Source organism: Streptomyces sp. NPDC058646, assembly GCF_042716875.1.
Classification (GTDB): domain Bacteria; phylum Actinomycetota; class Actinomycetes; order Streptomycetales; family Streptomycetaceae; genus Streptomyces.
Map to the genome: position 1 here is coordinate 54,641 of NZ_JBHXRK010000016.1, position 53,083 is coordinate 107,723.

The window sequence follows — 53,083 nt, forward strand, 5'->3', positions numbered from 1 at the left end:
CCCAGCTCTCGCTGAGGCAGCTGGCCGAGGCGGCAGGGGTGTCGAATCCGTACCTGAGCCAGATCGAGCGCGGGCTGCGCAAGCCGAGCGCGGACATCCTGCAGCAGCTGGCCAAGGCGCTGCGGATCTCCGCGGAGACGCTGTACGTGCAGGCCGGGATCCTGGATGAGCGGGACCGGGACGAGGTGGAGACGCGAGCCGTCATCCTCGCCGATCCGTCCATCAACGAGCGGCAGAAGCAGGTGCTGCTCCAGATCTACGAGTCGTTCCGCAAGGAGAACGCGCTCGACGCGCCGGCCGACGAGATGCCGTCGAAGACGAACCGAACTTGATCCGGGAGGACCACCGCATGGCCATCGCCGATGACCTGAAGAAGACCCTCACCGACCCGACGCCGCTCTACTTCGCCGCGGGCACCGCCGACCTCGCCGTCCAGCAGGCGAAGAAGGTGCCGGGGCTCATCGAGCAGCTGCGTGCCGAGGCTCCCGCGCGCATCGAGGCCGTGAAGAACACCGACCCGAAGGTCGTGCAGGAGAAGGCCAAGGAGGCGCAGGAGGCGGTCACCGCCAAGGTCGCCGAGGTGTTCGGCGCGATCGACCCGAAGAAGCTCGGGGAGGCCGCGCAGGACCTGGCGCTGCGCGGGGTCGGCGTGGCCGCCGAGTACGCCGTCCGCGCGAAGGAGACCTACGACAAGGTCGCCGAGCACGGCGAGCAGGCCGTCCGCACCTGGCGGGGCGAGGTCTCCGAGGAGATCGTCGACATCGCCGTGGCCGTCGAGCCGGAGTCCGGGGCGGTGCCGGTCGCGGCCGAGGCCGCCGCCGAGGAGAAGCCCGCCGCCCGGAAGACCACCGCGCGCAAGAGCCCGGCCAAGAAGGCCGCCGCCACGGCGGGCGACGAGAGCTGAACCGCATGACGTACGGCGGGCCGGGCACCTGGAAGGTGTCCGGCCCGTTGTAGTTCGTGAACGCGTGCGTGCCGGTAGCGTGGAGTCGGACGCAGCTCACGGCATCAGGCGCACGAAGCACGAGAAGGCGGTCAAGCGATGTTGATGGACGGGTTCGATCTGGGGGTGCTCCCGTTGCTCGGGTTCGCCATGCTGCTTCTCGCGGTCGTGGCCTTCGTCCTCGCCGTCGTGGCCCGCGAGGACGCGTACCGGGCGGCCGGCAAGCAGACCAAGACCTTCTGGCTGGTCATCCTCGGCATCACCGTCCTCGTCGACTACTTCCTGGGGATGCTGTTCCTGCAGGTCGCCGGTCTGGTCGCGACCATCGTGTTCTTCGTCGACGTGCGCCCCGCCCTCAAGCAGGTCTCGGGCGGCGGCAAGCGGCGGGGCGGCAGCAGCAGTGACGGGCCGTACGGGCCCTACAACGGCGGACGGTAGGCCCCGGGCCCGCCTCCAGGCCGTTGCGCAGGCCGCTGGGTCAGCCCTCGGCCCGGGAGAGCAGGACGACAGCCACGTCGTCCGTGAGCTCGCCGCCGTTCAGCCGCCGGGCCTCGGTCACCGAGGCCTCCAGCAGGGCCTCGCCGCTCAGGCCGCGGTCCAGGTGACGGTTGATCATCTCCACCATGCCGTCCTGGCCGAGGCGCTCCTTGCCCTCGCCGATGCGGCCTTCGATGAGCCCGTCGGTGTACAGCATGAGGCTCCAGGTGCCGCCGAGCTCGACCTGGCGGCGGGGCCAGCGGGCCCGGGGCAGCAGTCCGAGGGCGGGGCCGCTGTCCTCGTACGGGAGCAGGCGTGCGGGGCGGCCCGGCCGGGATATCAGCGGGGCCGGATGCCCGGCCAGGCACAGGCCCGCGCGGCGGCCGTCGGGGGCGATGTCCACCGTGCACAGCGTCGCGAAGATCTCTTCGCAGGGCCGCTCCACCTCCAGGACCTGCTGGAGGGTGGCCAGCAGGTCGTCACCGCACAGGCCGGCCAGCGTCAGGGCGCGCCAGGCGATGCGGAGCTCGACCCCCAGGGCCGCTTCGTCGGGGCCGTGGCCGCAGACGTCGCCGATCATGGCGTGGACGGTGCCGTCGGGGGTGCGGACGGTGTCGTAGAAGTCACCGCCCAGCAGGGCCCGGCTGCGGCCGGGGCGGTAGCGCGCGGCGAAGCGGAGGTCGGAGCCGTCGAGCAGGGGGGTGGGCAGCAGGCCGCGTTCCAGGCGGGCGTTCTCCTGGGCGCGCAGTTTCGATTCTGCAAGCTTGTACTGGGCGATGTCGGCCCGCTTTCTCTCCACCGCGTAGCGGATGGTGCGGCTCAGCAGCCGGCCGTCCAGCTCGTCCCGGAAGAGGAAGTCCTGGGCGCCGACCCGGACGGCCTCGGCGGCGCGCTCGGCGTCGGCCTCGCCGGCGAGGACGAGGACGGCGTGCCGGGGGGCGATGCGCAGGACCTGGCGGAGGGCGGCCAGCTGGTCGGCGGCGGCGTCCGCGGTACGGGGGCCCGCGTCCGGGAGCGACAGGTCGAGCAGGATGCAGTGCACGTCGGGCGTGAGCAGCCGTGCGGCCTCGGTGAGGTTGCGGGCGGTGCGGAGCCGGATGCGGTGGCCGTCGGCGTCGAGGATCTCGGGGACGGTGAGGCCGCCCGCCGGGTCGTCCTCGATGACCAGCAGGGTCAGCGGGGTGGCGTGGGCGGTCGCCGGCGGGGCCGTCGGGAGGGGTGCCGGGAGAGTCGCCGCGGGTGTGGCGGCGGGGTGCTCGGCGCCGGGGTGCAGAAGGGCCGCCTGAGCGCTCTCCGTGGCGGAGGTGCCCCTCTGCCGCGGTACGGGTACGGGCATCGTCTCCGGTTCCTTCCCTCCCCCCGAGGGTGCGCTCGTCCGGCCGACCCTAGCGGTCCCGGCCCGGCGAGCGGAATGCCGCTCGGGGCGAGGGCCTCCGTCATATGCCGACATCGCGGGGGAAAATCGGCCTCACTGGATGACCAACGTCACGGCAGGGCGCGGTTCGTCCCGCCCAGCGAGACGTCCCCGCCGCCCGGATGGTTGCCTCCGCACCCGATCCCGCCTCCTCCGAAGCCCCGGCCCGCCCGCCCCGGTGCACCCGGTCCCCCGGGCCGGGCCTGCCCGCCCCCGGCAGGGGCCCGGCAGGGGTGGCTACGCGTCCGGGCGGACGACCGCCTTGATCGGCATGGAGCCCGCGCCCGCCATCGTCACGTTGCGGCCCGGGCGCGGGGCGTGGACCATCGCGCCGTCGCCCACGTACATCCCGACATGGCTCGCGTCGTCGAAGTAGATGATCAGGTCACCGGGGCGCATGTCCTTCAGCGCGACCTTCGGCAGCAGCCGCAGCTGCTCCTGCGAGGTGCGCGGAATGCCCTTGCCCGCGGCCCGCCAGGCCTGGGAGGTCAGACCGGAGCAGTCGAAGGAGCCGGGGCCCTCGGCGCCCCAGACGTACGGCTTGCCGATCTGCGCGGTCGCGTACTGGACGGCGGTCTTCCCGGCATCCGTCGCCACGCCCTTGACGTCCTTCATCGCGCCCGTCGACAGCCACGCCGTCTGCGCCCGGTACTGGGCGTCCTGCTCCAGCTGGATCAGCCGGGCCTTCTCCTCGGCCTCCAGCTTGTTCTCCAGGTCCTCCGCGGCCTTGATCTTGGCCTCGACCTGCTTCTTCGCGTCCTCCTGCTTGATCCGGTCGGCTTCCAGCTTCTCCCACTCGGCGCTCGCGTCCCGCGCGTACTGCTCCAAGTCGGTCTGGGTGCGGTCCAGTTCGGAGAGCATGTCCGAGGCAGCCTTCTGTCCCTGCCGCAGCCGGTCCGCGCCGTCGAGGTACTTGTTCGGACTCTCGCTCAGCGCGAGCCTCGCGCCAGGCGGCAGTCCGCCCGAGCGGTACTGGGCGCGGGCCGCGGCGCCCGCCCGGCTCTTCAGGGTGGCGATCCGCTCCTTGCCGGCGACGACCAGCCTGGCAATCTCGACGATCTTGTCCGACTGCGCCTTGGCCTCGCTCGCGGCGAGGTTGTAGGCGTCGGTGGCCGTACCCGCCTGACGGTACAGATCGTCTATCTCCTTGCGGACCTGCTCCAGGGACTTGGCCCCCGGAGCGGGCTCGGGCTGCGCCGGCGCCGCGTACGACGTGCCCGCCGCGAGGCCCGGAGCCGTCAGTACTGCCAGTGCGCACACCAACGCGAAGGCGCTCGCGCGCCGCCGCCGCCCTACCGTCCGCATGGTTCCCCCAGGCACCAGGAGCCAGACCTGTCATGAGATCTGACTATTCATCAGTAACTTGTCACTGCCCTCGGGATGGTGCCACGAGTCCGTGAATTCCGACACCCTTGTGGACGACGTGCCGATCTTGTCCGCCCCAACGGAGTCGCTCCCGAAGCGTCCGTGCACACCCCCCGGTACGACCCCCGCCGCGCCACCCCCTGCAGACCCGACGGAGCCGCTCCCACTCCGGTTCCCCGGCGCACCTCTTTCACCCCGCCGGGCGCAACGCCTCCCAGCGCACCGTCAGTTCCCCCTGCCGCCACCGCGCCGGCCCGTCCGCCAGCGGCCAGTCGCCGGAGAGCGCCCGCGCCGTCCTGATCCAGCGCTGCCGCGCCCCGTACGAGGCGTACGGGGCCGCCGCGGCCCACGCCCGGTCGAAGTCGCGCAGGAACGCGTGCACCGGCTCCCCCGGCACGTTCCGGTGGATCAGCGCCTTCGGCAGCCGCTCCGCCAGGTCCGAGGGGCGCTCCAGGGAGCCCAGCCGGGTCGCGAACGTCACCGTGCGCGCCCCCTCCGGCCCCAGCGCGACCCAGACGTGCCGCCGCCCGATCTCGTCGCAGGTCCCCTCCACCAGCAGCCCGTCCGGAGCCAGCCGCGCGCACAGCCGCCCCCACACCTCGGCGACCTGCTCCTCGTCGTACTGGCGCAGCACGTTCGCCGCGCGGATCAGCGCCGGGCGCGCGCCCCCGTCCAGGGGCACCTCGAAGCCGCCGTGCCGGAAGCTCAGCCCCTCCCGCTCGTACGGCTTCGCCCCCGCGACCCGCGCCGGTTCGATCTCGATGCCGACCACCCGCACCCGCGGGGCCGCCTGCCGCAGCCGCGACAGCAGCTCCACCGCGGTCCAGGGCGCGGCCCCGTACCCGAGGTCGACCGCCACCGGCGCCTCCGCGCGGCGCAGCGCGGCGCCGTGGGAGGCCGCGATCCAGCGGTCCATCCGGCGCAGACGGTTCGGGTTCGTCGTACCGCGGGTCACCGTGCCCACGGGGCGGCCGGGACGGCTCGGGGGCGGTGGGGTACTGCGCGAGGACATGGCCCGAGCCTAAGCGGAGCGCGCGTGCTGGAGTAAAACCCGGCAACCCGATGAAAAATCCGCGCTCCACCGGAATGCGAGGGACGGCCATCCGGGTTGCACTGCTTGAAAGGCGCCGACCGCGCTCTTCGCGTCATGCCGCCCGAGCGAGAGGACTGCTCCCTTGAGTCAGTACGTGTCCCGCCTCGGCGGCAGCATCAGCGGACGGATAGCCTCCGCACGCGGCACCCGGTACGACGCGCCGCGGCTGCGCCTCCCGGCCGTCGGCCACCACCGCAAGCCCCGCCGTGTCGCCATGCTCAGCGTGCACACCTCGCCGCTGCACCAGCCCGGCACCGGCGACGCCGGCGGCATGAACGTGTACATCGTCGAGCTGGCCAAGCGCCTCGCCGCGATCAACATCGAGGTCGAGATCTTCACCCGGGCCACCGAGGGCGGCCTCGCGCCCGTGGTCGACCTGGCGCCGGGCGTCCTCGTGCGGCACGTGGACGCGGGCCCGTACGAGGGCCTCGCCAAGGAGGAGCTGCCCGCCCAGCTGTGTGCCTTCACCCACGGCGTGATGCAGGCCTGGGCGGGTCACCGCCCCGGCTACTACGACCTCGTCCACTCCCACTACTGGCTCTCCGGGCACGTCGGCTGGCTGGCCGCGGAGCGCTGGGGCGTCCCGCTGGTGCACGCCATGCACACCATGGCCAAGGTCAAGAACGCGGCGCTGGCCGAGGGGGACACCCCCGAGCCCGCCGCCCGCGTCATCGGCGAGACCCAGATCGTGGCCGCCGCGGACCGGCTCATAGCCAACACCGCCGAGGAAGCCGACGAACTCGTCCGCCACTACGAGGCCGACCCCCGCAAGGTGGCCGTCGTCCACCCCGGCGTGAACCTGCAGCGCTTCACGGCCGGCGACGGCCGGGCGGCCGCCCGTGCCCGCCTCGGGCTGCCGCAGGACGCGGTGATCCCGCTCTTCGCGGGCCGGATCCAGCCCCTCAAGGCCCCCGACGTGCTGCTGCGCGCGGTGGCCGAGCTGGTCGACCGCGACCCCTCGCTGCGCGCGCGGCTCTTCGTGCCCGTCGTCGGCGGTCCCAGCGGCAGCGGGCTGGCCAAGCCGGAGGGGCTGCAGAAGCTCGCCGCGAAGCTGGGCATCGCCGACCTCGTGCACTTCCACCCGCCGGTCGGGCAGGACCGGCTCGCCGACTGGTTCCGGGCCGCCTCGGTCCTGGTCATGCCCTCGTACAACGAGTCCTTCGGGCTCGTCGCGATCGAGGCCCAGGCCACCGGTACGCCGGTGCTCGCCGCCGAGGTCGGCGGACTGCCGGTCGCCGTCGACAACGGGGTCACGGGGATCCTCGTACCCGGCCACGACCCCGTGGACTACGCGCGGGAGCTGCGCCGCTTCGTGGACGAGCCCGGGCTCGCGGACCGGATGGGCGCGGCGGCGGCGCGGCACGCGCAGTTCTTCGGCTGGGACACGGTCGCGAACGGCACGGCGGACGTCTACACCGCGGCCATGCATGATCACCGCCGTCGCGTACGCTCCCACCATGGCTGACACCGCCGAGATCATCGAAGCGACGCTGACCGGCGCCGAGCTGAGCTGGGAGAGCCCCGAACCGGGCTCGTACGTCGTCCAGCTCCCCGGCACCCGCAAGCTGTCCACCACCTGCTCGCTCCGGGTCGGACGGCACTCGTTGTCGGTCAACGCCTTCGTGATCCGCCACCCCGACGAGAACGAGGCGGGCGTCCACCGCTGGCTCCTGGAGCGCAACCTCAAGCTGTACGGGCTGAGCTACGCCGTCGACCGCCTCGGGGACATCTACCTGACGGCCCGCCTCCCGCTGTCGGTGGTGGAGCCGGAGGAGCTGGACCGCCTGCTGGGCACGGTCCTGGAGGCGGCGGACGGCGCCTTCAACACGCTCCTGGAGCTGGGCTTCGCGGGTGCCATCCGCCGCGAGTACGAATGGCGCGTCTCCCGCGGCGAACCCACCTACAACCTGGACGCCTTCAAGCACCTCACCCGCCCGGCCTAGGCCGGGGCGACCGGGAGCGGCGCGGGCGACCCGGCCGCGGCCGCGGCGCAGGCCGTCCCGGTGCCGCCCGTCGCGGTGCCGGCCGTCGCGGTGCCGCCCGTCCCGGTGCCGGCCGTCGCGGTGCCGGCCGTCGCGGTGCCGGCCATCGGTCCGGTCTCCTCCTGGGGCAGCCGCCGCATCAGCAGCCAGTAGCCCGCCGCCGCCAGCGTGCCCAGCGCGCCCGTGGCGGCCCAGAGCCAGCCCGCCCCGTACCGGTCGATCATGACGCCCGCCATCAGCGGGGCGACCAGCGCGGCCACGGCCCAGGACAGGGTGTACATCCCCTGGTAGCGCCCCCGGCCGTGCAGCGGGGAGAGCCGCGCGACGAGGCTCATCTGGGTCGGGGAGTTCACGATCTCGGCCAGCGTCCACACGGCGACCGTCAGCGCGTACGCCCACAGCGGCCCGGCGAAGGCCGTCATCGCGAACCCGTACCCCGCCAGCAGCGCCGAGGCCACCAGCAGCCGCTGCGGGTCGCGGTGTTCGATGAACCGCGTGACCGGGATCTGGAGCAGCACGATCAGCACGCCGTTCACGGCGGAGACCAGCCCGTAGTCCGCGGGCGAGAACCCGGCCGCGCCCATCGCGACGGGCAGGCCCACCGAGCCCTGCGTGAAGATCAGCGAGATCAGGAACGACAGCCCGACCACCCCCATGAACCGCCGGTCCCGCAGCACGGTCCCCAGCCCGGTCTCCGGTTCGGCGGCCGCGGCCGCCTTGCCGGCGGCCCCGCCCGGCGCGGACGCCGCCGCGGCCGGCCGGGACTCCGGCAGCTTGGCGTACACGAGCACCGCACAGGCCAGCGTCAGTGCCGCCTCGCCCAGGAACCCGGCCAGGTAGCTGTGCTCGGCGATCAGGCCCGCCGCGGTCGCGGATACCGCGAAGCCGAGGTTGATGGCCCAGTAGTTGAGCGCGAAGGCCCGTACCCGGTCCTCGGGGCGGACGATGTCCGCCATCATGGCTGCGACCGCGGGCCGGGACGCGTTCGAGGTCATGCCGACCAGCAGCGCCACCGCAGCGATGGCCGCCGGGTGCTCCATGAAACCGAGCAGCGCCACCGAGAACGCCGTCGAGGCGTTCGCCACCAGCAGCGTGGGCCGCCGCCCCAGCCGGTCGGTCATCACCCCCGCGACGAGCGAGGACGCCACGCCGCCGAGCCCGTGGAGGGCGACCACCAGTCCTGCGAAGGAGGCCGAATAGCCCCGGTCGAGGGTCAGGTACAGCGTCATGAACGTGGCGACGAAGGCCCCGAGCCGATTGACGAGGGTGCTCACCCACAGCCACCAGAACGCACGCGGCAGACCCGACACGGTCTCCCGGACGGCCCGTCCGACGCCGGCAACGGACATAAGGGATCCCCCCGGGTGATGTAAGCGTCTCTGTGGCATTCCGCAGGTTACGAGCGGCCGCCCGCCGAAGCCACTGGATTGATGCCCCCGGTCAATCGGCGCCCCCTCCGGCACCCCGCCGTACCGCGCGCGAGCGGCTCGGCCCGTCCATTAGGCTCGTACGCATGGCCGACGCACCGTACAAGCTGATCCTCCTCCGCCACGGCGAGAGCGAGTGGAACGCGAAGAACCTGTTCACCGGCTGGGTGGACGTCAATCTCAACGAGAAGGGCGAGAAGGAGGCGGTCCGCGGCGGTGAGCTGCTCAAGGACGCCGGCCTGCTCCCCGACGTCGTGCACACCTCGCTCCAGAAGCGCGCGATCCGCACCGCGCAGATGGCGCTGGAGGCAGCCGACCGCCACTGGATCCCGGTCCACCGCTCCTGGCGCCTGAACGAGCGCCACTACGGCGCCCTCCAGGGCAAGGACAAGGCCCAGACCCTCGCCGAGTTCGGCGAGGAGCAGTTCATGCTGTGGCGCCGCTCGTACGACACCCCGCCGCCGGCCCTCGAGGACGGTACGGAGTTCTCCCAGTCCGAGGACCCGCGCTACGCGACCATCCCGCCGGAGCTCCGCCCCCGGACGGAGTGCCTCAAGGACGTCGTCGTGCGCATGCTGCCGTACTGGTACGACGGCATCGTCCCGGACCTGCTGGCCGGCCGCACGGTCCTGGTCGCCGCCCACGGCAACTCGCTGCGCGCCCTGGTCAAGCACCTGGACGGCATCTCCGACGCCGCCATCGCGGGCCTGAACATCCCGACCGGCATCCCGCTGGCCTACGAACTGGACGCCGAGTTCAAGCCGCTGAAGCCGGGCGGCACCTACCTCGACCCGGACGCGGCCGCGGCCGCCATCGAGGCCGTGAAGAACCAGGGCAAGAAGTAGCCCCCAGCCCGTCGAGCCGGCCCCCCGCCCGCGGCTTCAGCCGTAGGTGGGGGGCTCGCGCGTGTCCGGGGGCCGGAGTTCACGCCGCTGCTCCGGCGGGAGGCGGGCGAAGGGCCCCGTCCGCGACGCGGACGGGGCCCCGGTGGCGCGGGCGGGCTCAGCCGCCGCACTGGCACGGGGCGCCGGACTGGCAGCCGCAGCCGCAGCCGGAGCCGCAGCCGCACGCCGCGAGCAGGGGGAGGCGCAGGGGTTCCGTACGGGACGGCTCCTGGTCCTGCTCCGGGGTGATCGGGACGGGGGAATCGGGCATGGATCCTCCTCGTGGGGCACGCACCTACGGCGTGGTTGCCTTCGCCCCATTCATGCCCAGCCTCCCCGGCGCGTCAACGGCGCATCGGGGCTCGGAAGCGGACGGGGTCAGACCCCGTCGACCTGCGTCGGCTGCTGGAGCTCGTCGGCGTGCTCGCCCGTCACCAGGTACACCACGCGCTTGGCGACCGACACCGCGTGGTCCGCGAAGCGCTCGTAGTAGCGGCCCAGCAGGGTCACGTCCACCGCGGTCTCGATGCCGTGCTTCCAGCGGTCGTCCATCAGGTGCTGGAACAGCGTGCGGTGCAGCTGGTCCATCTCGTCGTCGTCCTGCTCCAGCTGGAGCGCCAGGTCGACGTCCTTGGTGATGATGACCTCGGCGGCCTTCGCCATCAGCCGCTGCGCCAGCTGCCCCATCTCCAGCATGGTGGCGTGCAGGTCCCGCGGTACGGCCGTGTCCGGGAAGCGCAGCCGGGCGAGCTTCGCCACGTGCTGGGCCAGGTCGCCGCTGCGTTCGAGGTCGGCGCTCATCCGCAGGGAGGTCACGACGATGCGCAGGTCGGTGGCGACCGGCTGCTGCCGGGCCAGCAGCGCGATGGCGCGCGCCTCCAGGTCGTGCTGGAGGTCGTCGACCTTCTGGTCGGCGGCGATGACACTCTCGGCGAGCTTCAGGTCGGCGTCGAGCATGGACGTCGTGGCCCGCCCGATCGCGGAACCGACCAGCCGGGCCATCTCGACCAGACCCTCTCCGATCGAGTCCAGTTCCTCGTGGTACGCGTCACGCATGTCTGGTGTCCCTCTCTTGACCTACTGCACTGCTGCCCGGGGGCCGGCCGGGGTGGCTTCCAGCCCCACGGTGACACGGTGAACCGCAAACGCGTCCGACTCCGGCACCACAAGTGAATCAACCCCGTCTCCAGGGTGAACTCTGGGCGACGACTGTTCGAGGTGCCACCCGAACGGCTGTGGAAGTGTCGTTCTGCCTGCTTAACCTGGATGCATGGACGTGAACGCGGCGGTCGCCGCAGCTGCAGCGATCGCCGGTCTGTGCACCGGTGTGATCGCGATGCTGGCGTTCCGCTGGAGCGAGCGCGACCAGGCCCGCCCCACCCGGAGCTCCATGCGCCCCGACATCAATGCGGTGCTCCCGCCCGGCGTGGACACCGTCCTCTCCGTACTGCGTTCGTCCGCCGTCGTACTGGACGAGGGCGACGCGGTGGTCAAGGCCAGCTCGGCGGCGTACGCCCTCGGGCTGGTCCGCGGCGGCAAGCTGGCCGTCGAGCCCATGCTCCACATGGCCCGCGACACCCGCCGGGACGGGGAGATACGCCAGGTCGAGCTCGACCTGCCCCGGCGCGGCACCGGCCGCGGCGAGGCGCTCGCGGTCTCGGCGCGGGTGGCCCCGCTCGGGTCCCGCCTCGTGCTCCTCCTGGTCGAGGACCTCACCGAGGCCCGCCGCATCGAGGCCGTACGCCGCGACTTCGTGGCGAACGTGTCCCACGAGCTGAAGACTCCCGTCGGAGCGATCTCCCTGCTCTCCGAGGCGGTCATGGACGCCGCGGACGACCCCGAGGCGGTCAGCCGCTTCGCGGGCCGGATGCAGATCGAGTCGACCCGGCTGATCAACCTCGTGCAGGAACTCATCGACCTCTCCCGGGTGCAGAACGACGACCCGCTGGAGGACGCCGAGCCCATGCGCGTGGACACGCTGGTGGCGGAGGCGATGGACCGCTGCCGCCACACGGCGACCTCCAAACAGATCACCATGGCCGCCGGCGGCACCGCCGACCTGCGCGTCTGGGGAAACCGGGGGCAGCTCGCGGCCGCCCTGGGAAACCTGGTGGAGAACGCCGTCAACTACAGTCCCGCCCGCACCCGCGTCGGCATCGCCGCGCGCCGGGTGACCGCGCCGGGTGGAGACTTGATCGAGATAGCCGTGACCGACCAGGGCATCGGCATCCCGGAAAAGGACCGCGAGCGCATCTTCGAGCGCTTCTACCGCGTGGACCCGGCCCGCTCCCGCGCCACGGGAGGCACGGGCCTCGGCCTCGCGATCGTGAAGCACGTGGCCGCCTCGCACGGCGGGGAGGTGGCGGTCTGGAGCTCGGAGGGTCAGGGTTCCACCTTCACCCTGCGGCTTCCCGAAGCGGCCGCGCCGTCCCCGGCGGCGGCCACCGAATCCACCCGGCCCCTGCTTGAACCAGAAACAGCACCAGCCATTCCTGCCCCGGAGGTCCTTCCGTGACCCGAGTGCTCGTCGTCGAGGATGAGGAATCCTTCAGCGACGCCCTGTCCTACATGCTCCGCAAGGAGGGCTTCGAGGTCGCGATCGCCGCGACCGGGCCCGACGGGCTCGACGAGTTCGAGCGCAACGGCGCCGACCTCGTCCTCCTCGACCTGATGCTCCCCGGTCTGCCGGGCACGGAGGTCTGCCGGCAGCTGCGCGGCCGCTCCAACGTCCCCGTGATCATGGTCACCGCCAAGGACAGCGAGATCGACAAGGTCGTGGGGCTGGAGATAGGAGCCGACGACTACGTCACGAAGCCCTTCTCCTCGCGCGAGCTGGTCGCCCGCATCCGCGCGGTCCTGCGCCGCCGCGGCGAGCCGGAGGAGGTCACCCCGGCGGCCCTGGAGGCGGGCCCGGTACGGATGGACGTCGACCGGCACGTGGTCACCGTCGCGGGCGGCAAGGTGGACCTCCCGCTGAAGGAGTTCGACCTGCTGGAGATGCTGCTGCGCAACGCGGGCCGCGTGCTGACCCGCATGCAGCTGATCGACCGGGTCTGGGGCGCCGACTACGTCGGTGACACCAAGACCCTCGACGTCCACGTCAAGCGCCTGCGCGCCAAGATCGAGCCGGACCCGGGCGCGCCGCGCTACCTGGTCACGGTCCGTGGCCTCGGCTACAAGTTCGAGCCGTAGGCCGGCGCCGTCCGGGCGTGCCGCACCGGCGGCGCGCCCCGTACACCTCGGCCGCCGCCCCCGGGCAGCGGGAAGGGCCCCCGGCCGCAGCTGCGGCCGGGGGCCCTTCCCGTACGTCGGTGTGGTGCGGCGTGCCTCAGTGGCCCGCGGCGTGCGAGGCGGAGCCGGACGGCTTGGCGCCCGCGTTGCCCGAGGGGGAGCCGGACGGGCTGCCCGAGGCGCCGCCGGCCGGGGAACCCGAGGGCGAGCCGGACGGGGTGGCCGAGGGGCTGCCGGAGGGGGCGCCGGGGGCCGCGGTCGGGCCGAAGCCCGCGTACATGCCCTTGGCCGGGACCACGAAGGCGTCCAGCTCGACGGCGCCGGTGCGGCTCAGCTGGAAGACGACCGTCTGGACGTTGCCGTCGACGAGGGCCTCGGCGCCGTCGACCTGGGCGGAGGCGTTGCCCTGGCCGCCCAGCACGACGGAGCCGCCGGCCGGCACGGTCACCTTGCCGGAGCCCTCGGCTGCCTTCAGGACGACCTTGGCCTTGCCACCCGCGAGGGTGACGGAGTCAAGGGTCTGCGGCTCGGTGCCGCCGTTGAAGACGGTCGCGGAGACGGCCGCGGGGCCCTTCGTGCCCTTCTCGCCCTGGGTGATGACCAGTGCGTTCTGGACCTTGATGTCGCCCTTGGTGGCAGCGGCGTTGTCGGGCTTGATCTGCAGGGTCTCCGCGTGGTTGCCCGCACCGCAGGCAGCCAGCGAGGCGATCGAGAACACGACGGCGGTGGCGGCGAGGGCGCCGCGTCGAAGGCTGCGGCTCACGGCGGCGGCATCTCCTTGGACGTTCGGAACGGGACGGTGGGCGCTCGGAGCGGCGAAGGTGAGCCGCCCTAAGGGTGTGTCAGCGCGCTTAGGTTACCGAGCCGCCGCCCCGGCCCCGCACCCGACCCTCCGCAGCGCACGGGCCGCCCTCGCCCCGTCGCGCGCTCTTGCATTCCGCGGGTCGCCGGTCCGCGGTTCCCCTCGCCGATCATGGCGCGCCCGCATATCGTGCGCGGGCCCGTCCGGTGATCAATTCCCGGATTCCCTCGAACCTCCCTCCGTGATCAATTCAGGATTGGGCCGGAACCCCTCCGTACGGACGCCCGCCAGTCGAACGGAGTAGTTCGGTTTCCCGGCCTCGAACCCGGCAAAACGGGACGTACGTCACGCTGACGGGTGTGCCGGACAGGTGTAGCGTGGCCCTTTCGCCCGGTCCGCACAGCGCCCCCGACCTGCGAATACCCCCTCCCAGGAGCCTTCCGCAGCACGTTCCTGTCGCAGTTGTCAAGCCCCGAGATATGCCCTGACCTGCGAAAACGCCATTCATAACAGTCAGTTCTCGTGTTACCCTGGATAGCCACGGAAGGGGTACCTGTCACATGACGTTCAAGGTTGGCGACACCGTGGTCTATCCCCATCACGGGGCCGCGCTGATCGAGGCCATTGAGACTCGTCAGATCAAAGGCGTGGACAAGACCTACTTGGTGCTCAAGGTCGCCCAGGGCGACCTCACGGTTCGTGTGCCTGCGGACAATGCAGAGTTCGTCGGTGTTCGCGACGTAGTCGGCCAGGACGGGCTGGACCGGGTCTTCGAGGTGCTTCGCGCACCGTACGCAGAAGAGCCGACGAACTGGTCCCGGCGCTACAAGGCAAATCTGGAGAAGCTCGCTTCTGGCGATGTCATCAAGGTCGCCGAAGTGGTGCGTGACCTGTGGCGTCGTGAGCGCGAGCGCGGACTGTCCGCGGGTGAGAAGCGCATGCTCGCGAAGGCTCGCCAGATCCTGGTGAGCGAACTCGCGCTCGCCGAGAACACGAACGAGGACAAGGCCGAGGCCCTCCTCGACGAGGTGCTCGCGTCCTGACGCGAGGCCCCGTACACCGTTCCCGTTGACGGATCATCCACGTTGTCCACGACGCGGATGATCACGCGGGTTCATCAGAACAGTGTTTACACAGTTGTGCCGCGGTGCCCGCTGACGAGTCCCTCCTCCACGAGGGGCGTGTTGCCGGGCGCTGCGGCATGTCTGCACCCATACCTCTTGAACCACTGCCTGGCGTGCCGGGCCCGGGCAGCCTGCTCGACCGGTCGTCACGGAAGGGGCGAGGGCGTCGCTCCCGGCACATCCCCCAGCCTTCGGCCGGGGCACCCCCAGGGCCATACCCATGTCGGCCGAAGCCACAAACCTGGCTGCGCGACCCGGAGCTATCGGAGCCATCGATGTATGACGAATCGCGCCCCGGGGGCGCCCCGCACCCCCACCGCACCGCCGCGGTCATCCCGGCCGCCGGCCGCGGAGTGCGCCTCGGCCCAGGCGCCCCCAAGGCCCTGAGGTCCCTCGGCGGCATCCCCATGCTCGTCCACGCCGTCCGCGCGATGGCCCGCTCGCGCGCGGTCTCCCTCGTGGTCGTCGTGGCGCCGCCCGCCGAGGCCGCCGAGGTGCGCCTCCTCCTCGACCAGCACGCGCTGCCCGACCGCACCGAGATCCTGGTCGTCCCCGGTGGCGAGACCCGCCAGGCGTCCGTGCGGGCCGGCCTGGACGCCCTCCCCGCGGACGTCACCTCCGTACTCGTCCACGACGCGGCCCGCCCGCTGGTCCCCGTGGACACCGTGGACGCAGTCGTCGAGGCGGTCCGCGAGGGCGCCCCCGCCGTGGTGCCCGGGATGCCGCTGGCCGACACCGTCAAGGAGGTCGAGCCCGGCAGGTCCGGCGAGCCCGAGCCGGTCGTGGCCACCCCGGAGCGGGCCCGGCTGCGCGCCGTGCAGACCCCGCAGGGCTTCGACCTCGCCACCCTGGTGCGCGCGCACCGGGAGGTCCGTCCCGGCGGCGAGGGCGCCACCGACGACGCGGGGATGGTGGAACGGCTCGGCATCACCGTCACGGTGGTCCCCGGCCACGAAGAGGCCTTCAAGGTCACCCGTCCGCTCGACCTGGTCCTCGCCGAGGCCGTACTCGCCCGCAGGAGGGCCACCGATGCCTACTAGCCCCGTCCCCGTCCCCGTCCCCGTCCCCGTCCCCGTGCCCGCGCCCCTGATCCCGCTCGTCGGCATCGGCACCGACGTGCACGCCTTCGAGACCGGCCGCGAGCTGTGGTGCGCCGGCCTGCTGTGGGAGGGCGAGGACGGTCTCGCCGGCCACTCCGACGGCGACGTCGCCGCGCACGCCGCCTGCGACGCGCTCTTCTCCGCCGCCGGCGTCGGGGACCTCGGCGCGCACTTCGGCACCTCCCGGCCCGAGTGGTCCGGCGCGGCCGGGGTCACCCTCCTGGCGGAGGCGGCCCGCATCGTCCGCGCCGAGGGCTTCGAGATCGGCAACATCGCGATCCAGGTGATCGGCGTACGGCCGAAGATCGGCAAGCGGCGCGAAGAGGCGCAGAAGGCGCTCGCGGCCGCCGCGGGCGCCCCCGTGTCCGTGTCCGGAACCACCACCGACGGTCTGGGCCTCACCGGCCGCGCCGAGGGGCTCGCCGCCATCGCCACCGCGCTGGTGTACCGCACGAGCACGACCTGAGTCCGGCCCGGAGCGCGCACCGCTTCGGCAACAAACCCGCCCCGCGTCCCGAAAGGGTCGCGGGGCACTGCTACAGGCGCACTACCCTTGATGCCGTGACTATTCGCCTGTACGACACCAGCGCCCGGCAGATCCGCGACTTCACCCCGCTCACGGCGGGCTGTGTCTCGATCTACCTCTGTGGCGCCACGGTGCAGGCCGCCCCGCACATCGGCCACATCCGGTCGGGCCTCAACTTCGACATGATGCGCCGCTGGTTCGAGTACCGGGGCTACGACGTCACCTTCATCCGCAACGTCACGGACATCGACGACAAGATCATCACGAAGTCCGCGGAGCAGCGCCGCCCCTGGTGGTCCATCGGCTACGAGAACGAGCGCGCCTTCAACGACGGTTACGCCGCTCTCGGCTGCCTCCCGCCCACCTACGAGCCCCGCGCCACCGGCCATGTCACCGAGATGGTCGAGATGATGCGCGGCCTCATCGAGCGCGGTCACGCCTACGAGTCCGAGGGCAGCGTCTACTTCGACGTGAAGTCGTACCCCGACTACCTCGCGCTCTCCCGCCAGGAACTCGACAACATCCGCCAGCCGGAGTCCACCGGCGAGACGGGCAAGCGCGACCCCCGCGACTTCGCCATGTGGAAGTCCGTCAAGCCCGGCGAGCCCTCCTGGGAGACCCCGTGGGGCCGCGGCCGCCCGGGCTGGCACCTGGAGTGCTCCGCGATGGCGCACAAGTACCTCGGCGAGGCCTTCGACATCCACGGCGGCGGGCTGGACCTGATCTTCCCGCACCACGAGAACGAGATCGCGCAGGCCAAGGCCTTCGGCGACGAGTTCGCGAAGTACTGGGTGCACAACGCCTGGGTCACCATGTCCGGCGAGAAGATGTCCAAGTCCCTCGGCAACTCGGTGCTCGTCTCCGAGATGGTCAAGCAGTGGCGTCCGATCGTCCTGCGCTACTACCTCGGCACCCCGCACTACCGGTCGATGATCGAGTACAGCGAGGAGGCCCTGCGCGAGGCCGAGTCCGCCTTCGCGCGGATCGAGGGTTTCTACCAGCGCGTCATCGAGAAGGCCGGCGGCACCGTCGAGCCCGCCGCCGAGGTCCCGCCCGCCTTCGCCGAGGCGATGGACGACGACCTGGGCGTCCCGCAGGCGCTGGCCATCGTCCACACCACGGTCCGCCAGGGCAACAGCGCCCTCGCCGCCGACGACAAGGACGCGGCCATCGCGCGGCTGTCCGAGGTCCGGGCCATGCTCGGCGTCCTCGGCCTGGACCCGCTCGACCCGCACTGGGCGGGCGAGGCCGATCGGGGCGAGGACCTCCACGGCGCGGTCGACACGCTCGTACGGCTCGTCCTCGAACAGCGCGAGTCCGCCCGGGCCCGCAAGGACTGGGCCACCGCCGACGCCATCCGCGACCAGCTCCAGCAGTCCGGCCTGGTCATCGAGGACAGCCCGACGGGCCCGCGCTGGACGCTCGGCCCCCGCTGAGTCCGGCCGGCTGAACTTGGTGTGCTGCCCGGCGCTCCGGGCGGCACACTCTTCATACGTACACACCGCAGCATCAACGAAACAGGTAGAAGTCATGGCCGGGAACAGCCAGCGCAGGAACCGCCGCACGTCCAACAAGAAGGGCGCGACGGTCGGCAGCGGTGGCCAGCGGCGCAGGGGTCTGGAAGGCAAGGGCCCCACGCCCAAGGCCGAGGACCGCAAGAAGCACAAGGCGAACCGCATCAGCAACGCCATGGCCCGCCAGGCCGCCAAGCGGCGCCCGGCCCCCCGCCGCGGCGGCGCCAAGGGCACCAGCGAGATGGTCGTCGGCCGCAACCCGGTCTTCGAGGCGCTGCGTGACGGCGTACCCGCCACGACCCTGTACGTCCAGCAGTTCATCGACAACGACGAGCGCGTCCGCGAGGCCCTCCAGCTCGCGTCCGAGCGCGGCAACATCAACCTGATGGAAGCGCCGCGCCCCGAGCTCGACCGCATGACCAACGGGCTCAACCACCAGGGCCTGGTCCTCCAGGTGCCGCCGTACGAGTACGCGCACCCGGAGGACCTCACCGCCGCCGCGTACGACAACGGCGAGGACCCCCTGATCGTCGCCCTCGACGGGGTCACCGACCCGCGCAACCTCGGCGCGATCGTCCGCTCCGTCTCCGCCTTCGGCGGCCACGGCGTGGTCATCCCCGAGCGCCGTGCCGCGGGCATGACCGCCGGTGCCTGGAAGAGCTCGGCCGGCACCGCCGCCCGCACCCCGGTCTCCCGCGTCACCAACCTGACGCGCGCCCTGCAGGACTACAAGAAGGCCGGCATCACCGTCGTCGGCCTCGCGGCCGAGGGCGAGCACACGGTCGGTGACCTGGAGGCGCTCGGCGGCCCGGTCGTCATCGTCGTGGGTTCCGAGGGCAAGGGCCTGGGCCGGCTCGTCGGCGAGAACTGCGACTACCTCGTCCGCATCCCGATGCCGGGTGGGGCCGAGTCGCTCAACGCCGGTGTCGCCGCGGGCGTCGTGCTGTACGAGGCGGCCCGCAGCCGCGCCAACCGTCCGCGCGTCTAGCTCTGCCGAACGGCCTACGGTCCGTGACCCGTGAGCGTGCCGTCCCGCCCTTCCCGGGCGGGGCGACTTGATCTTGACGGGTCTCGGACAGATCCCTGATGTCAAGGCAGTGTCCTAAACACTGATCACTCGGTTAGATGAGTGTGGACACCAGAACGTCAGGGTTCGACGACCAGCCCGCGCTGAGCATGGTCAAGGTGCCGTGCGATCCCGCACAGGTCATCGTCAACCACGCCAGCTTCCGCGTGCGGCTCGCACCGAGCCCGAGCGCGCGTTCCAAGCCCGCGCACGCCCCCGGCAGAGCGCCCGTGCTCGGGGGTGCCGTCGTCGCCGCGGCAGGGGCCACCCGCCGCCGGGCCCCCGTCGTCTGGAGCGGCAAGTCGGACGCCGGTGACGCGGCGGCCATGGGCGGACTGCTCCAGGCCGTGCGGGAGGCCGGGAGGGGCAACGACGAGTACGACGGCGGCGCCACCCAGGTCATTCCGCGCATCGACCTGGCCCACGACCTCGCCGAAGAAACCCTCGCCACCCCGACCGTCATCGGCCAGCGCACCTACGGCAACCCGGACGAGACGCGTCCGCTGGCAGCCGTACGGGACCTGCCCCACGGCGGCGGGTACCCGGACGGGCCGCCCGACCCCGGGGCGGACGCCCGCCGGGGCGGTTCCGACGCGCGCGGACAGGCCTCGTACTACCCCGGCCGCCGGATGAACCTCGGCGTCGTGCTGCTCCCGCTGCGCGTCTTCCTCGGCTTCATCTCCATCTACGCCGGCATGGGCAAGCTGTGCGACCCCGTCTACTTCGACGGCGGCGAACGCGGCTCCATGGTCACCTGGCTGCACACCCTGCACCCCTGGGCCCTCGCCGAGCCGCTGCGGGACTTCGCGCTCGCGCACCCGGTCGGTGCGGGGCTGAGCGTGGCCTTCCTCCAGGTCATCGTGGGCGTGCTGACGGTGTTCGGCCTGTGGCAGCGGTTCGCCGCCTGCTTCGGGGCGCTGCTGTCCGCCGCGCTGCTGATGACGGTGAGCTGGAAGACCGTTCCCGCCTACGACGCGCCCGACATCATCTACCTCGCCGCCTGGTCCCCGCTGATCATCGCGGGCGCGCCGGTCTACTCCCTCGACGGGCGGCTCGCGGGCGAGGCCTGGCGCACCCTCGGGCCGCGTTCCGAGATCTGGCGGCTGCGCCGGCGCGTGCTGCGGCGCGGGGCCGTCATGGCCACCGTCGTGTGCGGCCTGACCCTGCTCATCGGCTCGCTCCTCGGCGGAGCCGTCCGCTCCACCACCGTGGTCACCGTTCCCGGGCCGGGGCAGCCCCCGACCAACTACCTGCCGGGTACGCCGCTGCCGCAGACCCCGGCGCGGCAGCCGCAGCAGCCTTCGCAGCAGCAGCAGCCTTCGAAGTCGGCGCAGCCCTCGGCCACCCCGACCGAGCCCGCCGCGAAGTCCGGCCGCGGGGCGTCGAGCACGCCCACCCGGGGGGCCGCCGGGACCGGCTCCGAGTCGCCCACCGCGACCCGGGGCACCACCGGCAAGCAGACCCCGCGCAGCACCCCGCGGCAGTCCGCCCCGCAGAAGCCGCCGTCCTCCTCCTCGGGGAGCAGCGGCGGAACGGGCGGCAGCAGCACCCCGACGAAGCAGCCCGGCCTGGTCGGAGGCCTCCTCGGCTGAACCGCCCGCCCCCGTCGCCCCGTCGAGCCTGTGCTCGGCGGGGCGACGTGCGTGCGGCGCCCCGGCCCGGCGGCGGGTCTTCGCGAAGGGCCGTGCTTCCCTTGCGATGGCATTCCGTCCGAGGGAGCAGCCGCTCGCGCGCAAGGGAGCCCCGACGGGGCGCCGTTCTCGCACCTGGGGGCCCCGGCCGGGGCGGGTGCGTGAGGCGGGCCGGGGCGGGTGCGGGACGGCTCAGGGGGCCGTGTGGGCCGCCAACTCCCGGGCGGCTTCGGTGAGGTCCTTGGCTGTGTCGATGGCGCGCCAGTAGGCCCCCTGGGCCAGCGGGAAGCCCGCCAGGCGGCGTTCGCGGGCCAGGCGCGGGAAGGTGGTGCGTTCGTGGTCCCCCACGTCGGGGAGCAGCGAGGCGAATCCGGACCCGAAGACGTACACGCCGGCGTTGATCAGATAAGGCGACGGCGGGGATTCGATGAAGTCCAGCACCTGCCCGAACTCGTTGGTCTCCACCACCCCCCAGGGGATCCGGGGCCGGGCGAGGGCGAGGGTCGCCGTCGCTCCGCGCTCGGTGTGGAAGGCGGCCATCTCCCGGAGGGAGAAACGGGTCCAGATGTCGCCGTTCGTCGCGTACCAGGCCTCCTCGGGCTGCGGGAGGTGCCGGGCGGCGTACTTGAGGCCGCCACCCCGCCCCAGGGGCTCCTCCTCGACGACGGTCGTCGCCCGCAGCGGCAGCTGCGCCTGTGCGAGCCACTCCTGGAGGACCTCGGCGAGGTGCCCGCAGGACACCACCGCGTCCGTGACCCCCTCGGCGGCCAGCCAGGCCAGTTGGTGCCCGATGATCGGCATCCCGGTTCCCGGGATCTCGACCATCGGCTTCGGGCGGTCGTCCGTGTACGGCCGCAGCCGCGAACCCTGGCCGCCCGCCAGGACGACTGCCTGGGTGGGGGCTGCGGGGAACGCGGCTGCGGAATCGGCGGATCGGGGTGCGGGGGACGCGTCGGTCATGCCGGCCAGCGTAGGGAGGCGGAGAGCGTCAGCCCATGGAGGCGACGCCGGAGGCGTACGAGGTGTCGCACACGGGCCGGGCGACGGACTGGGCCTTCGTCGGGCCGTACACCTCCACGGCGGCCCGCCCGAGCGCCCGGGCGATACCCACGCAGTGTTCGGCGAGCGAAGGGCGCCGGTTCACTTCCTGCTGGAGGTGGGTGAGGACGTCACCCGGCTCCTGGCCCGCGCGCAGCTCGTCGACGAGCTTGTCGCGCAGCACGTCCTGCGCGGCGCGCGGCTTCGCGGGGACGGAGACGTCCTCGGCGGAGGCGGTCAGGATCTGGGAAGAGGACGTGTCCGCCCAGGGGACCATGGTGACCGCGAGGGTCCCGGACAGGACCAGGACGACGGGCAGGACCAGGGCGAGGGAACGGCCGATACGGCGGGCAGTGTGGGTCACGAGGGCGAGAGTAGCGCTCGGTGAAGATTTGGCGACATTCAGTCACCCGGTCGGGGGATGGTTCGACGTGGTTTTTCGAATAGGGGGTTGACGGGCAGGGCCGAATGCCCCTTCTGTCGGGGTTCCTTCCCCTGCTGCGGGCGGCTGCCGAAGTACCCCGGCGGCGGTGCGGAGGCGGTGCGCGGGGCTCCGCGCGGAGCCAACGCACGGGAAAGGGGCGCCCCTTGGCGGGACGCCCCTTCGAACCCTTGCGGCTGCTGCGCTAGTTGGAGAGCCGCGCGCCGGAGGAGGTCGAGAACACGTGGATCTCGTCGGCCCGCGGCACCACGTGCAGCGTCGAGCCCTTCTCCGGCACCTGGCGGCCGCCGACGCGGACCACGATGTCCTGGCCGCCCTCGGAGGCCGCGGTGGAGCCGTACACGTAGCCGTCGGCGCCGAGCTCCTCGACGACGTTCACGGTGATGGTCAGGCCGCCCGTGTCGCCGACGTCGAAGTGCTCGGGGCGGACCCCGACCGTGACGGTGCGGTCGCCCGCGTCGGCCGCGGCGGTCAGCGCCTCGCGCGACACCGGGACGACGCTGTCGCCGAACTTCACGCCGCCGTCGGTGATCGGGACCTCGACCAGGTTCATGGCCGGGGAGCCGATGAAGCCGGCGACGAACAGGTTCGCCGGGCGGTCGTACATGTTGCGCGGGGTGTCGACCTGCTGGAGCAGCCCGTCCTTCAGGACCGCCACCCGGTCGCCCATGGTCATGGCCTCGACCTGGTCGTGGGTGACGTACACGGTGGTGATGCCGAGGTCGCGCTGGAGCGCCGCGATCTGCGTACGGGTGGAGACGCGGAGCTTGGCGTCGAGGTTCGACAGCGGCTCGTCCATGAGGAACACCTGCGGCTTGCGCACGATGGCCCGGCCCATGGCGACGCGCTGGCGCTGACCGCCGGAGAGCGCCTTCGGCTTGCGGTCGAGGTACTGGGTCAGGTCCAGCATCTTCGCCGCGTCCTCCACCTTGCGGCGGATGGTGGCCTTGTCCTCGCCGGCGATCTTGAGCGCGAAGCCCATGTTGTCGGCGACGGACATGTGCGGGTAGAGCGCGTAGTTCTGGAACACCATCGCGATGTCCCGGTCCTTGGGCGGCAGGTGCGTGACGTCGCGGTCACCGATGCGGATGGCGCCGCCGTTCACGTCCTCCAGGCCGGCGAGCATGCGCAGCGAGGTGGACTTGCCGCAGCCGGAGGGGCCGACGAGGACGAGGAACTCGCCGTCCTCGATCTGCAGCTCCAGCGCGTCGACGGCGGGCTTGTCGCCGCCGGGGTACAGCCGGGTCGCCTTGTCGAAGGTGACAGAAGCCATGGTGATGAATCCCTTCTACCGGCAGGAACGTGCCGGACGATCCGAGTGGAAGGAAGAATGGGTCTAGTCCAGCCTGCGGACTCCGGCCGACGCTACCCGCCGGCGCCGGTCCTGTCAGCACCCGGACCGGGGTGACTTCGGACTCGGTTCGATCCGCCGGACCGCGTGCCCGGCCTCCCGGTGGCGCCCGGAACGTGATGGCCCCGGTAATCGGCTGCTGTGTAGAGTGAGTGCGGCCCCGCCTCCTTAGCTCAGTCCGGCCAGAGCAACGCACTTGTAATGCGTAGGTCGTCGGTTCGAATCCGACAGGGGGCTCTGAAGAGAAACGGCTGGTCAGCGGCCATAAGCGATGGGCCCCCGGGAAGATCATCCCAGGGGCCCATACGCATTCTGTACACACTGCTTTGATCACCCAGACGCGGTGAGCGGCGCATCCCGTAGCGCGAGTGCGACCTTCCGGCCTACGTCCAGCGCGTCAGCGACCTCGTCCAGCCGGTCGGGGAACAGGTGCCCGTACACGTTCAGCGTCATAGCGGCGTCCTTGTGGCCGAGCATCAGCTGCACGACCTTCACGTCGGCGCCGGCCGCGATGGCGAGCGAGGCGGCTGTGTGCCGCAGCTTGTGAGGCGTGATCCCCATCCCGTCCAGGCCCGCCGCCTTCACCGCGGGGTCGAAGACCCGGCTGCGGAAGTTGTTGTACCGCAGGGGCCCGCCCTCAGGCGCGGCGAACAGCAGGTCTCCCGGCCCCTTGCTCTGCGCCAGGGTGCCCAGCTCGTCGGCGAAGGACCGGGGGAGGGGCACCGAGCGCTTCTCGTGGTTCTTCACCGGCCCCAGGGCCAGCTCGCCACGGACGTCCGTGTAGTTCTGCACGATGCGGATCCGCCGCTTCGGGACCAGCAGGCGGCCCGTCTTGATGGCCGACGCCTCGGCCCATCGGATCCCGCAGTACCCCAGGGTGAGGATCATCAGCCGGTACTCGCCGGCCGCGGAAGCCAAGGCCTCGAGCTGGTCGTAGGTCAGGTAGACGTGTTCGTCCTCGTCGTCCGGCCGCGGCAGGTCGTGGTCGTGGCACGGGCTGGTCGAGATCCGCTTCGAGAACACGGCGTGCTTCATCGTCATCGAGAGCACCCGGTACGTCTTGATCACCCGCTGAGCGCCGAGGACCCGGCCCGATTTTCCCGGCTTCTCGCACAGCTCCGTGATCCAGGCAGACACGTCTTCCCACTGGATCGCCGCGACCTGCCAGTCACCCCACTTGGGGATGACGTAGTTGTCGAGGATCTCCCGGTAGTCGTGCCGGGTGGTGCGGCCGATCTTCCGCTTTGACGAGAACCACTCCTCGGCGACGACCTTCACTGCGGCCTTGCCGGACTTCGGATCCCGGTACGAACCCTTGTCCAGCTTGGCCGTCAGGGCGTGTACCTCGGCCTCGGCCTGCGGCAGCTTCTGGAACGTCAGAGCCTTCGGCTTGTTGTCCGGCCCGTACCAGCGGACCCGCCACCGGCCGGGCGGCTGCCGCTTGCTCCCCGCACGCTTCGCTGCTTGCCACTTCTCCATGGCCAGCTGGTAGTCCGCGTGGGCCTCGCGGTCCTCAATCCAGACTCGGGCCATCGTCGCCCCCTTCCACGAGGGCCTCGAAGGATTCGGCGTCGAGGCGCTGCAGCTCGTGCAGGTCGAGTCCTGCTGCGCTCAGCAGGCGGTAGCCCTCCCGAATGCGGGCCAACTGCTCCTGCCCGCGCGCGCCGCGGGGGCGGAGGACGACGCCCTGCGCCTCGCGCCGGTACGTAGGCCGGGCGTACAGGCGGTACTCGAAGTTCGCCGTGCCGATGTCTGAGCCCTCTGCCCAGCGCAGCGGACGCTTGCCATCCGCCCAGTCCCACGCGACGTCTGCGCCGACGGAGCCGCCGCCTGTCACCTCGACCGAGCGAGAGGGCGAGTCGTCCAGTGGCAGCAGCAATGACGAGGGTGAAACTCCGAGGACTGCCGCGAGTGCGGTCAGGTCTCCGACGTCAACGCGCCGCTCGCCGCGTTCCACTTTGGCGATCGCCGACGGTGCGATGGGCCGGCCTGCCTCCTTCAGGAGTCGAGACAGGTCGTAGGTCGACCAGCCGCGCACCTCCCGGACACGCCGGACATTGGCCGCCACCTGGCGGCCGGTCGGGTCGGTGATCTGGGTGGGGACACGCGGCGGCTGAGTCGTCATGGCTGCGATTTTACGACTCAGTGGAATCTTCATCCGTCCCGGAGTGTCTGCTACTGTCCATGTCATGGGTCCACTATGGACTCAGCCGAGTCGCAATGCAACTCAAGTGAGGTGTTAAGTGAGCGACGAATTCCTCAGCCCCGGGCAGGTCCACGCTGAGTACGGATTCAGCAAGCAGACCCTGGCCAACTGGCGCTGGTCGGACCGAGGGCCGAGCTACATCAAGACGAGCCCCGGCAGGGGTGGCCGGATCAGGTACCGGCGGAGCGCTGTCGAAGCCTGGCTCGACGAGCGCACCGTCAAGGGGGGCCAAGCGGCATGACCGTAAACGCAGAGAAGGGCCTGCTGATGACAGGCCCTTCTCAGGAAGTCTCCGCTGCCGGGATGACTACGGCCAGCTTGCCACAGCGGACCACGGTCGCGCAGCAGCTGCGGCAGCGCCGCGAAGCCTCATACCGCTGCCCGCCGATGGACTGCGGGCACCGCGACCCGCTCGACTGCGCCGCCACGGCGGACGGGCCCAGCACCTACGGGCTCACCGACGACGAGCTGCGGGCCCACGCCAACCAGCTGATCCGGCAGGGGTGGAGCCTCGACGAGGTGCTTACCCGCCTCGCCGTACAGCCCCGCACCGCCCAGCGTCAGCCCTGGCTGACGCAGCACCGGATGGAGGTGGCGGCGTGACCGACGTCGACTTCGCCGGCCTTTGGGCCGAAGCCCGCAGTCTCTACTTCGCCCAGGGCTTCCCGCCCTACGCGTCGCCCGCCTGGCAGGCACTCCACCCCGACGACCCCCAGCGCCTGGCCGCCGCCCTCGATGCCGCCGAGAAGTGGCGGAAGTTCGGCGACGAGGCGGCCCTGTTCGACTGGTTCCGCAACGTCAGCGGCTACCGCTTCAGTGCGGAAGGCCGGAGCGTTTCGGAACTTGCCGAAGCGCGCAAGGCCAGGCCCCCGCGCGAACTCCGGCCCACGGCCGGCTGGCCCCCCATCCGCATCCCTGGCGGCAACGGCCGCTACCTCACCTACAGCGAAGGGAGGGCCGCTGCGTGACCACGTTCCACGTGCCCGACTTCCCGCCCGACGACGACATGTGGGCGGGAGACCAGGGCGCGCCGGCTGGCCTGAGGGCCATCGGGTCCACGTCAGAGGAGTACATGGAAGCCCGCCTCAAAGCCCTCGAGGCCGAGCTGCTGGACTCCGACGCGCTCGACACCATCGAACCCCTCGACCCGATCATCGCTGACCTGCTGTTCCGGGACACCCTCACCCGGGTGTACGGGGCATCGGGCACGTTCAAGTCGTTCATGACCCTCGACTTTGCAGGCTGCGTCGGCACCGGCACCCCGTGGCACGGCCAGCAGGTCCACCAGGGCCCCGTCATCTACTTGGTGGCCGAGGGCATGAAGGGCATCCGCAAGCGGGTCCGGGCCTGGGAGCAGCACTACGGGCGCCGCATGACCGGGGTGAAGTTCCTGCCCCGGCCCGTGCAGGCCATGGACCCCGAGTGGATGGTGCTCGTCGAACTGTGCCGACGCCTGCGGCCTGCGCTCATCGTCATCGACACGCAGGCCCGCGTCACCGTCGGCATCGAGGAGAACTCCAACACGGAGATGGGCCGCGTCGTCGACCGCATGGAGCAGCTGCGCGGGGCCTCGCAGGCCTGCGTGCTACTCGTCCACCACGCTGGCCATGACAGCGACCGGGGCCGTGGAGCCACCGCGGTCAAGGGCGCCCTGCAGACCGAGCTGGGGGTGGAGCGCAAAGGCAAGGGTCTCTGCGACACCACCATCACCCTCAAGACCGGCAAGCAGAAGGACGACGAGGAGCTAGGCGACGTCGTCTTCGGCCTCCACCAGGTCGCGTTGAACGGCGAGTTCAAGGAAGACGGCGCGCCCGTCACGTCCATCGTGCTCGTCCCTCTCGACCCCGTCAGCGTTCCGCAGGCCCGCACCGGACACGACGGCCGCGTGGCCGAGATCGCCGCCGCCCTCGACGCCAAGGGCATCCCCGTCAGCTTCGGCCGAGACCGGCTCAGGCACGCCTGCAGCAGCCTCGGAATCACCGCCCGGAACGACGTCCTCAACGAGGTGATCAAGCTCCGGAAGGAGCGCGGAGAAGGGACGGAAAACCTGTCCCCGAACCTGTCCCCGCCGATGCCAGGGACGGGACAGGAGGAATAGGACATCTCACCTGTCCCCAGCTCGGGGACAGGTGACCGGAAACCCACAGGTCAGACCTGTCCCGGACAGGTCGGGGACAGGTCGGGGACAGGGCAAGTCGGCACACCTGTCCCCTCCCCCCTCCTCCTTTAGGGAGGGGACAGGTGGGACAGCCCCAGCCCCAGACGCCCACTCACCCCCTCTTGGAAGCCCTCATGAACGTGAACGACATCGTGCAGGAGCAGATAGACGAAGCCCGGCGAAAGACGGCAGCAAGGAAGCGCGCACGGGAGGAACTCGCCGAAGCCCGGCAGCGCGGCCTGCAGGCCCGGCACACGGCCAAGCTCCAGCGGACACCCTTCCCCTCGCTGTACGAGTACGCCCTCGCCCAGGGATGCGCCACCTGCAAGGCCAAGCCGGGCATCCTCTGCGTCGCCCCCAGGAAAGCCGCGGCGGCCGTACCCACCGACCCGATCACACGCCTGCACAGCGCCCGCCAGAAGGCCGGCATGCGGCACAAGGAGCTGGATGTTGGCCGCGCCCCGTGGCCGGACCAGCGGCAGCCCGGCAGGCGCTACGACACGCTCCGGCCGGTGCAGGGGTGAGCCGCCGCCGGGCACCGCTCGTGTGTGGTGCCTGCGGGACCCCGGTCCGCCGGGGCAAGTACCGGCTCTGTGCGGGCGGCTGCGGGGCCCGGCTCCACACCGACCGGCGCAGCCCCTGCATCGACGCCCACGCGCCCGTCTGCCCCAGCCACACCCCCCACCCGCTCGCCGAGGAGGCGTCGTGACCCTCACCCATGACGTACTCGCCTACCTCACCCTCGCCCTGCAGACCACAGACCCCGACCAGGAAACCCCCGAAGAGATCCAGCTCCTGGTGGGCGAGTCCGTACTGCAGCTCCTCGAGCGCGAACCCGTCGATGCCGTAGGGACCCTCACCGGCATCGCGTTCGGGCTCCTCAACGACCTGTCCCATCTCACCGGCCGCCCCCGAGAGGAGCTGTGGCAGGAAGTAGCCCTCGCCTACGCCGACACAGAAGAGAGCAGCACATGACCGAACACAAGACCAGCCGCGGTGCAGACATCAAGGCCGGCGCCACCGGCACCGCCGACAGCGGCCACATCGAAGCGGTATTCGCGACGCTCGGCGTCCGCGACCACGACGGCGACATCGTCCTCCCGGGCGCCATCTCCGAAGGACCAGTCATCATCTCCGACTGGAACCACACCAGCTGGGAGTCCGCCAGGCCCATCGGACGCGGCAACATCAAGATCGTGGGCGACCAAGCCCGCCTCGAAGGCCAGCTGTTCATGGACTCAGAAGCGGGCCGCGAAGCACACGCCGTCCTTAAGGGCCTCGCCGACCTCGCCGAATTCTCCTGGTCACTGGACGACATCCAGGCCCACAAGGGCAACGACAGCCAGGGCCGGCCGACCCGGTACATCGACAAGGTCCGCGTCCGGGAAGTGTCTCCTGTCCTCCAAGGCGCCTCCATCAATACCCGGCTGCTCAGCCTCAAGTCCTCCCACGGGGAAATCGACGCGGCCACCAGCGCCTGGCTCGACCAGATCAAGGTCAAGAACATCGCCGAGATGCTGCAGCGCGACCTCGCCCAGCAGGCCCAGCAGTGTGAAGCGCACGCCGTCCTCAAGGGTGCCCGCCAGCGTGTCGCCATCGCCTACTCCAGGGTCCTCCCGAACAGCATCCCTCCGGCCGTAAAAGCGGCAGCCAAAGCCGCCGTGACCGCCTACGCCCCACGGCTCGGCATGGACCCCGTCACCATCGACGTCCGCTGGTTCAGCGAGGAGCCGCCCGACGACGGCAGCGGCGCATTCGGTCCGGAACACGCCGACTTCACCAGCCTGCGGCCCCTGTCCGGGCTCTGCACGCCCAGCCTCGACCCGTGGCTGATCTGGCTCAACGCCAACCTCGGCGAGGCCGACGCCTGGGCCATCGCCGCCCACGAACTCCGTCACCTGGCTGACGGTGACGAGACCCAAGCCCGCGCCTACGAAACGCAGGCCCGTACCGAATGGAGCAACCGATGAACACCCCCGCAGAGAACAAGGGAGCCACCATGCCCGACCGTAACGAAGCCATGCGTCAGCAACTGTTCGAGGCCCTCGAAGTCGACGGCTACGCCGACCTGTCGCCGGCCGCGTTCGAGATGGTCACCCGCCGCATCCTCAACATGGACGACGAGCCGTTCACGCAGCTCATGGGAGCCATCCAGACGGCAAAGGTCCGCTACGCCCGCCGGGTGGCCCAGTGAGCACCGCGGGCCAGTGCCGCACGTGCGGCCGGCCCCTCAACCCCGACGGCTGCCGAGACGAGCGCCTCGGCTGGTACTGCATCATCTGGGGCCTGCGCCTCGACACCAGCCGCATCCGCCCGCCCCGGCTGATCCACCCCACACCCGACCCCGTCTCGGTAGCCGAGCAGGCCATCATCGACGAGTACGCGCCCCGCCTCGCAGCCGCGGAAGCCGCACTCGGCCAGGCACAGCAGGAATGGACAGCCGCACAGCACAGCGTCCAGCAGGCCGCCCTGGCCGCAGCACGGCTCGGCGTGGGCACCCGGCTGAGCGTCGCCGTCCTCGACCCTCACAACCTGCTGAAGACCCGCAAGAACTCCCCCGAATCAGACCGGCACGCACTCATCCACGCCGAGAACCAGGCAGCGGACCGGTTCAAGGAAGCGGAACGCGCCCTCGATGCAGCACGCAACCGTCTGAACGACCTGCAGCGCAGGCAGGAACGCGAGCAGCGGGCAACGCGCACGCCCATGGCCGCCTGACTCATCACACCGGAGAGGAACCACCATGGCAATCATCGCCGGAGCAGGAAGGCTCCAGGCCAATGGCCTCGGCCTCGGCTTCACCAAGCCCGCCGTGTGCCTGTACGACTTCGCCGTGGACGGAGGAGGCACCACCGCAATCAACCTGCGGGGGAACTCGACCATCCCCGTCGGGGCCATCATCACCGACACCCTGCTGAGGGTGGAGACCCCACTGACGGGCGGCACCGTCACCGACACTGTCCAGCTCAACGCCGAGGGGGCGGCAGACCTTCAGGCAGCAGCAGCCCGAAACGCATCACCCTGGTCTACGGCCGGGGTTCGGCGCCTCACCCTCGACGCGGACGCTGCACCCGTCGAGCTCACCGCCGAACGAACCATCCAGCTGAAGGTCAACGGCACAGCCGTCACTGCCGGCAAGTTCAAGCTCATCGTCTGGTACGTCGAGCTCGCGTAATTCGATCACGACTCGTGACGCCCAGCACTGCTCACTTAGCGTGCTGGGCGCGCGGGGTGGGGGGCACCTGGTCCCACGGGAAAACGTGCAGGTGAGCGACCTCAACCGCTCCTGTCGCTCAAATTTTTGCGCGGCCATTTTGAAAGACGCTAATCACCGTGAACCTCGAACTCGGTAAATAGCGACTCTCCGTAGCCATCACTCTGGGTTACGCGAGGAGGCCGTCGCCGCCGCCGTAGTCCCGGCGCAGCTTGAGGAGCATGCGCTGCATCTGCTGTGCCACGGCGATCGGATCCATGGCGCCCTGGACAGTGACGTTCACGACCATCTGCCTCGCCGCCTGGCTGGCCGCTGCGACCGCCCGAACCGGCGCGGCGGTCACGCCGGTGCCAGCCGGCAGGGCCCGCCCCTCGTTCAGCGCATCTAGGGCGCCGACGCCGATGCGCGCAACAGATGACGCCCTGATCACGTACTCGCCGTTCGACAGCCACGACGCGATGCTGTCCGACGTCCCGGTGCCCGGCCCGCGGATCAGACCACCAGCCGCGTTCGCCTGGCCGCCGGCCCGGGGGTTGGGTGTGAACGTGCGGGTGCGGTACTCGGTGACGTAGATGCCGACGTGGCGGTCCCTGACGGCGGCCAGCTCGCGCCGTGCAGCATCCGCCTTCCGCTCCAGGTCCTCTATGTGCCCGGTGAGCTTGGACTTCTTCTCCGGCGGGACAGTCTTCAGTTCCTCCTTGGCCACGGCGATCTGAGACTCGTAGCTGGTGATGTCGAGCTTCAGCTTGTTCTCGGCGAGCTTCGGCCTGATGCTGGCGACGAAGTCACTGGCCTTGCCCTGTGCGTTGTCGAGGCCTGCGATGAAGCCGCCTTTGAACTTGTCGAAGTCGCCCTGCGCCTCGCGGAGCTTCTCGCCGAAGCCGGGTATCCAGCCGAACATGGCGGCCGACGCCGTGACCATGACGTCGATCGAGTTGAGGGCGCCGATGGCCAGCATCCGGAATGCGCCCATCAGGTGAGGCAGGGCCGACAGACCCATGTCGACCATGCCGAGGATGGCGCCGGAGGCGATGCGCCCGAACTCCATGAAGCCCAGCTTGTTCTGGTCCACCCAGCCCTTGAGGCGCTGCAGGGGCCCCTCAACGCCGCGGAGCCCCTCGCCGACCGGGGCGAGCGAGTCGAGGATGGCGCGGCCCGCGTTCTTGAAGACGGGCCCCACGTAGTCGGCTACGGCCAGGACGGCCTGAAAGCCGAACGTCAGGTCCTTGAAGACGGGCGACAGTATCCGCATCCCGGCGCCCAGGGCGTCGAGCGCCTCGGTCGCTACGCGGCCGAAGAACTTCATCTGCTCACCGAGGAACGGCCCGAAGGTGCGTGCGACTTCACCGGCGAAGCGGCCCAGGCCGGGGAGGACGTCGTTGTTCAGCATGCTGAAGAACCCGGACAGGAACTTCGCCGAGCCGTCGATGCCGCGCTCCAGGCCCTGGAACATGCCGGGCAGTCCCTTGCCCAGCAGGTCTGAGATCCCGCCGGAGAGGGTCCGCAGGGTCGGCTCGCTCGCCGCTCCGAAGCGGAGGAACCCGCGGGCCAGCCCGCCGAGCCCTGACGTCAGGTCCTTCACGAAGCCGTTGCCGAGGCGCAGGACCGTGCCGAAGTCCTTCTGGAACCCGCTGTCCTTCATCAGGCGTCCGGCACCGGCCGCAGCGTCACCGAAGCCCTTGCCCATCTCGGTCATGGCTGAGCCCACGATCTTGATGACCGGGCTGGACTCCTTCAGGGCCTGCGTGAAGCCGGGCAGCATCACCTTCTGGATCTCCCCGGAGAGGCCGGAGAACTCCTTCTTCGTTGCGACGAGCTGCTTCGTGAACTCGCGGGCCGGGGCGGGCAGCGCCTTCAGGGCCGCCGCGTACTCCTTCTTGCCCTTGCCTGCGGCCTCGACGGCCTCGCCGACGCCGGAGAACCCGAGCTTCATCGTCCCGGCCGCCAGGCCTACACCGGCCAGCATGGGCACCAGGGCGCCGAGGGCGGGCAGCAGGGACACGCCAGCGATGCCGGCCACGACACCCATGGATGCGCCGAGCCCGCCTCCGCCGCTGCCGAGCTGTGCGGCTGTCTCCCCGGCTGCGTTGCCGAGGCGGTTCACCGATGGGGAGGCGCGGTCGACGTCGAGGGTGAAGCTGCGTGCAGACCGGCCGGCGGCCACGAATCGCCCGTTGAGGTCGCGCAGGCGTCCGCCGCTGTCGCGGGTGAGCCGGTCGATCTGGGTGCTGGCCCGCGCGGCGTCGTCGCCGAGGGCGCGTACCCCGGTAGAGGCGCCGTCGGTGCGGACGCCGAGGGCGCGGGCCGCCTGGCCCGCCGTGTCGAGCCGCCCTCCGAGCTCCTGCAGCTGGCCGCTGGCGCCACGGGTGAACGTGCGCAGCTGGCCGCCGGACTCGTCTACGGACTCGTTGAGGCGCCGGTGGAAGCGCTCCGCGCTCTCGCCGATACGGCGGAAAACGGGTGAGAGGTTGTCATCCCCATCGAGGATGAACGCCATGCGTTCGGCCATATCGGACGGTCCCTACTGTGAATGAATCTATGCACTCCAGTACGACAAGAATAGATCCATTCAGTACGATGGGGGAGTGCCTCCAGCACTGAAGAAGCCCCCCGCGGTTGGTCCCCGCGAGGGGCTTCGCCACGTCCCGGCCAGGGCGCCCTCGAGCGGCTGAGGCCCGTCCCCCGCTACCGTCGCTACCTTGCAGGTCACGGCCCTCTACCGGCCCCGCTACCGGGGTAAAGGGGTCCCGCTACTTTGGGGGCAACGCAAAGAGGGGCTGGACCTGTCTTACACAGGTCCAGCCCCGGGGCCGTAGTAGAGGGGGAGGGCGCTACCCGGTGAAAGGAACCGCGCCCTCTACATCGCGCCGCTGATATCCGGCGCCGTTCACTCCGTCAATCTTCACCTGCTTACTGACGCGCTTCACTCCAGCCTCGTCGAGTTCCTTTGCCAGCCGGTCCGAGTCGTAGTCGCCGTAAGTGTCCTCATCCATGTTGGCCAGCCGCTCGAGGAGGTCCCGCGTGAACATGCGCACCGAGTGCTTCATGACCTCGAGGACGTCCGAGATGATCGCCGGTACGCGGTAGCCCTGCTCCTCGGCGCCCGTGAGGACGTCGCCCGCTGCGTCGCCGGACAGCTGCCCGATGTCCTTCCGCATCGCCCGGCCCTTGGTGCACATGGCGTTGAACGCGGCCGTGGTCAGCAGGTCGTTCTTGACTGTGGCGAACGACGCCGGGCCGGTCACCAGGACGACGACCCCCTTGTGATCCTCGGACAGCACTGACGCGTCCGCGCCCATCGACGCCTTGCCCTTGCCCAGCACCATGTCTGAGGACGTCTGGTCGGTGACCTGCGTGCACGCCCGGATCGTGATGATCTCGCGGAGCTTCGTCGGGACCGACTCGGCGTCCGGGCGCTGGCTGGCGTAGTTCGAGATGAACCCGGCGGCCGGCCCTCGGCGTGCGATGCGAGCCATGTCGTCGATGACCTGCTTGCGTTCCTTTTCATCGCCGAGCGCGATGAAGCATTCCTGCAGCTCATCCACGGTGAAGAAGATGAACGGCATCTTGTACTTCTCCACGATGTACGGGGTCAGCTTGCCCTCCGGGCAGACAGACGTGGGCAGCTCCCGCAGGATCGCGAAGCGGCGTTCCATCTCCGTCAGCAGCTCCTGCAGAAGCGCCTTGAACGCGGCGATCGCGTCGTCCTCGGCGCCAAGGACCAGGCGGTGAGCGACCTGCCGCATCTGGATCCAGTCCTGCCCGCCCTTGAAGTCGGCGACGTAGTGCCGCACCCACGGGTCGAGGAGCCCGGCCGCGGTCAGGAGCCGCTGCGTGAACGTCTTGCCGCGCCGGGGCAGGCCCCCGAAGAACATGGACTGCCAGACGACCGGCACCGACACGCGGGTTCCGCGTGCGTCCTGCCCGAACGGGATCGGGTCCCACACGGAGAAGCGTTCCATCTTCTCGAGCGGCGACGGGACCGGGTCGGCCAGGTAGGGGTCGTCGTCGGCAACCCACATGGACACCCGGCCCGCGTTGCCGCCCTGCGCCGCCCGCACGCGGGACATGACGATCTGGATCTCGTCGACGCCGAGCTCCTGGGCGAGGACCTCCCGCTTGGCCAGCACGTCAGAGGCCGTCTTCCCGCCCCCGCGCGGCAGGTCGAAGATGACCGCCCACCCTCGCCCGTCGCGTACCGGGCCCATCACGCACGACACCTTGGGCCCGTCGTCGTCACCCTTGCCGTTCTTCAGCAGGCCCGCGGCCCGCAGAGCGTCGTTGAGCTGCTGCGCGGACATGTCCACCCGCAGCGGGGGGACGGCCTGGTCAAGGATGTGGGTCTCTTTGCCGCGCCCCAGATGTGCCAGCGGCAGTGTCATTGCGGCGGCCATACCCGCCTGCAGGATCGGCGAGGCCAGCGTCAGGCCGGCCGCCGCCATGACAACGCCTGCAGCTGCCGCACCGAACCTCCAGCGGCGGGCGGTGGTCCGGGCGGCGTGCGCGGCCTGGTGCCGGGCGGCGAGGTCCACGTCTTCCGGCCTGACCTTGGTCTGGGCGCGCAGGGCCTTCACGGTCGCGCTGTGGTCCTGCGCCGACAGGGTCGGCCACAGCCCCCGAGCTGCCCGGTAGAAGCCGCGGCAGGCCAGCAGCACCGTCTTGAACAGGTACTTGGGGACGCGCAGCGAGTGGTAGCGGGAGTGCCACCAGGTGAGCCGGCCGAGGGCGGCACCGTTCGCACGGATCGACTTCCACGACCGGGCCCACACCGGCAGTACGGGCGCGTCTGGTACGACCAGCCAGTCCGCGAGCGGGTTGTCCGGGCGGTCGACCGCCTCGACTGCGGCGGGGGCTTCTCCGGTGGTCGCCGGAAAAGTCTGGGCAGGCAGGGGTACGGGCTTGAGGAGGTTGACGATCGTGTGGCCGTTGACCGGTCCGACGATGGTGTCGGTCATGATGACCTCTCCTGCTCTCTTCTGAGTGGCGGGGTGCACGGGGCGGCCGGCTAGCTGCCAGGCGGTACGGCCGCCCCGTGGCGTAGCTACTTCTGGTTGGTCTTGTGGGTGGCGTCGAGCTCCGCCTTGGCGTCCGTGCACTTCCCGGACGTGATCCGGTCGTAGACCTTCTGGCTGGCCTTGACGGCCTCGGGGGTGGTCAGGTCGGTGGTCTCGGACTTCTTGCCGAACATGGCTTCTCCTTGGGGTGACTGGCTGGGTGTGGACGTGGGGTGTGGCTACTTGCCCTTGCGCTGCTCTTCCTCGCGCTTGCGGGCCCCGTCGATGACCTTCTCGACGCGCCGCTCGAGGTCGCCCTGGTGGACGGTCTGGCTGGCGAGTCCGCGCTTGGCCATGCGGGCGATGAGCCATGTGAGCTTGGCGGTCTCGGCGGTGGTGAACTTCGGGTCGGTCATGACGCTCCTTCCGGGGCCGGTCTGTCCGGCTCCCCTCACCGCCCGGCAGATCCAGGCGGATCGGGCAGCGCGTCAGGCAAGGCCGTTGAAGGGGTGCGCCATCACCGGTAGGCGGCGCGGTCGAGCTTGTTGTGCTCGCGCCTGACGGTCGCCTCGACGGACGTCCGCTTGGCGTCGGGCACCTTGGCGAGGATCGCCTCTACGGCGTCTTCCTTGGACACTCCGGCGGTCAGCTCGACGCGGGCCAGGTGCGAGATGTTCGGGCCCTGCTCGGGCTGTTCGCGAACCGTGTTCGCCCTGTTCAAAGGGGCCGGGGCGCTTTCAGTTTGGATGTTATACAAGCTGATCGGTTCGCCATGTTCGCGGACCTGTTCGGCCGTGATCACTTCATTGGTACCCCTAGAGTGATCAAGCCCGGCGATCTCGTTCAGCTCTCGCTCCGCGGCCAGCAGCTCGAGGCGTGCGGCGACTTCCGCCTTCGCGGCCTGGCGGCGGGCGCCTGCGATGGCAAGCTTCGCGTTCGTCTTCGACATCTCCGCCGCAACCCACTGCGCGTCCGCCGGGGACAGGTCCTTGTCGATGTGCTTGAACACCGCCCACCACAGGACCTTGGCCACGATGGACACCGCCGCGCCGACCGCGGCCATCTCCCACGTACCGGCCAGCTGGCCCTCGAGGTAGATGGCAGCCGCGGCCACCAGGGCCAGGCCCCAGCCGACCTTGCGGGGGAACTCGCGCTTCGCCGGATCGAAGCGGGCCAGCCACTCCAGGAGCAGCACGGCCAGCCATGCAGCATCGAAGACCACACCGGCCGCGTAACCGACGCCACCGCCGAGCAGCTGCCCGATGCTGTACGTCGACCAGACGATCGCAACGAGCGTGAGGGCCAGGACGAGGCCGCTGACGCCGACGAGCGCCATCGCGTCCCTGTCCTTCGGCAGCTTCGGCATACGGACCGTGTACGGCTCCTGCACCTGGTTGGTGGTCCCGTCGATGGTTCGGTCGACGAGGCGGTGCCGCGTCTCAGTGAGGAACTTCACGACTGGTCTCCTTCGGTCAGGTCGTCGACGATCCGCAGGGCCTGCTCGAGGGCGATCTCGAGACGGCCGATGTTGTGGCACAGCTCCCGGTCCGTGGCGCTGCCGATGCTCATCTGGTGCGAGGTCGTGAGCGCCGTGCGGGCGAGGCGGACGGTCGCCTGCTGACCCGGGGTGAGGTTGCTCATTCGGTGACTCCTTCGGCTACGCGCACCACGCGGTGGGCGGCCAGGTTGGCGCCGTGCCGGTCAGCAGCACGGTTCGCGACGATCAGGGCGGCCATCAGGGCCGGAATCTCGGGGAGGGTCCGGGGCCGCCGGTCGACGGCACGCAACGCGGCGTGCTCGGTCGGCCGGCGGACGGGCCAGCGGGACGTCACTGCCCCTCGTCGAGGAGCGCCCGCAGCTGTCGGCGCATCGGAAGCAGCACGAACAGGGCGTGCGAGGTGAGAGCGGCAGCCACGTCTCCGAGGCCGGCCGGGTCGAACTCGTGGTGCTCGCCCTCGATCTCGACCGCGACCGTCACCCCTCGGTTCCCGAACTCGGAGAAGGGGAACTGCGACAGGAACGCGTTCAGGAACGGCACCCGTCCGTAGCCTGGAACGTCGACCGACGCCGACAGCTCCTCGCCGCGGTGGCTGATGTCCGCCATGTGCACGTCGTCCGAGTGGATGCCGAGGCACCAGGAGGGCTCGGGCAGGTCGACCACGCCGTGGTCCACGGTCCGCACCGACACGGTGCGCGGCGCGTTCACAGCTCTACCCGGCCCTGCGCGCGGAGCTCGACGAGCCGGGCGTGCATGGCGCGCATCTGCTTGAGCTGACCCTCGAGGGCCAGGATGACCGTGGCCAGCCCGTCCGGGTCGAGGGCCTCGATGAAGGAGTCGTCGAAAATCTCCACCGACGCGTGGGGGACCCGCTTCGCCAGGTTGTTGTCGAACGGGTCCTGCCGGATGCTCGCGGCGAGCAGCTTGGTCTCGTCGGCCTTCTGGCCGGCGATCGAGACGGGCAGCCACAAGTCGGTGGTCTCGGCGGTCATGCACCAGACGTCTTCGGCTGCCGTGCCCCTGGCGATGGCGTCGTCGTGCGGGACGACGCAGCCGGGGAGGCAGGTGACCTCGTTCCGGTAGCCGGTCCGGCTGTCGATGAACGACCACGTGCGGGAGGCGGGGACGACCTCGCGGGTCGATGCCGTCGGCTGCGACGGGACCGCCGCCAGCTTCGGCTCCGGCTGGAAGATACGGGGCAGGTGAGCGGGTACGGTGTTGGACATGGTTCGACTCCCTTTGCGGAGGGGTTCGGCCTAGGCCCCGGACAGGTGTTAGCGCACCCGCCGGGGCCGTCCTCGTTTCCGAGGTGGTGAGTCCACTCTAGACCCTAGTGAGTCGATAAGCAACTCATTCGCGTGGGGGGATTGCCTCGCTCCAATACACATGCCGTACACGTGAATCCGGGATAGTGCGGGATAGCTCAGGATTCCCCAGTATGGAAAACCGGCAGGTCAGAGCCCTGTCGGACCGTCATCGCAGGTCGCGCGTTCGATTCTTGTGACCTTGTAATGCGTAGGTCGTCGGTTCGAATCCGACAGGGGGCTCTGCTGGGAAAGGCCCCGGACCGCTACGGTCCGGGGCCTTCCGTGTGTGCGGGCGGGGGTCAGTGGCGGCCCGAGATGCGGTCGGCCAGGCGGGCGAGCGGGGTGGTCGTCGGGGTGTGGGTGGCGGCTTCGCGGCGGTCCGCCGCGCGGTAGGCCGTGTAGAGGGCCTGCACGCCGAGCCAGCGGAAGGGCTCCGGCTCCCAGCGGCGGACGCGGTGGCCGACCCAGGGGAGGGCGGTCAGCCCGGTGGAGTCGCCCTGGACCAGGTCGCGCAGGGTGCGGGCGGCGAGGTTGGCCGTGGCGACGCCCGAGCCGACGTAACCGCCCGCCCAGCCGAGGCCCGTGGTGCGGTCGAGGGTGACGGTCGCGCACCAGTCGCGGGGGACGCCGAGGACGCCCGACCAGGCGTGGGTGATCTCCGTACCGGCGAGCATCGGGAAGAACGAGGTCAGCAGGGTGGTCAGGGCCTCGATCGTGGCGGGCTGGGTGCGGCCGTCGTCGTCCGTGCGGGAGCCGAAGCGGTACGGGACCCCGCGGCCGCCGATCGCGATGCGGTCGTCGGCGGTGCGCTGGGCGTACATGTAGGCGTGGGCCATGTCCCCGAGGACCTCCCGGCCCGACCAGCCGATCCGGTCCCAGGTCTCGGGCGGGAGGGGGGCCGTCGCGATCATCGAGGAGTTCATGGGGAGCCAGGAGCGCTTCTGGCCCTTGAGGGAGGCGGTGAAGCCCTCGGTGCAGCGCAGCACGTACGGGGCACGGACCGTGCCGTAAGGGGTGACGGCCTTGCGCGGGGCGATCTCGGTGACGGGCGTGGCCTCGTGGATGACGACCCCCAGGCGTTCGGCGGCCGCGGCGAGGCCCTTGAGCAGCTTCAGGGGGTGGATGCGGGCGCCGTGCGGGCTCCAGCCGGCGCCGACGGCGTCGGCCACGCCGATGCGGGCGCGGGCGGCGGGGGCGTCGTACAGCTCGCGGTCCGTCTCGCCGAAGGAGACCTCGGCCGCGTGGAAGGCCTTGAGGCGGGTGAGCTGGGCGGGGTTGCGGGCGACCTGGAGGACGCCGCCCCGGTGGATGTCGGCGTCGATGCCCTCCCGGGCGGCGACGTCGATGACCTCGGTGACCGCGTCGTTCATGGCCAGCTGGAGGCGGCGCGCGGCGTCGTGGCCGTGGCGGGCGGCGTAGTGGTCGCGGCCGGCGATGCCGTTGTAGAGCCAGCCGCCGTTGCGGCCGGAGGCCCCGTAGCCGCAGAACTTCTGCTCCAGGACGGTGACGCGCAGGCCGGGGGCGGCGGCCTTGAGGTAGTAGGCCGTCCACAGGCCGGTGTAGCCGCCGCCGACGATGACGACGTCGGCCGTGGCGTCGCCGGTGAGAGGGGCGCGGGGTGGGGCGGAGGGGGCGGTGTTGTCCGTCGCGTACCAGAAGGAGATGCCGCCGTTGATCGTCATGGGGGAGTTGGTACACGCCGTGCGGGAGGGGTGTCCAGGGACGGGATGTCGTGCGTCGGGGCGGGACGGGTGGCCGGATGACCGATGCGGGGGGCGGGGATCGGCTGATCCGGCCCGCTCGACCGGACACCCCCTAGGCTCGGGGCATGGTCGACATTCCGGACGGGCTGGTCCAGACGCAGATCAGGTACAACGGCGACGCGGGACGGGAGTTCATCGCGGCGCTGCCCGGGCGGGCGGCGGATTTCCTGGAGCGGTGGGAGCTGCGGCGCACCGGGCCGGGCATGTACGGGGTGACGGCCCTGGTGCTGCCGGTGGAGCGGCCCGACGGGAGCGCGGCCGTGCTGAAGCTGCAGCTGCTGGACGAGGAGAGCGAAGGGGAGCCGGTCGCGCTGCGGGCCTGGGCGGGGGAGGGCTCCGTACGGCTGCTGGAACACGACCCGGAGACCGGCACGCTGCTGCTGGAGCGGCTCGACGAGGGCCGGCACCTGTCGTGGCTCGCGGACCGCGACTCCCGGCAGGCGGTGCAGGTGGTGGCGGAGCTGCTGGCCCGGCTGACGGCCGTACGGGCTCCCGCCGGGCTGCGGGGACTGGGGGACGTCGCGGCCGGGATGCTGGAGGAGGTGCCGCAGGCGCTGGGGAAGCTCGCGGACGAACGGGCCCGCGGGCTCCTGCGGGACTGCGCGGCGGCGGTGGCGGAGGTGGCGGGCGATCCGGGGGACCGGCTGCTGCACTGGGACCTGCACTACGACAACGTGCTCGCGGGCAGCCGCGAGGCGTGGCTGGCGATCGACCCGAAGCCGCTCGCGGGGGACCCCGGCTTCGACCTGTTGCCGGCGATCAACAACAACTTCCGTGCGGACGAGGTGCGGTGGCGGTTCGACCTGATGACCGAGGTGATGGGGCTCGACCGGGAGCGGGCGCGGGCCTGGACGCTGGCGCGGGTGCTGCAGAACTGCCTGTGGGACGTGGAGGACGGCGAGGACGAGATGCAGGAGGAACAGCTGCGGGTGGCAGAGCTGTTGCTCGGGCGGTGAGCACCGTCCCCCGGCGCGGCCGGGCGCCTCTAGGCTGCCGGGATGATCCGTAGCGCACGCGTCACCGATGTCCCCGCCCTGCACGCCATGATCTGCGAGCTCGCCGCGTACGAGAAGTCGCTGCACGAGGTCCGCGCCACCGAGGAGCAGCTGCGCGAGGCGCTGTTCGGACCGCGGCCGGCGGCGTTCTCGCACGTCGCGGAGACGGAGGAGGGCGAGGTCGTCGGCTTCTCGATCTGGTTCCTGAACTTCTCGACGTGGCGCGGGGTGCACGGGATCTACCTGGAGGACCTGTACGTACGGCCGGGCGTACGCGGCGGCGGCTACGGCAAGGCCCTGCTCGCGGAGCTGGCGCGGACCTGTGTGGAGCGCGGGTACGAGCGCCTGGAGTGGTCGGTCCTCGACTGGAACACCCCGGCCGTCGACTTCTACCGGTCGGTCGGGGCGGTGCCGATGGACGAGTGGACGGTGAACCGCCTGTCGGACGACGCGCTCCGCGCGCTGGCGGCGGCCGCACGCTAGGGGTGTCCCGCCGGTCGGGGCGGCTCTGTCGGTGGGGTGGGTCAGGATGGGGTGATGGCGACGGTGCGAAAAGGGCGACAGGGGCAGCAGACGGTGAAGGCGGCGCGGCGGCCGGAGGTGCGGCTTCCCGCGCTGAGGCCGTGGGACGGCGGTGAGCTGGAGCCGGACGGGGACTACGACGGGCTGGAGTTCGCTGACCTGGAGTGGGCCGGGCAGGAGGGGGCCGGGGCCCGCTTCATGGACTGCGCGGTGCGGCGGTGCGTGCTGGACGAGACGGGGCTGGCGAAGGCCCGGTTCCTGGACTCGGTGCTGGAGGGGGTCCGCGGGGTCGGGACGGACCTGTCGGGGGCCTCGCTGCGGGACGTGGAGCTGGTGGACGCCCGGCTGGGAGGCGTACAGCTGCACGGGTCGGTGCTGGAGCGGGTGGTGGTCCGCGGCGGGAAGATCGACTACCTGAACCTGCGGATGGCGCGGCTGCGGGACGTGGTCTTCGAGGGGTGCGTGCTGGTGGAGCCGGATTTCGGGGGCGCCGTGCTGGAGCGGGTGGAGTTCCGGGACTGCGCGCTGCGGGGCGCGGACTTCGGCGGGGCCCGGCTGGCGGATGTGGACCTGCGGGCCGCGGCCGAGGTGGGGATCGCCCGCGGGGTGGATGCCCTGGCGGGAGCGGTGATCAGCCCGGCGCAGCTGTTCGACCTGGCTCCGGCGCTGGCGGCGCAGCTGGGCGTACGGGTGGTCCCGTAGACCCGTAGACCCGTAGACCCGTAGGGCCTGCGCCGGTCAGGCCGGGACGCGGGGGAAGCGGGACTGGAGCATCCAGATGGCGGGGTTGTCCGCCAGGCCGTCGTGCATGTCGACCAGGTCCGCGATCACGTCGTGCAGGAAGTCGCGGGCTTCGCGGCGCAGCAGGCGGTGGCTGAAGGTCAGCGGGTCCTCCTCCGCGGGCATCCAGTCGGCCTCGATGTCGACCCAGCCGAAGCGGCGCTCGAAGAGCATCCGGTCGGTGGACTCGGTGAAGTCGAGTTCGGCGTACTGGCGGTTGGAGGAGCGGCTGCCGCGCGGGTCCTGGTCGAGCTGCTCGACGATGTCGCACAGGGCCCAGGCGAAGTCCAGTACGGGCACCCATCCCCAGGCTGTGGACACTTCCCGGTCGGCGTTCGTGTCCGCGAGGTAGACGTCCCCGCAGAACAGGTCGTGCCGCAGGGTGTGGACGTCCGCCGAGCGGTAGTCGGTCTGCGGGGGGTCGGGGAAGCGACGGGAGAGGGAGTAGCCGATGTCGAGCACGTACCCGATGGTGTCACGGCCGGGCGGGGCGTGGCGCGGGCGCCCTGCGGCGGGCCCGGGGCTGCGGGCGCCGCCGCTCGCGGCCCGTGGGTGGGCGCCGCCGCCCGGGGCCCGTGGGTGGGCGGTCCGGCGGGGGGCGACGGCGGCCGCGGGGTCAGCCTCCGGTGATCCGGGTGCGGGCCGTGGCGGTGACGGTGTAGCCGTACGGGGCGGCCGGCACGCGCGGTCGCCGGGTGCTCCGGCTGCTCCGGCGACGGGAACGGCCGGGTCCCGTGGCCCCTCACGGCAGGAGGCGCTGCTCCTTGGCGACCGAGACGGCGCCGGCGCGGGTGTCGACGCCGAGCTTGTCGTAGATGCGGCCCAGGTGCGTCTTGACCGTGGCTTCGCTGATGAACAGCGCGCGGGCGATGTCGCGGTTGCCTAGGCCGCGGGCCAGCTGGCCGAGGATGTCCAGTTCGCGGTCGGTGAGGGTGGGGCGGGCCCCGCGCAGGTGTGCCATGACGCGGCTGGCCACCGGCGGGGAGAGGGTGGTGCGGCCCTGGGCCGCCGCGTGGATGGCGGCGAAGAGCTCCTCCGGACGCTCCGCCTTGAGGAGGTAGCCCGTCGCGCCCGCGCCGATCGCCCGGGTGATGTCCGCGTCCGTGTCGTACGTGGTGAGGACGAGGACGTGCGGCGGTCCGGGGAGGGCGGTGATCCGGCGGGTGGCCTCGACGCCGTCGATGCCCTCGCCCAGCTGGAGGTCCATCAGCACCACGTCGGGGCGCAGCTTCGCCGCCAGGGCGACGGCCTCCTCGCCGCTGCCGGCCTCGCCGAGGACCTCGATGTCGGGTTCGCTGCCGAGCAGGGCCAGCAGGCCGGCCCGGACGACGACGTGGTCGTCGCAGAGGAGGATCGTCGTCATGGGGCCGGCTCCAGGGGGATGGCCGCGGAGAGGACGGTGCCCTCGCCCGGCGTGGATTCGATCGTCAGGGTGCCGCCCAGCTGGCGGACGCGGGCGCGCATCGCCGGGAGGCCGTGGCCGCGTTCCGCGGCGCAGGCGCGGGGCTCGGTGAAACCGTGGCCGTCGTCGGCGACGTCCAGGACCACCTGGTCGCCCAGGAAGCTCAGGGTCAGCGCGGCCGTCCGGGCGCCGGAGTGCTCGCGTACGTTCGCCAGCGCGCCCTGGGCTATGCGCAGCAGGGCCGACTGCACGCGGTCGGGGAGTGCGGCCGGGGTGCCTTCGAGGTGGAAGCGGACCTCGATGTCCGGGCCCGCGTCCAGGGCGCGCAGGGCGCCGGCGAGCCCGGCGCCGCCGGCGAGTTCGGCCGGGGCCAGGTCGTGGACGAGCCGGCGTGCCTCGGCGAGGCCGCGGGCGGCGATGCCGGTGGCGGTGCGGACGTGGGCGCGGGCGGTGCCGGGGTCGGCGTCCCAGGTCCGGTCCGCGGCTTGGAGCAGCATCTGCTGGCTGGAGAGGTTCTGCGCGAGGGTGTCGTGGATCTCCATGGACAGTCGCTGCCGTTCGGCGAGGGTGCCTTCGCGGCGTTCGGTGGCGGCCAGTTCCCGGCGGGTGCGGATCAGGTCGTCGATCAGCGCGCGCTGGGCCTGCGCCTGCCGCTCCATGTGCACGAAGACGGCGGTGGCGAGGGCCGCGACGGCCGGCGGGGCCAGCAGGAGGTTGGGGTCGAAGGCGGTGGCGAGCTGGAGCTGGGCGATGACGACGAAGACGGTGAGCAGGGCGACGAGCACGATCGCGGCGCGCGGGGGCAGCGTGCGCAGGGCGGTGAAGAAGAGCGGTACGGCGCACCAGGCGAAGCTCGGTGCGAGGACGACGAGGACCACCCAGGTGGCGACGACGAGGCCGAGCCACACGAGCCGTCCGGTCGGCTGGCGCGCGGGCCGCGAGGCCGGGCCGCCGGGGGTGGTGGTGCCGGGCGGCCGGGAGGCGCCGACGGCGGGGCCCAGGACGTACAGCAGGGACAGGGTGACGCTGAGGGCGATGACCCAGGGGGTGCGGGGTTCGCCGGGGTGCCGCAGGAGGAATCGGGCCACGGAGGCGCCGAGGAGCAGGAAGAACGCGGCGTGCATGACGGCGGCCAGGGTGCGGGTGTCGGGATCGGCCGGGGTGCGGTGCCGCGGGGGTGCGGGGCTCACGGGTGCTCCTGGCTCCTTGGGTCGAGTACGTCCATCCTGGCCCAGCGGGCGCCCAGGGGGCGGCCGGGCGCTGCCCCCGCGGGTGCCCGCGCCGGCTTCGCCGGGCCTTTCCGGGGCTGCGCCCAGCCTTCCGGGCTGCGCCCGGGCTTTCCGGTGCTGTGCCCGGTCCTTCCGGGCTGCGCCCCGGACCCGGCGCCTCCGTCTTCCCCGGCTGCCGCCGGGAGGGGCCCCGGGCGAGGCCGGGGAGGGCCCCGTCGCAGCGGAGCCGGCCGGTGGGGGCGGTCCGCGGTGCGGGGGCCGGGGCGGGGCCCGGTGCCGCACGGGCACACCCACCCTGCCGAGCCCCGCAGGGACACCGCATCGACCGATCGGATGACAGGCGGGTCAACCGGTGCGGTGCCCGGGGCGAGCCGGTACGGGGACGGGGCGGCGGGGGGTTCGGGCCCAGGCTTGGAGCAGTGGACGAGCCGGCCCGCCCGGACCGGCCGCCCGCCCCGTGCCGTCACCGAGTCACCGTTCTCAGGAGCAGAGATGAACACCCGTACCCGCGTCCTCACCGGTACCGCCCTCGCCGTCGCCCTGGGCGCCGGGACCTTCGGCGCCGTCAGCGCGACCGCCGCCCCCGCGGCCGACGCCGCACCGGCCTCCGTCGCCGCGAAGAAGGACGACACGAAGAAGGACGAGGCGAAGGGCCAGAACTTCACCACGACCAGCCACCTCACCGTCGACGCCGCCACCCGCGCCGCCCAGGCCGCGCTCCAGGCCGCGCAGAAGGAGAACCAGCGGGTGACGGTCGCGGTCGTGGACCGCAACGGCAACACCGTCGTCACCCTGCGCGGCGACGGCGCCGGCCCGCAGTCCTACGAGTCGGCGGAGCGCAAGGCCTTCACCGCCGTGTCCTGGAACGCTCCGACCTCGGTGCTCGCGGGCCGCCTCGCCCAGACCCCGAACCTGAAGGACATCCCCGGCACCCTCTTCCTCGGCGGCGGCACCCCGGTGCAGCTCGACGGTGCCCCGGTCGCGGGCATCGGCGTGGCCGGCGCCCCGAGCGGCGACCTGGACGAGAAGTTCGCCAAAGCCGGCGTCGACGCGCTCGCCAAGTAGCTCGGCAAGCAGCGCGGCAAGTAACGGAAGGCGACGGCCCGTTTAGGATCGAGCGCGTGGAACCACGCGCTCGATCCCGTCTCCCCGTCACCGCCGCTGCCGCCCTGCTCGCCCTCACCGCGGCGTGTACGGGCGGCACGGTGCAGGGCCGGCCGGGGGCGTCGGGGTTGCGCGACCCGTACTTCCCCAAGGCCGGCAACGGCGGTTACCAGGTCGAGCACTACGCGCTCGACCTCGGCTACGACCCCGCCGGCGGGCGGCTGCACGGGACGGCCGTCATCACGGCCCGCGCCGAGCAGGGCCTCAGCTCCTTCAACCTCGATCTCAGCGGACTGCGGGTGGAGGGTGTGAAGGTGCAGGGCGCCGGCGCCCGGTTCAACCGCACCGGGAACGAACTGACCGTGCGTCCGGCCGAGGAACTGAAGAAGGGCGAGGTCTTCCGTACGGAGATCGCGTACGGCGGCAAGCCGAAGGCCCTGGCGGATCCTGACGGTTCCGAGGAGGGCTGGATCACCACCGGGGACGGAGCGGTCGGCGTCGGCGAGCCCGTCGGTTCGATGACCTGGTTCCCCGGCAACCACCACCCGAGCGACAAGGCCACGTACGACATCACGCTCACCGTCCCGCACGGCTACCAGGCGGTGTCCAACGGCGAGTTGCGCTCCCGCACCGATACGGGCGACGGCCGGACCGCGTTCGCGTGGCACAGCCCGGAGCCGATGGCGAGCTACCTGGCCACCGCTGCCGTCGGCCGGTACGAGGTGACGACGGGGCGCACCGCTTCGGGGGTCGCCCTCTACACCGCGGTGGAGCCCGAGGAGGCCGACCGCAGCGCGGGGCCGCTGGCGCGGTTGCCGGAGATGGTGGAGTGGGGGAGCGGCCGCTTCGGCCCGTACCCCTTCGGCACGGCGGGCGCGATCGTGCTGCCCGCCGGGACCCTCGCGTACGCCCTGGAGACGCAGACCAAGCCCGTGTACTCCGGCGCGCCCGACAGCGAGGAGCTGGTGCTGCACGAGCTGGCCCACCAGTGGTTCGGCAATTCGGTGTCGCCGGAGTCCTGGAAGGACATGTGGCTCAACGAGGGCTTCGCCACCTACGCCGAGTGGCTGTGGGCCGAGGACCAGGGGGAGCACACCGCGCAGGAACGCTTCGACGCGTTCCTGGAGGGCGACACGTCGGTGGACGGCAGGGCCGCCGCCGACTGGGACGCCTTCCCGCCCGCCGCGCCGCCCGGGCCCGAGGACATCTCCGGGAGCCCGGTGTACTACCGGGGCGCGATGGTCCTGCACCGGATCCGCCAGGAGGTGGGCGACGAGAAGTTCTTCGACCTGCTGCGCGGCTGGGCCGTCGACCACCGCCACGGCAACGCCGGCACGGCCGGCTTCACCGCCTACGCGGAACGGCGGACGGGCCACGACCTGAAGAAGGTCTGGGACGTCTGGCTGTACGGCAAGGCCCGCCCCCGCTAGGAGGACGTCCCCGGAGCCGTGGCCGTCAGGGGCTTGCGGAGCACGGTGCAGTCGCGACCGCGCTCCCGGTCGACCGCCCGGCGCAGGACCGTGTAGCCCTGGGCCTGCCAGAAGGCGAGGGCCTGGTGGTTGCCGTCCAGGACGGCGAGCCTCAGGCCCGTGCGGCCGGCCGTGCGGAAGCGGTCCTCGACCAGGGCCGCCACGGCCCTGCCGTACCCCTCACGGTGCGCGGTGGCGTCGATGAGGAGCAGCCCGATCCAGGGGTCCGGGTCGTCGGAGGCCGGGTCCCCGGGAAGAGTGTGGCCCGTGTGGGCGAGGGTGGCCGCGAGGCCGACGAGGCGGCCGGCGGAGCGGGCGAGGAGCACCTCGGCGCCGTCATGGGCGAGTTCGTCGGCGAGGGAGGCCGCGACCTGTTCGACCGTGATGCGGTCCGGGTCGGGGAAGTCGCCGCTGAGTTCGAAGAAGGCGTGGTTCGTCGCGTACAGGGCGGCGACCTCGGCGAGGACCGGCCCCGGCAGGGCGCCGTCCACGGGTACGAGCGGTTGCAGGATCACCTGCTGAACGGTAGCGAAGCCCCCTCCCCGGACGGCCGGGAGGGGGCTTCACCTGCGGCAGGCGGTTCTCAGACGTTGACGCCGAAGTCCTGCGCGATGCCGGTGAGGCCGGAGGCGTAGCCCTGGCCGACGGCGCGGAACTTCCACTCGGCGCCGCTGCGGTACAGCTCGCCGAAGACCATGGCGGTCTCGGTCGCCGCGTCCTCGGAGAGGTCGTAGCGGGCGATCTCGGCGCCGCCGGCCTGGTTCACGACGCGGATGTACGCGTTGCGGACCTGGCCGAAGTTCTGGCTGCGGGTCTCGGCGTCGTAGATGGAGACCGGGAAGACGATCTTGTCCACGTCGGCGGGGAGGCCGGCGAGGTTGACGTTGATGGCTTCGTCGTCGCCCGCGCCCTCGCCGGTGCGGTTGTCACCGGTGTGCACGATGGTCTGGTCCGGGGTGGACTTGTTGTTGAAGAAGACGAAGTGGCCGTCGGAGACGACCTTGCCCGTCGGGTTGACCGCGATGGCGGAGGCGTCGAGGTCGAAATCGACACCGGTGGTCGTGCGGACGTCCCAGCCGAGGCCGACCGTGACGGCAGTGAGGCCGGGGGCCTCCTTCGTGAGCGAGACGTTGCCGCCCTTGGACAGGCTGACAGCCATGGGAATGTCCCTTTCCTCATACGACATGTACGTGCACGTGCGCCGGTACCGGTGCGACGTGCGGCCAAGTTACCGCTGTCTTCTACAACGCGACGAGGGGCAGGCGGGTTCCCGTCGTGAAATGCGGGTGACGGGGCGGGAGCGGGCACGGATCATAGGAGGCATGCCTGGTCCCTATGTCATCCGCGGTTCGGTCGTGCTCCCCGAGGGCGAGCTCGCCTGGCGCTTTTCGCGTTCCTCGGGTCCGGGCGGGCAGCACGTGAACACCTCGGACTCGCGCGTGGAGCTGCTGTTCGACGTGGCGGCGACGAAGGCGCTGCCGGAGGTGTGGAAGGAGCGGGCGCTGGAGCGGCTCGCGGGGCGGCTGGTCGACGGGGTGGTGACCGTACGGGCCTCCGAGCACCGCTCGCAGTTCCGCAACCGGGAGATGGCGCTGGTCCGGCTGGCTTCGCTGCTGGCCGAGGCCACGGCGCCGCCGCCGAAGGCGCGCCGGGCGACGAAGATCCCGCGGGGGATCAACGAGCGCCGCCTGCGGGAGAAGAAGGCGCGGGCGGAGACGAAGCGGGGCCGCACCGGCCGCGACTGGTAGTGCGGCCGCGGCCGGCAGGCGGTCCGGCAGGCGGTCCGGCAGGTGGCCCTGCCGGGGATCAGCCGGGGATCAGCCGCTCAGGTGCCGGTAGCGGCCGCGGAAGTAGGTCAGGGGCGGTGCGTCCGGTGAGGGCAGGCCGGCGGTCAGGACCCGGCCGACGACCAGCGTGTGGTCGCCCGCCTCCACACGGTTCTCCGTACGGCATTCGAGGGTGGCGAGCGCGCCGGTCAGCAGGGGGGCGCCGGAGGCCTCGCCGCGGACGTACGGGAGGTCCGCGAAGAGCAGGCGGTCGCTGATGCGGCCCTTCATGGAGAAGCGCCCCGCGACCTGGAGCTGGTGGTCGGCGAGGACGGAGACCGCCCACAGCGGCTGCTCGGCCAGCAGGTCGTCCATGCGGGAGCCCTCGCGCAGGCTCACCAGAACCAGCGGCGGGTCCAGCGAGACCGACATGAAGGCCGTTGCCGTCATGCCCACGTCCTCGCCGCGCGGGCCGTCCGCCGTCAGGGGCGTCTCGTGCGCGGTGATCAGGCACACGCCCGCTGCCAGCCGGGACATCGCGGCCCGGAACTCGTCGTTGCTCACTCCCCCAGGATGAGGGGTGCGCGGGACGGGCGGGGCACCGGGACCGGGCACTCGGGACACGGGGGCTGCGGGGGTCGTCTTGGGCACGGCAACACGCTAAGGTCGCGGTCCCGCGGCGCACATCGGGCCCTGGTCCGAGCCGCGTCCCCGCCCCTCGGCCTAGGACCGGGCGTATCGTTCGCTCGCGTGAACGACGGGGGGCGCCCCTGGTGGAGAAGGGCCTGATGCGCGCCAATATTCATCTCATGTGACTTGAGTCACAGACAGCAAGATTTGTTGACCCTGTGTACCTGCCGCACAGCTCACTGTGATTCAGTGGACGGGACACCGCAACGAAACGCCGATGACAAACCTGGAGTTGCTGTCGAGGTCTCGGGGAGAGCGAGCAATGGAGACCGAGTCGGAGCCGTACGTCCGTCTTGCGACCCTGCGGCAGCTGCACCGGGTGGTGGCCGAACTCAATACGGCCAGGAGCCTGGCGGACACTCTGCAGACCGTCGTGGACGGCATCGTCGTGGGCCTCGGCTACGAACTCGCCTGTGTCAACCTCGTACGCCCTGACGGCGATCTCGTCGTCGCCGCCTTCGCAGGCGACCCCGCCGCCGAAGCCCTCATCACCGGCCGCGTCGGCTCCCGCTCCTCCTGGGAACGCCGCCTGACGATGGGTGAGAACTGGGACGGGCTCAGGTTCATCCCGCACACCGAGGGGTGGGTCCTCATGGAGGACGACGTCCCCCAGTGGCACACCGAGGGGCCCGAGCCGCGGTTCGAGGACGAGTGGCATCCGGAGGACCGGCTCTACGCCCCGATGTATGCGTCCGGCGGGGAACTTCTGGGTGTCATTTCGGTGGACAGGCCGAGGAACGGCCGCCGCCCCGGTGCCTGGGGGCGCGAAGCACTCCAGATGTACGCCTTCCAGGCGGCGATTGCGATCAGCAATGCACGCCTGCGCGCGAACATGCAGCGCGCCCTGGTCCGGCTGGAACGCGAGCAGCAGGCCCTGCGGGCCAGCGAGGAGTCGTTCCGGCAGGCCTTCGAGTACGCCCCGAGCGGCATGGCCATCGCCGAGATGGGCGGCGACCAGCACGGACGGCTGCTGCGCACCAACGACGCCCTGTGCCGGCTGCTGGGCCGGCCCGCCTCCGTCCTGCGCCGCTACTCCTTCTCCGACCTGGTCCACCCCGAGGACATCGGCACCCTGCTGCGCACCTCCGCCGAGGGCGGCCGCGCCGAGCTGCGGCTGGGCCGGCGCGACGGCACGTACGTCTGGGTCTCGCTGCGCAATTCCGTGGTCGCCGACGCCGCAGACGGGCCGCGCTTCCTGCTGACGCACGTCGAGGACATCGAGGAGCGCAAGCGGCACGAGCTCCAGCTCGCCCACCGGGCCAGCCACGACTCGCTGACCGGGCTGCCCAACAGCGCCGAGCTGCGGGCCCGCCTCGGGGCGCGGCTGTGCCGCAGGCCGCAGTCGGTGCGGGCCACCGCGGTCGAGGCCCTGGACGCGGCCTTCGAGGGCCGCGAGGGCTACGCCGGGCACGAGAGCCACGAGGTGCGGGCCGAGGCGGGTGGTGCCGGGGAGCACGGCTTTCAGCCCGACGGCCCGGACCGCTACCCCGGGCACGACCCCTTCGAGTTCCCCGGCGGGCTGCCCGCCCAGGCGGACGGCCCCTACGACCACCACGTGCACACGGTGGCACCCGCGAGTGACGTCGACGACGGGACGAAGGGGCTCGCGGTGCTCTTCTGCGACCTCGACGGCTTCAAGTCGATCAACGACCGGTTCGGGCACCACACGGGGGACGCGGTCCTGATCGAGGTGGCCCGGCGGCTGACCACCTGCGTCAGGGACGGTGACACCGTCGCCCGGCTGGGTGGTGACGAATTCGTCGTCCTCGCCGACGGCCTCGGCGCGGCGGACGCGGCCGACCTGGCGGTCCGGCTGCGCAACGCGATCATCCCGCCGATCCGGGTGGACGGCCGCGCGGTGCGTGTGGGAGCCAGTTTCGGCATCGGCTGGGCCAGCTGCGGGATGTCGGCGGACGAGGTGCTGCGCTCCGCCGACCAGCGGATGTACATCGAGAAGCGATCGCGCTCCAAGGCGCACCGGCGGGCCGGCTGAAGCGATCGGCCGCCCGGGGGTGCACGTGTTCGGGGTAGGCTCCCGGGGGTCGAAAGGAGTGACCTGCGATGACGACGCCCGCGAACAACGGCCCGCACGGTGGGGCGAACAAGCCCGAGGACGATGATCCGTTCGGGTATCTCTACGCGGACGGCCATGCGGCCGGAGCCACCCCGCCCGCTTCGGGCGGTGGATACGGCTACCCGGGCCCCCAGGCCGGCGGTCATTCCGGCCCGCAGCCGGGTGTTCCCCGAACCTCCCACCACCAGGTGCGCACGGTCGGCGAACGGACGTACGGCGGTCAGCGCGGCCCCGTGCCCCAGCAGCCCGGTCCCGCCCAGCAGCCCCCCTACCAGGCGCAGTACCAGGCCCCCGAGGCGCTCCAGGCGGGCGGGTACGGCGTTCCCCCGCAGCAGCAGTCCCCGCAGCACCAGACCCAGACCATGGCGCACCCCGGCGGTCCGGGCGGCCGCGGCGGCCACGGCGGCGGCGGGTCCAGCCGCAAGGGCCTGCTCATCGCGGCCGTGGCGGTGGTCGCGGCCGTGGCGATCGGCATCGGCGCGGCCCTGGCCTTCGGCGACAA

At 71.6% G+C, this 53,083-nt stretch carries 60 protein-coding genes and 1 tRNA gene (2 of these 61 cut by a window edge); 33 read left to right on the forward strand and 28 right to left on the reverse strand.

The genetic code is table 11. The features are described from left to right. From ACFWUZ_RS20385 to ACFWUZ_RS20395, 3 genes are all read left to right on the forward strand, one after another. Window positions 1-332, forward strand: the 3' portion of a protein-coding gene (locus ACFWUZ_RS20385; protein WP_384374437.1) for a helix-turn-helix domain-containing protein. Its footprint begins 58 nt before the window's first position; the window shows 332 of its 390 coding nt (coding positions 59-390); the start codon falls outside the window, past its left edge; the stop codon is at window positions 330-332. Between the two features lie 17 nt (window positions 333-349). Continuing rightward, entirely contained in the window at window positions 350-904 is a 555-nt protein-coding gene (locus ACFWUZ_RS20390) for a hypothetical protein (protein WP_384374440.1), read from the forward strand. A 138-nt stretch (window positions 905-1,042) separates the two neighbouring features. After that, entirely contained in the window at window positions 1,043-1,381 is a 339-nt protein-coding gene (locus ACFWUZ_RS20395; RefSeq protein ID WP_384374443.1) for a DUF2516 family protein, read from the forward strand. A 40-nt stretch (window positions 1,382-1,421) separates the two neighbouring features. Here ACFWUZ_RS20395 and ACFWUZ_RS20400 read toward each other — a convergent pair whose 3' ends face one another. From ACFWUZ_RS20400 to ACFWUZ_RS20410, 3 genes are all read right to left on the reverse strand, one after another. Beyond that, window positions 1,422-2,870, reverse strand: a complete 1,449-nt coding sequence (locus ACFWUZ_RS20400; RefSeq protein ID WP_384374446.1) for a PP2C family protein-serine/threonine phosphatase — start codon at window positions 2,868-2,870, stop codon at window positions 1,422-1,424. A 201-nt stretch (window positions 2,871-3,071) separates the two neighbouring features. Further along, on the reverse strand, window positions 3,072-4,139 hold the full coding sequence (locus ACFWUZ_RS20405) for an NlpC/P60 family protein (protein WP_384374449.1): 1,068 nt from the start codon (window positions 4,137-4,139) through the stop codon (window positions 3,072-3,074). Between the two features lie 250 nt (window positions 4,140-4,389). After that, a complete protein-coding gene (locus ACFWUZ_RS20410) occupies window positions 4,390-5,211 on the reverse strand; it encodes a class I SAM-dependent methyltransferase (RefSeq protein WP_384374452.1) in 822 nt (273 codons plus the stop codon). 163 nt (window positions 5,212-5,374) lie between these two features. Here ACFWUZ_RS20410 and mshA point away from each other — a divergent pair, with 163 nt between their 5' ends. Continuing rightward, on the forward strand, window positions 5,375-6,757 hold the full coding sequence (mshA, locus tag ACFWUZ_RS20415; RefSeq protein WP_384374455.1) for a D-inositol-3-phosphate glycosyltransferase: 1,383 nt from the start codon (window positions 5,375-5,377) through the stop codon (window positions 6,755-6,757). Further along, window positions 6,750-7,235 carry a YbjN domain-containing protein gene (locus ACFWUZ_RS20420; RefSeq protein ID WP_384374458.1) on the forward strand — a complete coding sequence of 162 codons (486 nt, stop codon included), beginning with the start codon at window positions 6,750-6,752 and terminating at the stop codon, window positions 7,233-7,235. Before mshA ends, ACFWUZ_RS20420 begins: the two co-directional genes overlap by 8 nt. Here ACFWUZ_RS20420 and ACFWUZ_RS20425 read toward each other — a convergent pair. Further along, complete coding sequence (locus ACFWUZ_RS20425) at window positions 7,232-8,623, reverse strand: MDR family MFS transporter (RefSeq protein WP_384374461.1); 1,392 nt, start codon at window positions 8,621-8,623, stop codon at window positions 7,232-7,234. The genes ACFWUZ_RS20420 and ACFWUZ_RS20425 overlap by 4 nt on opposite strands. A gap of 164 nt (window positions 8,624-8,787) precedes the next feature. Between ACFWUZ_RS20425 and ACFWUZ_RS20430 the strand changes: the two genes are divergently transcribed. Beyond that, window positions 8,788-9,546: a phosphoglyceromutase gene (locus ACFWUZ_RS20430; protein WP_384374464.1), complete on the forward strand. Its 759-nt coding sequence runs from the start codon at window positions 8,788-8,790 to the stop codon at window positions 9,544-9,546. 157 nt (window positions 9,547-9,703) lie between these two features. Here the strand turns inward: ACFWUZ_RS20430 and ACFWUZ_RS20435 are convergent, their stop codons facing one another. Further along, entirely contained in the window at window positions 9,704-9,856 is a 153-nt protein-coding gene (locus tag ACFWUZ_RS20435) for a hypothetical protein (RefSeq protein ID WP_384374467.1), read from the reverse strand. A 107-nt stretch (window positions 9,857-9,963) separates the two neighbouring features. Further along, the gene (phoU, locus tag ACFWUZ_RS20440) at window positions 9,964-10,641 is read right to left on the reverse strand and encodes a phosphate signaling complex protein PhoU (RefSeq protein WP_384374470.1); all 678 of its coding nucleotides are present in this window, start codon (window positions 10,639-10,641) and stop codon (window positions 9,964-9,966) included. 214 nt (window positions 10,642-10,855) lie between these two features. Between phoU and ACFWUZ_RS20445 the strand changes: the two genes are divergently transcribed. Beyond that, window positions 10,856-12,100, forward strand: coding sequence for a sensor histidine kinase (locus ACFWUZ_RS20445; protein ID WP_384374473.1), 1,245 nt, complete (start codon window positions 10,856-10,858; stop codon window positions 12,098-12,100). Next, the gene (locus tag ACFWUZ_RS20450; protein WP_030387286.1) at window positions 12,097-12,777 is read left to right on the forward strand and encodes a response regulator transcription factor; all 681 of its coding nucleotides are present in this window, start codon (window positions 12,097-12,099) and stop codon (window positions 12,775-12,777) included. The genes ACFWUZ_RS20445 and ACFWUZ_RS20450 overlap by 4 nt, the downstream gene beginning before the upstream one ends. 136 nt (window positions 12,778-12,913) lie before the next feature. Here ACFWUZ_RS20450 and ACFWUZ_RS20455 read toward each other — a convergent pair whose 3' ends face one another. After that, entirely contained in the window at window positions 12,914-13,579 is a 666-nt protein-coding gene (locus tag ACFWUZ_RS20455; RefSeq protein WP_384374477.1) for a DUF461 domain-containing protein, read from the reverse strand. A gap of 599 nt (window positions 13,580-14,178) precedes the next feature. Here ACFWUZ_RS20455 and ACFWUZ_RS20460 point away from each other — a divergent pair. The 6 genes from ACFWUZ_RS20460 (at window position 14,179) to ACFWUZ_RS20485 (ending at window position 20,540) form a co-directional block, all read left to right on the forward strand. Beyond that, window positions 14,179-14,661, forward strand: a complete 483-nt coding sequence (locus ACFWUZ_RS20460) for a CarD family transcriptional regulator (RefSeq protein ID WP_003953493.1) — start codon at window positions 14,179-14,181, stop codon at window positions 14,659-14,661. Between the two features lie 356 nt (window positions 14,662-15,017). Next, window positions 15,018-15,782 carry a 2-C-methyl-D-erythritol 4-phosphate cytidylyltransferase gene (gene ispD, locus ACFWUZ_RS20465; RefSeq protein WP_384374480.1) on the forward strand — a complete coding sequence of 255 codons (765 nt, stop codon included), beginning with the start codon at window positions 15,018-15,020 and terminating at the stop codon, window positions 15,780-15,782. After that, window positions 15,772-16,308 (forward strand): 2-C-methyl-D-erythritol 2,4-cyclodiphosphate synthase, encoded by a 537-nt coding sequence (ispF, locus tag ACFWUZ_RS20470; RefSeq protein WP_384374483.1) that lies wholly within the window; start codon window positions 15,772-15,774, stop codon window positions 16,306-16,308. Before ispD ends, ispF begins: the two co-directional genes overlap by 11 nt. A gap of 95 nt (window positions 16,309-16,403) precedes the next feature. Beyond that, entirely contained in the window at window positions 16,404-17,804 is a 1,401-nt protein-coding gene (gene cysS / locus ACFWUZ_RS20475; RefSeq protein WP_384374486.1) for a cysteine--tRNA ligase, read from the forward strand. A 94-nt stretch (window positions 17,805-17,898) separates the two neighbouring features. After that, the gene (rlmB, locus tag ACFWUZ_RS20480; RefSeq protein ID WP_384374489.1) at window positions 17,899-18,870 is read left to right on the forward strand and encodes a 23S rRNA (guanosine(2251)-2'-O)-methyltransferase RlmB; all 972 of its coding nucleotides are present in this window, start codon (window positions 17,899-17,901) and stop codon (window positions 18,868-18,870) included. A 137-nt stretch (window positions 18,871-19,007) separates the two neighbouring features. Next, the gene (locus ACFWUZ_RS20485; RefSeq protein ID WP_384374492.1) at window positions 19,008-20,540 is read left to right on the forward strand and encodes a DoxX family protein; all 1,533 of its coding nucleotides are present in this window, start codon (window positions 19,008-19,010) and stop codon (window positions 20,538-20,540) included. Between the two features lie 231 nt (window positions 20,541-20,771). On the opposite strand, the gene ACFWUZ_RS20490 is transcribed toward ACFWUZ_RS20485, so the two are convergent. The 3 genes from ACFWUZ_RS20490 to ACFWUZ_RS20500 form a co-directional block, all read right to left on the reverse strand. Then, on the reverse strand, window positions 20,772-21,539 hold the full coding sequence (locus ACFWUZ_RS20490) for an NDP-sugar synthase (protein ID WP_384374495.1): 768 nt from the start codon (window positions 21,537-21,539) through the stop codon (window positions 20,772-20,774). A 28-nt stretch (window positions 21,540-21,567) separates the two neighbouring features. Beyond that, window positions 21,568-21,981 (reverse strand): hypothetical protein, encoded by a 414-nt coding sequence (locus tag ACFWUZ_RS20495; RefSeq protein ID WP_384374498.1) that lies wholly within the window; start codon window positions 21,979-21,981, stop codon window positions 21,568-21,570. A 262-nt stretch (window positions 21,982-22,243) separates the two neighbouring features. After that, window positions 22,244-23,332 (reverse strand): ABC transporter ATP-binding protein, encoded by a 1,089-nt coding sequence (locus ACFWUZ_RS20500; RefSeq protein ID WP_384374501.1) that lies wholly within the window; start codon window positions 23,330-23,332, stop codon window positions 22,244-22,246. Between the two features lie 240 nt (window positions 23,333-23,572). Here ACFWUZ_RS20500 and ACFWUZ_RS20505 point away from each other — a divergent pair. Then, window positions 23,573-23,647: transfer RNA gene (locus tag ACFWUZ_RS20505), tRNA-Thr, on the forward strand. A gap of 93 nt (window positions 23,648-23,740) precedes the next feature. Here the strand turns inward: ACFWUZ_RS20505 and ACFWUZ_RS20510 are convergent. Together ACFWUZ_RS20510 and ACFWUZ_RS20515 are read right to left on the reverse strand one after the other, a co-directional pair. Then, the gene (locus tag ACFWUZ_RS20510) at window positions 23,741-24,943 is read right to left on the reverse strand and encodes a tyrosine-type recombinase/integrase (RefSeq protein ID WP_384374504.1); all 1,203 of its coding nucleotides are present in this window, start codon (window positions 24,941-24,943) and stop codon (window positions 23,741-23,743) included. After that, the gene (locus ACFWUZ_RS20515) at window positions 24,924-25,535 is read right to left on the reverse strand and encodes a helix-turn-helix domain-containing protein (RefSeq protein ID WP_384374507.1); all 612 of its coding nucleotides are present in this window, start codon (window positions 25,533-25,535) and stop codon (window positions 24,924-24,926) included. The genes ACFWUZ_RS20510 and ACFWUZ_RS20515 overlap by 20 nt, the downstream gene beginning before the upstream one ends. A 118-nt stretch (window positions 25,536-25,653) precedes the next feature. Here ACFWUZ_RS20515 and ACFWUZ_RS20520 point away from each other — a divergent pair, with 118 nt between their 5' ends. From ACFWUZ_RS20520 to ACFWUZ_RS20565, 10 genes are all read left to right on the forward strand, one after another. Next, a complete protein-coding gene (locus tag ACFWUZ_RS20520; RefSeq protein ID WP_384374510.1) occupies window positions 25,654-25,857 on the forward strand; it encodes a helix-turn-helix transcriptional regulator in 204 nt (67 codons plus the stop codon). A 62-nt stretch (window positions 25,858-25,919) separates the two neighbouring features. After that, on the forward strand, window positions 25,920-26,219 hold the full coding sequence (locus ACFWUZ_RS20525; RefSeq protein WP_384374513.1) for a hypothetical protein: 300 nt from the start codon (window positions 25,920-25,922) through the stop codon (window positions 26,217-26,219). Further along, window positions 26,216-26,584, forward strand: coding sequence for a hypothetical protein (locus tag ACFWUZ_RS20530; RefSeq protein ID WP_384374515.1), 369 nt, complete (start codon window positions 26,216-26,218; stop codon window positions 26,582-26,584). The genes ACFWUZ_RS20525 and ACFWUZ_RS20530 overlap by 4 nt, the downstream gene beginning before the upstream one ends. Next, entirely contained in the window at window positions 26,581-27,714 is a 1,134-nt protein-coding gene (locus ACFWUZ_RS20535; protein ID WP_384374518.1) for an AAA family ATPase, read from the forward strand. The genes ACFWUZ_RS20530 and ACFWUZ_RS20535 overlap by 4 nt, the downstream gene beginning before the upstream one ends. A gap of 194 nt (window positions 27,715-27,908) precedes the next feature. Further along, complete coding sequence (locus ACFWUZ_RS20540; protein ID WP_384374521.1) at window positions 27,909-28,298, forward strand: hypothetical protein; 390 nt, start codon at window positions 27,909-27,911, stop codon at window positions 28,296-28,298. 181 nt (window positions 28,299-28,479) lie between these two features. Then, window positions 28,480-28,749, forward strand: a complete 270-nt coding sequence (locus tag ACFWUZ_RS20545; protein ID WP_384374524.1) for a hypothetical protein — start codon at window positions 28,480-28,482, stop codon at window positions 28,747-28,749. After that, entirely contained in the window at window positions 28,746-29,744 is a 999-nt protein-coding gene (locus ACFWUZ_RS20550; RefSeq protein WP_384374527.1) for a hypothetical protein, read from the forward strand. Before ACFWUZ_RS20545 ends, ACFWUZ_RS20550 begins: the two co-directional genes overlap by 4 nt. Next, a complete protein-coding gene (locus ACFWUZ_RS20555) occupies window positions 29,741-29,968 on the forward strand; it encodes a hypothetical protein (protein WP_384374530.1) in 228 nt (75 codons plus the stop codon). The genes ACFWUZ_RS20550 and ACFWUZ_RS20555 overlap by 4 nt, the downstream gene beginning before the upstream one ends. Continuing rightward, the gene (locus ACFWUZ_RS20560; protein ID WP_384374533.1) at window positions 29,965-30,492 is read left to right on the forward strand and encodes a hypothetical protein; all 528 of its coding nucleotides are present in this window, start codon (window positions 29,965-29,967) and stop codon (window positions 30,490-30,492) included. The genes ACFWUZ_RS20555 and ACFWUZ_RS20560 overlap by 4 nt, the downstream gene beginning before the upstream one ends. Before the next feature lie 25 nt (window positions 30,493-30,517). Continuing rightward, the gene (locus ACFWUZ_RS20565) at window positions 30,518-30,949 is read left to right on the forward strand and encodes a hypothetical protein (RefSeq protein ID WP_384374535.1); all 432 of its coding nucleotides are present in this window, start codon (window positions 30,518-30,520) and stop codon (window positions 30,947-30,949) included. A 208-nt stretch (window positions 30,950-31,157) separates the two neighbouring features. Here the strand turns inward: ACFWUZ_RS20565 and ACFWUZ_RS20570 are convergent, their stop codons facing one another. The 10 genes from ACFWUZ_RS20570 to ACFWUZ_RS20615 form a co-directional block, all read right to left on the reverse strand. Then, entirely contained in the window at window positions 31,158-33,497 is a 2,340-nt protein-coding gene (locus ACFWUZ_RS20570) for a hypothetical protein (RefSeq protein ID WP_384374538.1), read from the reverse strand. Window positions 33,498-33,819: 322 nt separating this feature from the next. Continuing rightward, the gene (locus ACFWUZ_RS20575) at window positions 33,820-35,943 is read right to left on the reverse strand and encodes a cell division protein FtsK (protein WP_384374541.1); all 2,124 of its coding nucleotides are present in this window, start codon (window positions 35,941-35,943) and stop codon (window positions 33,820-33,822) included. Window positions 35,944-36,029: 86 nt separating this feature from the next. After that, a complete protein-coding gene (locus ACFWUZ_RS20580) occupies window positions 36,030-36,176 on the reverse strand; it encodes a hypothetical protein (RefSeq protein ID WP_384374544.1) in 147 nt (48 codons plus the stop codon). 45 nt (window positions 36,177-36,221) lie between these two features. Continuing rightward, window positions 36,222-36,398 (reverse strand): DUF6257 family protein, encoded by a 177-nt coding sequence (locus ACFWUZ_RS20585; RefSeq protein WP_384374547.1) that lies wholly within the window; start codon window positions 36,396-36,398, stop codon window positions 36,222-36,224. 101 nt (window positions 36,399-36,499) lie between these two features. Continuing rightward, window positions 36,500-37,438: a hypothetical protein gene (locus ACFWUZ_RS20590; protein WP_384374550.1), complete on the reverse strand. Its 939-nt coding sequence runs from the start codon at window positions 37,436-37,438 to the stop codon at window positions 36,500-36,502. Further along, the gene (locus tag ACFWUZ_RS20595; protein WP_384374553.1) at window positions 37,435-37,623 is read right to left on the reverse strand and encodes a hypothetical protein; all 189 of its coding nucleotides are present in this window, start codon (window positions 37,621-37,623) and stop codon (window positions 37,435-37,437) included. The genes ACFWUZ_RS20590 and ACFWUZ_RS20595 overlap by 4 nt, the downstream gene beginning before the upstream one ends. Next, complete coding sequence (locus ACFWUZ_RS20600) at window positions 37,620-37,814, reverse strand: hypothetical protein (protein WP_384374555.1); 195 nt, start codon at window positions 37,812-37,814, stop codon at window positions 37,620-37,622. The genes ACFWUZ_RS20595 and ACFWUZ_RS20600 overlap by 4 nt, the downstream gene beginning before the upstream one ends. Continuing rightward, window positions 37,811-38,188 (reverse strand): DUF6907 domain-containing protein, encoded by a 378-nt coding sequence (locus ACFWUZ_RS20605; protein WP_384374558.1) that lies wholly within the window; start codon window positions 38,186-38,188, stop codon window positions 37,811-37,813. The genes ACFWUZ_RS20600 and ACFWUZ_RS20605 overlap by 4 nt, the downstream gene beginning before the upstream one ends. Then, the gene (locus tag ACFWUZ_RS20610; protein ID WP_384374561.1) at window positions 38,185-38,706 is read right to left on the reverse strand and encodes a DUF6907 domain-containing protein; all 522 of its coding nucleotides are present in this window, start codon (window positions 38,704-38,706) and stop codon (window positions 38,185-38,187) included. Before ACFWUZ_RS20610 ends, ACFWUZ_RS20605 begins: the two co-directional genes overlap by 4 nt. Before the next feature lie 380 nt (window positions 38,707-39,086). Next, the gene (locus ACFWUZ_RS20615; RefSeq protein WP_384374564.1) at window positions 39,087-40,469 is read right to left on the reverse strand and encodes an NAD(P)/FAD-dependent oxidoreductase; all 1,383 of its coding nucleotides are present in this window, start codon (window positions 40,467-40,469) and stop codon (window positions 39,087-39,089) included. Window positions 40,470-40,615: 146 nt separating this feature from the next. On the opposite strand from ACFWUZ_RS20615, the gene ACFWUZ_RS20620 reads away from it, so the two are divergent. Genes ACFWUZ_RS20620 through ACFWUZ_RS20630 form a run of 3 tightly spaced genes read left to right on the forward strand, consistent with a single transcriptional unit; the run spans window position 40,616 to window position 42,769 of the window. Beyond that, complete coding sequence (locus ACFWUZ_RS20620) at window positions 40,616-41,506, forward strand: aminoglycoside phosphotransferase family protein (RefSeq protein WP_384374567.1); 891 nt, start codon at window positions 40,616-40,618, stop codon at window positions 41,504-41,506. A gap of 42 nt (window positions 41,507-41,548) precedes the next feature. Continuing rightward, window positions 41,549-42,028, forward strand: coding sequence for a GNAT family N-acetyltransferase (locus tag ACFWUZ_RS20625; RefSeq protein WP_384374570.1), 480 nt, complete (start codon window positions 41,549-41,551; stop codon window positions 42,026-42,028). 54 nt (window positions 42,029-42,082) lie between these two features. Next, window positions 42,083-42,769 (forward strand): pentapeptide repeat-containing protein, encoded by a 687-nt coding sequence (locus tag ACFWUZ_RS20630; RefSeq protein ID WP_384374573.1) that lies wholly within the window; start codon window positions 42,083-42,085, stop codon window positions 42,767-42,769. A 36-nt stretch (window positions 42,770-42,805) separates the two neighbouring features. Here the strand turns inward: ACFWUZ_RS20630 and ACFWUZ_RS20635 are convergent, their stop codons facing one another. The 3 genes from ACFWUZ_RS20635 to ACFWUZ_RS20645 form a co-directional block, all read right to left on the reverse strand. Further along, a complete protein-coding gene (locus tag ACFWUZ_RS20635) occupies window positions 42,806-43,309 on the reverse strand; it encodes a hypothetical protein (protein WP_384374576.1) in 504 nt (167 codons plus the stop codon). Between the two features lie 280 nt (window positions 43,310-43,589). Further along, complete coding sequence (locus tag ACFWUZ_RS20640; RefSeq protein WP_384374579.1) at window positions 43,590-44,210, reverse strand: response regulator; 621 nt, start codon at window positions 44,208-44,210, stop codon at window positions 43,590-43,592. Further along, the gene (locus tag ACFWUZ_RS20645; protein ID WP_384374808.1) at window positions 44,207-45,373 is read right to left on the reverse strand and encodes a sensor histidine kinase; all 1,167 of its coding nucleotides are present in this window, start codon (window positions 45,371-45,373) and stop codon (window positions 44,207-44,209) included. The genes ACFWUZ_RS20640 and ACFWUZ_RS20645 overlap by 4 nt, the downstream gene beginning before the upstream one ends. A gap of 597 nt (window positions 45,374-45,970) precedes the next feature. Between ACFWUZ_RS20645 and ACFWUZ_RS20650 the strand changes: the two genes are divergently transcribed. Together ACFWUZ_RS20650 and ACFWUZ_RS20655 are read left to right on the forward strand one after the other, a co-directional pair. Beyond that, on the forward strand, window positions 45,971-46,543 hold the full coding sequence (locus ACFWUZ_RS20650) for a heme-binding protein (RefSeq protein ID WP_384374582.1): 573 nt from the start codon (window positions 45,971-45,973) through the stop codon (window positions 46,541-46,543). Between the two features lie 56 nt (window positions 46,544-46,599). After that, window positions 46,600-48,012, forward strand: a complete 1,413-nt coding sequence (locus ACFWUZ_RS20655; protein WP_384374585.1) for a M1 family metallopeptidase — start codon at window positions 46,600-46,602, stop codon at window positions 48,010-48,012. Here the strand turns inward: ACFWUZ_RS20655 and ACFWUZ_RS20660 are convergent. Together ACFWUZ_RS20660 and ACFWUZ_RS20665 are read right to left on the reverse strand one after the other, a co-directional pair. Next, window positions 48,009-48,566: a GNAT family N-acetyltransferase gene (locus ACFWUZ_RS20660; protein ID WP_384374588.1), complete on the reverse strand. Its 558-nt coding sequence runs from the start codon at window positions 48,564-48,566 to the stop codon at window positions 48,009-48,011. The genes ACFWUZ_RS20655 and ACFWUZ_RS20660 overlap by 4 nt on opposite strands. Window positions 48,567-48,634: 68 nt before the next feature. Next, window positions 48,635-49,210, reverse strand: coding sequence for a TerD family protein (locus ACFWUZ_RS20665; protein WP_326589478.1), 576 nt, complete (start codon window positions 49,208-49,210; stop codon window positions 48,635-48,637). A gap of 163 nt (window positions 49,211-49,373) precedes the next feature. Here ACFWUZ_RS20665 and arfB point away from each other — a divergent pair, with 163 nt between their 5' ends. Beyond that, on the forward strand, window positions 49,374-49,799 hold the full coding sequence (gene arfB, locus ACFWUZ_RS20670) for an alternative ribosome rescue aminoacyl-tRNA hydrolase ArfB (protein ID WP_384374592.1): 426 nt from the start codon (window positions 49,374-49,376) through the stop codon (window positions 49,797-49,799). Window positions 49,800-49,868: 69 nt separating this feature from the next. Here arfB and ACFWUZ_RS20675 read toward each other — a convergent pair whose 3' ends face one another. Further along, complete coding sequence (locus ACFWUZ_RS20675) at window positions 49,869-50,354, reverse strand: flavin reductase family protein (RefSeq protein ID WP_384374812.1); 486 nt, start codon at window positions 50,352-50,354, stop codon at window positions 49,869-49,871. A 415-nt stretch (window positions 50,355-50,769) separates the two neighbouring features. Here ACFWUZ_RS20675 and cdgB point away from each other — a divergent pair, with 415 nt between their 5' ends. Together cdgB and ACFWUZ_RS20685 are read left to right on the forward strand one after the other, a co-directional pair. Beyond that, window positions 50,770-52,500: a diguanylate cyclase CdgB gene (gene cdgB / locus ACFWUZ_RS20680; RefSeq protein ID WP_384374595.1), complete on the forward strand. Its 1,731-nt coding sequence runs from the start codon at window positions 50,770-50,772 to the stop codon at window positions 52,498-52,500. A gap of 68 nt (window positions 52,501-52,568) precedes the next feature. Then, window positions 52,569-53,083, forward strand: the beginning of a protein-coding gene (locus tag ACFWUZ_RS20685; protein WP_384374598.1) for a CBM35 domain-containing protein. The gene runs 535 nt beyond the window's last position; only the first 515 of its 1,050 coding nucleotides appear in the window; the start codon lies at window positions 52,569-52,571; its stop codon lies off the right edge, out of view.

Excerpts from the sequence above, each read along its gene's own strand:
- ACFWUZ_RS20390 (WP_384374440.1), top strand. The coding sequence starts at position 350 with ATGGCCATCGCCGATGACCTGAAGAAGACCCTCACCGACCCGACGCCG.
- ACFWUZ_RS20395 (WP_384374443.1), top strand. The coding sequence starts at position 1,043 with ATGTTGATGGACGGGTTCGATCTGGGGGTGCTCCCGTTGCTCGGGTTC.
- ACFWUZ_RS20400 (WP_384374446.1), bottom strand. The coding sequence starts at position 2,870 with ATGTCGGCATATGACGGAGGCCCTCGCCCCGAGCGGCATTCCGCTCGC.
- ACFWUZ_RS20405 (WP_384374449.1), bottom strand. The coding sequence starts at position 4,139 with ATGCGGACGGTAGGGCGGCGGCGGCGCGCGAGCGCCTTCGCGTTGGTG.
- ACFWUZ_RS20410 (WP_384374452.1), bottom strand. The coding sequence starts at position 5,211 with ATGTCCTCGCGCAGTACCCCACCGCCCCCGAGCCGTCCCGGCCGCCCC.
- ACFWUZ_RS20420 (WP_384374458.1), top strand. The coding sequence starts at position 6,750 with ATGGCTGACACCGCCGAGATCATCGAAGCGACGCTGACCGGCGCCGAG.
- ACFWUZ_RS20425 (WP_384374461.1), bottom strand. The coding sequence starts at position 8,623 with ATGTCCGTTGCCGGCGTCGGACGGGCCGTCCGGGAGACCGTGTCGGGT.
- ACFWUZ_RS20430 (WP_384374464.1), top strand. The coding sequence starts at position 8,788 with ATGGCCGACGCACCGTACAAGCTGATCCTCCTCCGCCACGGCGAGAGC.
- ACFWUZ_RS20435 (WP_384374467.1), bottom strand. The coding sequence starts at position 9,856 with ATGCCCGATTCCCCCGTCCCGATCACCCCGGAGCAGGACCAGGAGCCG.
- phoU (WP_384374470.1), bottom strand. The coding sequence starts at position 10,641 with ATGCGTGACGCGTACCACGAGGAACTGGACTCGATCGGAGAGGGTCTG.
- ACFWUZ_RS20445 (WP_384374473.1), top strand. The coding sequence starts at position 10,856 with ATGGACGTGAACGCGGCGGTCGCCGCAGCTGCAGCGATCGCCGGTCTG.
- ACFWUZ_RS20460 (WP_003953493.1), top strand. The coding sequence starts at position 14,179 with ATGACGTTCAAGGTTGGCGACACCGTGGTCTATCCCCATCACGGGGCC.
- ispD (WP_384374480.1), top strand. The coding sequence starts at position 15,018 with ATGTATGACGAATCGCGCCCCGGGGGCGCCCCGCACCCCCACCGCACC.
- ispF (WP_384374483.1), top strand. The coding sequence starts at position 15,772 with ATGCCTACTAGCCCCGTCCCCGTCCCCGTCCCCGTCCCCGTCCCCGTG.
- rlmB (WP_384374489.1), top strand. The coding sequence starts at position 17,899 with ATGGCCGGGAACAGCCAGCGCAGGAACCGCCGCACGTCCAACAAGAAG.
- ACFWUZ_RS20485 (WP_384374492.1), top strand. The coding sequence starts at position 19,008 with ATGAGTGTGGACACCAGAACGTCAGGGTTCGACGACCAGCCCGCGCTG.
- ACFWUZ_RS20490 (WP_384374495.1), bottom strand. The coding sequence starts at position 21,539 with ATGACCGACGCGTCCCCCGCACCCCGATCCGCCGATTCCGCAGCCGCG.
- ACFWUZ_RS20500 (WP_384374501.1), bottom strand. The coding sequence starts at position 23,332 with ATGGCTTCTGTCACCTTCGACAAGGCGACCCGGCTGTACCCCGGCGGC.
- ACFWUZ_RS20510 (WP_384374504.1), bottom strand. The coding sequence starts at position 24,943 with ATGGCCCGAGTCTGGATTGAGGACCGCGAGGCCCACGCGGACTACCAG.
- ACFWUZ_RS20515 (WP_384374507.1), bottom strand. The coding sequence starts at position 25,535 with ATGACGACTCAGCCGCCGCGTGTCCCCACCCAGATCACCGACCCGACC.
- ACFWUZ_RS20525 (WP_384374513.1), top strand. The coding sequence starts at position 25,920 with ATGACTACGGCCAGCTTGCCACAGCGGACCACGGTCGCGCAGCAGCTG.
- ACFWUZ_RS20540 (WP_384374521.1), top strand. The coding sequence starts at position 27,909 with ATGAACGTGAACGACATCGTGCAGGAGCAGATAGACGAAGCCCGGCGA.
- ACFWUZ_RS20550 (WP_384374527.1), top strand. The coding sequence starts at position 28,746 with ATGACCGAACACAAGACCAGCCGCGGTGCAGACATCAAGGCCGGCGCC.
- ACFWUZ_RS20555 (WP_384374530.1), top strand. The coding sequence starts at position 29,741 with ATGAACACCCCCGCAGAGAACAAGGGAGCCACCATGCCCGACCGTAAC.
- ACFWUZ_RS20565 (WP_384374535.1), top strand. The coding sequence starts at position 30,518 with ATGGCAATCATCGCCGGAGCAGGAAGGCTCCAGGCCAATGGCCTCGGC.
- ACFWUZ_RS20570 (WP_384374538.1), bottom strand. The coding sequence starts at position 33,497 with ATGGCCGAACGCATGGCGTTCATCCTCGATGGGGATGACAACCTCTCA.
- ACFWUZ_RS20575 (WP_384374541.1), bottom strand. The coding sequence starts at position 35,943 with ATGACCGACACCATCGTCGGACCGGTCAACGGCCACACGATCGTCAAC.
- ACFWUZ_RS20580 (WP_384374544.1), bottom strand. The coding sequence starts at position 36,176 with ATGTTCGGCAAGAAGTCCGAGACCACCGACCTGACCACCCCCGAGGCC.
- ACFWUZ_RS20585 (WP_384374547.1), bottom strand. The coding sequence starts at position 36,398 with ATGACCGACCCGAAGTTCACCACCGCCGAGACCGCCAAGCTCACATGG.
- ACFWUZ_RS20595 (WP_384374553.1), bottom strand. The coding sequence starts at position 37,623 with ATGAGCAACCTCACCCCGGGTCAGCAGGCGACCGTCCGCCTCGCCCGC.
- ACFWUZ_RS20610 (WP_384374561.1), bottom strand. The coding sequence starts at position 38,706 with ATGTCCAACACCGTACCCGCTCACCTGCCCCGTATCTTCCAGCCGGAG.
- ACFWUZ_RS20615 (WP_384374564.1), bottom strand. The coding sequence starts at position 40,469 with ATGACGATCAACGGCGGCATCTCCTTCTGGTACGCGACGGACAACACC.
- ACFWUZ_RS20620 (WP_384374567.1), top strand. The coding sequence starts at position 40,616 with ATGGTCGACATTCCGGACGGGCTGGTCCAGACGCAGATCAGGTACAAC.
- ACFWUZ_RS20625 (WP_384374570.1), top strand. The coding sequence starts at position 41,549 with ATGATCCGTAGCGCACGCGTCACCGATGTCCCCGCCCTGCACGCCATG.
- ACFWUZ_RS20630 (WP_384374573.1), top strand. The coding sequence starts at position 42,083 with ATGGCGACGGTGCGAAAAGGGCGACAGGGGCAGCAGACGGTGAAGGCG.
- ACFWUZ_RS20640 (WP_384374579.1), bottom strand. The coding sequence starts at position 44,210 with ATGACGACGATCCTCCTCTGCGACGACCACGTCGTCGTCCGGGCCGGC.
- ACFWUZ_RS20645 (WP_384374808.1), bottom strand. The coding sequence starts at position 45,373 with ATGCACGCCGCGTTCTTCCTGCTCCTCGGCGCCTCCGTGGCCCGATTC.
- ACFWUZ_RS20650 (WP_384374582.1), top strand. The coding sequence starts at position 45,971 with ATGAACACCCGTACCCGCGTCCTCACCGGTACCGCCCTCGCCGTCGCC.
- ACFWUZ_RS20665 (WP_326589478.1), bottom strand. The coding sequence starts at position 49,210 with ATGGCTGTCAGCCTGTCCAAGGGCGGCAACGTCTCGCTCACGAAGGAG.
- arfB (WP_384374592.1), top strand. The coding sequence starts at position 49,374 with ATGCCTGGTCCCTATGTCATCCGCGGTTCGGTCGTGCTCCCCGAGGGC.
- ACFWUZ_RS20675 (WP_384374812.1), bottom strand. The coding sequence starts at position 50,354 with ATGTCCCGGCTGGCAGCGGGCGTGTGCCTGATCACCGCGCACGAGACG.
- cdgB (WP_384374595.1), top strand. The coding sequence starts at position 50,770 with ATGGAGACCGAGTCGGAGCCGTACGTCCGTCTTGCGACCCTGCGGCAG.